This is a genomic window from Nocardiopsis suaedae, assembly GCF_027706745.1.
Lineage (GTDB): Bacteria > Actinomycetota > Actinomycetes > Streptosporangiales > Streptosporangiaceae > Nocardiopsis_A > Nocardiopsis_A suaedae.
In genome coordinates this window covers 57672-114452 of the sequence record NZ_JAQFWP010000009.1, presented here as the reverse complement: position 1 = coordinate 114452, position 56781 = coordinate 57672, and the positions used below count along the sequence as shown (strand labels likewise).

General features: G+C 74.3%; 49 protein-coding genes and 1 pseudogene (2 of these 50 running past the window's edge). 34 read left to right on the top strand and 16 right to left on the bottom strand.

Annotation, left to right across the window (positions count from 1 at the left end; all coding sequences use genetic code 11):
- The 4 genes from O4U47_RS07155 to O4U47_RS07140 all read left to right on the top strand — a co-directional run.
- A protein-coding gene (locus tag O4U47_RS07155) for an ABC transporter permease (RefSeq protein ID WP_270676815.1) crosses the window boundary here: on the top strand, positions 1 to 123 show its final stretch. It extends 678 nt beyond the left edge of the window; only the last 123 of its 801 coding nucleotides appear in the window; its start codon lies beyond the left edge, outside the window; its stop codon occupies positions 121 to 123.
- Complete coding sequence (locus tag O4U47_RS07150) at positions 116 to 952, top strand: ABC transporter permease (protein ID WP_270676814.1); 837 nt, start codon at positions 116 to 118, stop codon at positions 950 to 952. Before O4U47_RS07155 ends, O4U47_RS07150 begins: the two co-directional genes overlap by 8 nt.
- 2 nt (positions 953 to 954) lie before the next feature.
- Positions 955 to 1965, top strand: a complete 1011-nt coding sequence (locus O4U47_RS07145) for an ABC transporter ATP-binding protein (RefSeq protein WP_270676813.1) — start codon at positions 955 to 957, stop codon at positions 1963 to 1965.
- A 116-nt stretch (positions 1966 to 2081) separates the two neighbouring features.
- Positions 2082 to 2795 (top strand): hypothetical protein, encoded by a 714-nt coding sequence (locus O4U47_RS07140; protein WP_270676811.1) that lies wholly within the window; start codon positions 2082 to 2084, stop codon positions 2793 to 2795.
- Between the two features lie 277 nt (positions 2796 to 3072).
- On the opposite strand, the gene O4U47_RS07135 is transcribed toward O4U47_RS07140, so the two are convergent.
- Positions 3073 to 3540 carry a MarR family winged helix-turn-helix transcriptional regulator gene (locus O4U47_RS07135; protein WP_270676810.1) on the bottom strand — a complete coding sequence of 156 codons (468 nt, stop codon included), beginning with the start codon at positions 3538 to 3540 and terminating at the stop codon, positions 3073 to 3075.
- A gap of 65 nt (positions 3541 to 3605) precedes the next feature.
- On the opposite strand from O4U47_RS07135, the gene O4U47_RS07130 reads away from it, so the two are divergent.
- Positions 3606 to 4043 (top strand): PaaI family thioesterase, encoded by a 438-nt coding sequence (locus O4U47_RS07130; RefSeq protein WP_270676809.1) that lies wholly within the window; start codon positions 3606 to 3608, stop codon positions 4041 to 4043.
- Between the two features lie 262 nt (positions 4044 to 4305).
- On the opposite strand, the gene O4U47_RS07125 is transcribed toward O4U47_RS07130, so the two are convergent.
- Positions 4306 to 5181, bottom strand: coding sequence for an alpha/beta fold hydrolase (locus O4U47_RS07125; protein ID WP_270676808.1), 876 nt, complete (start codon positions 5179 to 5181; stop codon positions 4306 to 4308).
- A 159-nt stretch (positions 5182 to 5340) separates the two neighbouring features.
- On the opposite strand from O4U47_RS07125, the gene O4U47_RS07120 reads away from it, so the two are divergent.
- The 4 genes and pseudogenes from O4U47_RS07120 to O4U47_RS07105 all read left to right on the top strand — a co-directional run bounded on the left by O4U47_RS07120 (position 5341) and on the right by O4U47_RS07105 (position 11732).
- A complete protein-coding gene (locus O4U47_RS07120) occupies positions 5341 to 7431 on the top strand; it encodes an AfsR/SARP family transcriptional regulator (RefSeq protein WP_270676807.1) in 2091 nt (696 codons plus the stop codon).
- Between the two features lie 331 nt (positions 7432 to 7762).
- Positions 7763 to 8311, top strand: a pseudogene (locus O4U47_RS07115) ((2Fe-2S)-binding protein); the annotation flags it as partial.
- Positions 8312 to 8475: 164 nt separating this feature from the next.
- Complete coding sequence (locus tag O4U47_RS07110; protein ID WP_270676806.1) at positions 8476 to 9474, top strand: FAD binding domain-containing protein; 999 nt, start codon at positions 8476 to 8478, stop codon at positions 9472 to 9474.
- On the top strand, positions 9471 to 11732 hold the full coding sequence (locus O4U47_RS07105; RefSeq protein ID WP_270676805.1) for a xanthine dehydrogenase family protein molybdopterin-binding subunit: 2262 nt from the start codon (positions 9471 to 9473) through the stop codon (positions 11730 to 11732). Before O4U47_RS07110 ends, O4U47_RS07105 begins: the two co-directional genes overlap by 4 nt.
- Positions 11733 to 11955: 223 nt before the next feature.
- On the opposite strand, the gene O4U47_RS07100 is transcribed toward O4U47_RS07105, so the two are convergent.
- Both O4U47_RS07100 and O4U47_RS07095 read right to left on the bottom strand, forming a co-directional pair.
- Positions 11956 to 12522 (bottom strand): DUF1648 domain-containing protein, encoded by a 567-nt coding sequence (locus O4U47_RS07100; protein WP_270676804.1) that lies wholly within the window; start codon positions 12520 to 12522, stop codon positions 11956 to 11958.
- A gap of 120 nt (positions 12523 to 12642) precedes the next feature.
- Positions 12643 to 13653 (bottom strand): alcohol dehydrogenase catalytic domain-containing protein, encoded by a 1011-nt coding sequence (locus O4U47_RS07095; RefSeq protein ID WP_270676803.1) that lies wholly within the window; start codon positions 13651 to 13653, stop codon positions 12643 to 12645.
- A gap of 123 nt (positions 13654 to 13776) precedes the next feature.
- Between O4U47_RS07095 and O4U47_RS07090 the strand changes: the two genes are divergently transcribed.
- On the top strand, positions 13777 to 14517 hold the full coding sequence (locus tag O4U47_RS07090; protein WP_270676802.1) for a TetR/AcrR family transcriptional regulator: 741 nt from the start codon (positions 13777 to 13779) through the stop codon (positions 14515 to 14517).
- A gap of 464 nt (positions 14518 to 14981) precedes the next feature.
- Here O4U47_RS07090 and O4U47_RS07085 read toward each other — a convergent pair whose 3' ends face one another.
- Positions 14982 to 15821, bottom strand: coding sequence for a siderophore-interacting protein (locus tag O4U47_RS07085; RefSeq protein ID WP_270676801.1), 840 nt, complete (start codon positions 15819 to 15821; stop codon positions 14982 to 14984).
- A gap of 269 nt (positions 15822 to 16090) precedes the next feature.
- Here O4U47_RS07085 and O4U47_RS07080 point away from each other — a divergent pair, with 269 nt between their 5' ends.
- Positions 16091 to 16588, top strand: coding sequence for a MarR family winged helix-turn-helix transcriptional regulator (locus O4U47_RS07080; RefSeq protein WP_270676800.1), 498 nt, complete (start codon positions 16091 to 16093; stop codon positions 16586 to 16588).
- A complete protein-coding gene (locus tag O4U47_RS07075) occupies positions 16566 to 19103 on the top strand; it encodes a PEP/pyruvate-binding domain-containing protein (RefSeq protein ID WP_270676841.1) in 2538 nt (845 codons plus the stop codon). Before O4U47_RS07080 ends, O4U47_RS07075 begins: the two co-directional genes overlap by 23 nt.
- 109 nt (positions 19104 to 19212) lie before the next feature.
- Here O4U47_RS07075 and O4U47_RS07070 read toward each other — a convergent pair whose 3' ends face one another.
- Both O4U47_RS07070 and O4U47_RS07065 read right to left on the bottom strand, forming a co-directional pair.
- Complete coding sequence (locus tag O4U47_RS07070; RefSeq protein ID WP_270676799.1) at positions 19213 to 19740, bottom strand: GNAT family N-acetyltransferase; 528 nt, start codon at positions 19738 to 19740, stop codon at positions 19213 to 19215.
- A 227-nt stretch (positions 19741 to 19967) separates the two neighbouring features.
- Complete coding sequence (locus tag O4U47_RS07065) at positions 19968 to 20174, bottom strand: hypothetical protein (RefSeq protein WP_270676798.1); 207 nt, start codon at positions 20172 to 20174, stop codon at positions 19968 to 19970.
- Positions 20175 to 20450: 276 nt separating this feature from the next.
- Between O4U47_RS07065 and O4U47_RS07060 the strand changes: the two genes are divergently transcribed.
- Together O4U47_RS07060 and O4U47_RS07055 are read left to right on the top strand one after the other, a co-directional pair.
- On the top strand, positions 20451 to 21083 hold the full coding sequence (locus tag O4U47_RS07060) for an NAD(P)-dependent oxidoreductase (RefSeq protein WP_270676797.1): 633 nt from the start codon (positions 20451 to 20453) through the stop codon (positions 21081 to 21083).
- 49 nt (positions 21084 to 21132) lie between these two features.
- Positions 21133 to 21657 (top strand): MarR family winged helix-turn-helix transcriptional regulator, encoded by a 525-nt coding sequence (locus tag O4U47_RS07055; RefSeq protein ID WP_270676796.1) that lies wholly within the window; start codon positions 21133 to 21135, stop codon positions 21655 to 21657.
- A gap of 97 nt (positions 21658 to 21754) precedes the next feature.
- Here the strand turns inward: O4U47_RS07055 and O4U47_RS07050 are convergent, their stop codons facing one another.
- The gene (locus tag O4U47_RS07050) at positions 21755 to 22744 is read right to left on the bottom strand and encodes a response regulator (RefSeq protein WP_270676795.1); all 990 of its coding nucleotides are present in this window, start codon (positions 22742 to 22744) and stop codon (positions 21755 to 21757) included.
- A gap of 257 nt (positions 22745 to 23001) precedes the next feature.
- Here O4U47_RS07050 and O4U47_RS07045 point away from each other — a divergent pair, with 257 nt between their 5' ends.
- Entirely contained in the window at positions 23002 to 24219 is a 1218-nt protein-coding gene (locus tag O4U47_RS07045) for a hypothetical protein (protein ID WP_270676794.1), read from the top strand.
- 67 nt (positions 24220 to 24286) lie between these two features.
- Here O4U47_RS07045 and O4U47_RS07040 read toward each other — a convergent pair whose 3' ends face one another.
- Positions 24287 to 24601 (bottom strand): nuclear transport factor 2 family protein, encoded by a 315-nt coding sequence (locus tag O4U47_RS07040; RefSeq protein ID WP_270676793.1) that lies wholly within the window; start codon positions 24599 to 24601, stop codon positions 24287 to 24289.
- A 274-nt stretch (positions 24602 to 24875) separates the two neighbouring features.
- On the opposite strand from O4U47_RS07040, the gene O4U47_RS07035 reads away from it, so the two are divergent.
- The gene (locus O4U47_RS07035) at positions 24876 to 25307 is read left to right on the top strand and encodes a VOC family protein (RefSeq protein WP_270676840.1); all 432 of its coding nucleotides are present in this window, start codon (positions 24876 to 24878) and stop codon (positions 25305 to 25307) included.
- Between the two features lie 16 nt (positions 25308 to 25323).
- On the opposite strand, the gene O4U47_RS07030 is transcribed toward O4U47_RS07035, so the two are convergent.
- On the bottom strand, positions 25324 to 25782 hold the full coding sequence (locus O4U47_RS07030; protein WP_270676792.1) for an ATP-binding protein: 459 nt from the start codon (positions 25780 to 25782) through the stop codon (positions 25324 to 25326).
- Positions 25783 to 25914: 132 nt separating this feature from the next.
- On the opposite strand from O4U47_RS07030, the gene O4U47_RS07025 reads away from it, so the two are divergent.
- From O4U47_RS07025 to O4U47_RS07015, 3 genes are read left to right on the top strand one after another with little or no spacing between them, the layout of a single operon-like run.
- Positions 25915 to 26724, top strand: a complete 810-nt coding sequence (locus O4U47_RS07025) for a helix-turn-helix domain-containing protein (RefSeq protein ID WP_333563634.1) — start codon at positions 25915 to 25917, stop codon at positions 26722 to 26724.
- Positions 26721 to 26915: a DUF397 domain-containing protein gene (locus tag O4U47_RS07020; protein WP_270676788.1), complete on the top strand. Its 195-nt coding sequence runs from the start codon at positions 26721 to 26723 to the stop codon at positions 26913 to 26915. Before O4U47_RS07025 ends, O4U47_RS07020 begins: the two co-directional genes overlap by 4 nt.
- Positions 26905 to 27096 carry a DUF397 domain-containing protein gene (locus tag O4U47_RS07015; protein ID WP_270676786.1) on the top strand — a complete coding sequence of 64 codons (192 nt, stop codon included), beginning with the start codon at positions 26905 to 26907 and terminating at the stop codon, positions 27094 to 27096. Before O4U47_RS07020 ends, O4U47_RS07015 begins: the two co-directional genes overlap by 11 nt.
- Here O4U47_RS07015 and O4U47_RS07010 read toward each other — a convergent pair.
- The 5 genes from O4U47_RS07010 to O4U47_RS06990 form a co-directional block, all read right to left on the bottom strand.
- Entirely contained in the window at positions 27080 to 30022 is a 2943-nt protein-coding gene (locus O4U47_RS07010; RefSeq protein ID WP_270676784.1) for a glycoside hydrolase family 2 TIM barrel-domain containing protein, read from the bottom strand. The genes O4U47_RS07015 and O4U47_RS07010 overlap by 17 nt on opposite strands.
- 1 nt (position 30023) lies before the next feature.
- Positions 30024 to 32246, bottom strand: coding sequence for an alpha-galactosidase (locus O4U47_RS07005; RefSeq protein ID WP_270676783.1), 2223 nt, complete (start codon positions 32244 to 32246; stop codon positions 30024 to 30026).
- A 161-nt stretch (positions 32247 to 32407) separates the two neighbouring features.
- Entirely contained in the window at positions 32408 to 33325 is a 918-nt protein-coding gene (locus O4U47_RS07000) for a carbohydrate ABC transporter permease (protein WP_408638942.1), read from the bottom strand.
- Complete coding sequence (locus O4U47_RS06995) at positions 33322 to 34293, bottom strand: carbohydrate ABC transporter permease (RefSeq protein WP_270676782.1); 972 nt, start codon at positions 34291 to 34293, stop codon at positions 33322 to 33324. Before O4U47_RS06995 ends, O4U47_RS07000 begins: the two co-directional genes overlap by 4 nt.
- Positions 34294 to 34323: 30 nt before the next feature.
- Positions 34324 to 35616 (bottom strand): ABC transporter substrate-binding protein, encoded by a 1293-nt coding sequence (locus O4U47_RS06990; protein WP_270676781.1) that lies wholly within the window; start codon positions 35614 to 35616, stop codon positions 34324 to 34326.
- A 219-nt stretch (positions 35617 to 35835) separates the two neighbouring features.
- Here O4U47_RS06990 and O4U47_RS06985 point away from each other — a divergent pair, with 219 nt between their 5' ends.
- The 11 genes from O4U47_RS06985 to O4U47_RS06935 all read left to right on the top strand — a co-directional run bounded on the left by O4U47_RS06985 (position 35836) and on the right by O4U47_RS06935 (position 50332).
- Positions 35836 to 36666, top strand: coding sequence for a DeoR/GlpR family DNA-binding transcription regulator (locus O4U47_RS06985; protein WP_270676780.1), 831 nt, complete (start codon positions 35836 to 35838; stop codon positions 36664 to 36666).
- Complete coding sequence (gene galT / locus O4U47_RS06980) at positions 36663 to 37745, top strand: galactose-1-phosphate uridylyltransferase (protein WP_270676779.1); 1083 nt, start codon at positions 36663 to 36665, stop codon at positions 37743 to 37745. Before O4U47_RS06985 ends, galT begins: the two co-directional genes overlap by 4 nt.
- An 88-nt stretch (positions 37746 to 37833) precedes the next feature.
- Complete coding sequence (galE, locus tag O4U47_RS06975) at positions 37834 to 38799, top strand: UDP-glucose 4-epimerase GalE (protein ID WP_270676778.1); 966 nt, start codon at positions 37834 to 37836, stop codon at positions 38797 to 38799.
- Positions 38792 to 39970 carry a galactokinase gene (gene galK, locus O4U47_RS06970; RefSeq protein WP_270676776.1) on the top strand — a complete coding sequence of 393 codons (1179 nt, stop codon included), beginning with the start codon at positions 38792 to 38794 and terminating at the stop codon, positions 39968 to 39970. The genes galE and galK overlap by 8 nt, the downstream gene beginning before the upstream one ends.
- A gap of 147 nt (positions 39971 to 40117) precedes the next feature.
- On the top strand, positions 40118 to 40684 hold the full coding sequence (locus tag O4U47_RS06965; RefSeq protein ID WP_270676775.1) for a DUF2165 family protein: 567 nt from the start codon (positions 40118 to 40120) through the stop codon (positions 40682 to 40684).
- A 367-nt stretch (positions 40685 to 41051) separates the two neighbouring features.
- Entirely contained in the window at positions 41052 to 43844 is a 2793-nt protein-coding gene (locus O4U47_RS06960; protein WP_270676774.1) for a carbohydrate-binding protein, read from the top strand.
- 130 nt (positions 43845 to 43974) lie between these two features.
- Entirely contained in the window at positions 43975 to 45003 is a 1029-nt protein-coding gene (locus O4U47_RS06955; protein ID WP_270676773.1) for a LacI family DNA-binding transcriptional regulator, read from the top strand.
- Between the two features lie 115 nt (positions 45004 to 45118).
- On the top strand, positions 45119 to 46453 hold the full coding sequence (locus tag O4U47_RS06950) for a sugar ABC transporter substrate-binding protein (protein ID WP_270676772.1): 1335 nt from the start codon (positions 45119 to 45121) through the stop codon (positions 46451 to 46453).
- A gap of 3 nt (positions 46454 to 46456) precedes the next feature.
- Positions 46457 to 47455, top strand: a complete 999-nt coding sequence (locus O4U47_RS06945) for a carbohydrate ABC transporter permease (protein ID WP_270676771.1) — start codon at positions 46457 to 46459, stop codon at positions 47453 to 47455.
- A complete protein-coding gene (locus O4U47_RS06940) occupies positions 47452 to 48303 on the top strand; it encodes a carbohydrate ABC transporter permease (RefSeq protein WP_270676770.1) in 852 nt (283 codons plus the stop codon). Before O4U47_RS06945 ends, O4U47_RS06940 begins: the two co-directional genes overlap by 4 nt.
- A gap of 61 nt (positions 48304 to 48364) precedes the next feature.
- Positions 48365 to 50332, top strand: coding sequence for a glycoside hydrolase family 127 protein (locus tag O4U47_RS06935; RefSeq protein ID WP_270676769.1), 1968 nt, complete (start codon positions 48365 to 48367; stop codon positions 50330 to 50332).
- A gap of 50 nt (positions 50333 to 50382) precedes the next feature.
- On the opposite strand, the gene O4U47_RS06930 is transcribed toward O4U47_RS06935, so the two are convergent.
- On the bottom strand, positions 50383 to 50625 hold the full coding sequence (locus O4U47_RS06930; protein WP_270676768.1) for a hypothetical protein: 243 nt from the start codon (positions 50623 to 50625) through the stop codon (positions 50383 to 50385).
- Between the two features lie 448 nt (positions 50626 to 51073).
- Here O4U47_RS06930 and lanKC point away from each other — a divergent pair, with 448 nt between their 5' ends.
- The 4 genes from lanKC to O4U47_RS06910 all read left to right on the top strand — a co-directional run.
- Positions 51074 to 53794 (top strand): class III lanthionine synthetase LanKC, encoded by a 2721-nt coding sequence (gene lanKC, locus O4U47_RS06925; RefSeq protein ID WP_270676767.1) that lies wholly within the window; start codon positions 51074 to 51076, stop codon positions 53792 to 53794.
- A 73-nt stretch (positions 53795 to 53867) separates the two neighbouring features.
- Positions 53868 to 53996, top strand: a complete 129-nt coding sequence (locus O4U47_RS06920; protein WP_270676766.1) for a SapB/AmfS family lanthipeptide — start codon at positions 53868 to 53870, stop codon at positions 53994 to 53996.
- A gap of 460 nt (positions 53997 to 54456) precedes the next feature.
- The gene (locus tag O4U47_RS06915) at positions 54457 to 56244 is read left to right on the top strand and encodes an ABC transporter ATP-binding protein (RefSeq protein ID WP_270676765.1); all 1788 of its coding nucleotides are present in this window, start codon (positions 54457 to 54459) and stop codon (positions 56242 to 56244) included.
- Positions 56231 to 56781, top strand: the 5' end (the start) of a protein-coding gene (locus tag O4U47_RS06910; protein ID WP_270676764.1) for an ATP-binding cassette domain-containing protein. The gene runs 1285 nt beyond the window's last position; 551 of the gene's 1836 nt are visible here — the first part of the coding sequence; its start codon is at positions 56231 to 56233; its stop codon lies beyond the right edge, outside the window. Before O4U47_RS06915 ends, O4U47_RS06910 begins: the two co-directional genes overlap by 14 nt.

Here is a 56781-nt window from a genome sequence, read left to right as displayed (position 1 = left end):
GTCCCCGGCGGCGGGCCCGCCGGGGCGCTGGCGCTCCAGGCCGCGTGGGCGGCGGTCCTCCTCGGGCTGGGGGCGCTGGTGACCGCCCGCGCGGAGCGCAGGGTGGTGGTCCAGGGTGGCTAGCCTCCCCTCCGCACTCCGGCGCGGCCGGGCGCCGCGGATACCCGTCTACCTGCTGCTGGTCTGGACGTGGTGCCGGGCGGCCGCCCAGTACCCCGGGTCGCTGGCGCTGCTGGCCCTGGCCCAGGCGTGCTCGGCCGCGGCCGAGCTGACGGCGGTGCTGGTGGTGTTCGGCCACGCGGGCGAGCTGGCGGGCTTCACCGCGCGCGAGGCGATGCTCGTCTACGGCCTGGCGGCGCTGGCCTTCGGCACGGCCGACCTGCTGATGGGGTCGGTGGAGCGCATCGGGGACCACATCCGCACCGGCTCGCTGGACACCCTGCTGGTGCGGCCGGCCTCGGCGCTGGTCCAGCTCGCCGCGGACCGCTTCTCCCCGCACCGGCTCGGCAAGGCCGTGCCCGCGGCCGCCATCGCGGGCTACGCGCTCGCCACCCTGGACGTGCCGTGGACCCCGGGCCGGGTGGCGTACACGCCCGTACTGGTGGCCAGCGGGGTGGCGATCTGCTGCGCGATCTGGACCATCGGGGCGTGCCTGCAGTTCTTCATCACCGACGCCCGGGAGGTCGCCAACTCGGTGACCTACGGCGGGCAGGCCCTCACCGAGTACCCCCTGGGCATCTACGGCCGCGAGATCGTCCGCGCGGCCACCTTCACCGTGCCGCTGGCGTTCGTCACCTGGCAGCCCGCGCTGTACCTCCTCGACCGCCCCGACCCCACCGGCCTGCCGGAGTGGCTGCGCTTCGCCCCGCCGGCCGTGGCCGCCGTGCTGTGCGCCCTGGCCGCCCTGGCGTGGCGCACGGGGCTGCGGCACTACCGATCCACCGGGAGCTGACCTTGCCCTCCTCCGAACCCTCCGCCCCCGCCCCTGCCGAGGGACCCGTCATCGACGCCCGCGGGCTCGGCCGGTCGTTCACCGTCTCCGAGGGGCCGCTGCTGCGCCGCAGGCGCCGCACCGTGGACGCCGTCGACGGGGTGGCCTTCCGGGTGCGCCCCGGCGAGACCGTGGGCTACCTGGGGCCCAACGGCGCCGGGAAGAGCACGACCATGAAGATGCTGATCGGCCTGCTCACACCGGACCGGGGGCGCCTGCGCGTCCTGGGGATGGAGCCGGCCCGCCACCGGACGCGGCTGGCGGCGCGCATCGGCATCGTGTTCGGGCAGCGCACCACCCTGTGGTGGGACCTGCCGCTGCGCGACAGCCTGGCGCTCACCCGGCACCTGTACCGGGTCCCGCCGCGCGACCACGCGCGCCGCCTCGCCGAGCTGACCGACCTCTTGGAGCTGGGCCCGTTCCTGCACACCCCGGTGCGGCAGCTCAGCCTGGGCCAGCGCATGCGCGGGGACCTGACGGCCGCGCTGCTGCACGACCCGGACCTGCTGGTGCTGGACGAGCCGACCATCGGGCTGGACGTGGTCAGCAAGGCCACGATCCGCGCGTTCCTGGCCCGGCTCAACGCCGAACGCGGCACCACGATCCTGCTGACCACGCACGACCTGGGCGACGTGGAGCGGCTGTGCCGCCGCGTGATGGTGATCGACCACGGCCGCCTGGCCTACGACGGGGACCTGGCGGGGCTGCGGGACCGCGCCCCGGGGCCGCGCACGCTCGTCGTCGACCTGGCTGAGCCGGGGCCGCCGGTCGAGGTGCCGGGGGCGCGCTGCGTGCGCCGCCAAGGGCCGCGCCAGTGGCTGGAGCTGGAGGGGAATCCGGCCGAGGTGATCGCTGAGGTGGCACGAAACCGCCAGGTCGCGGACCTGACCGTGCAGGAGCCCGGTATCGAGGGGGTCGTCGCCCGGCTCTACCAGGGGGACGCGGCCCTTGCGGCCGCAGACGGAGGGGAGTGAGGGAGGCGCGGGGGGGGAGGGCCGGTGGTGATGTTCGCGGCGCCGGGGGTAGAGGATGGAACGGGCCCGTTCCCCCTGTCCCCTGCCGCCTCATCCCCGACGAGGAATCCCCACCGATGTCCGATTCTTCCCCCGACTCCTCCCCCGCCCCCGAATCGCAGGAGACCTCTCCGACGGGACGCCGACCCGCATGGTGGTCCGACCGGCGCTACCTGATCGGCGGCGGCGTCGCCCTCGGGTTGGCCGCCGCCGTCTCCCTGGGCGTCTACGCCACACCCCCGGCGGCCTACGAGAGCATCGGCGACTGCGACGAGCTGCTCAAGGACGCCGTCGGGCACGTGACCAAGGACGACGTCAAGGTCGTGGAGTTGGAACCGGCGTTCACGGCGCCGCCGACGGCGGAGGACGACACGGGCCCCGAGTACTCGGCCTGCGGCGGCTGGGTCGGTGAGGGCGAGCTGGTCGTGGACATCACCCTCTACTCGCCCGACACGGCGGCCTCGGACTACAAGCCCGTGAAGGAACGCCTCGCCGCCGTCAGGGAGAGCGCGGACGAGGGGCCCGAGGACGGCAGCGAGAAGCTCGCGGGCAAGGACATCGAGGTGGGCGACGAGGGGTTCGCCACCTTGTACAAGATCGTCGAGGAGGCGTCGCACACGGACCCCTCCGGCGAGGAGGCCCTCCTCCACTGGGCCCAATTCCGCATGAGCAATGTCGCCGTGACGGTGCAGTACCGGACCGAGGACACCGCTCTGCCCGACGAGGACCTGATGCTCGTCACCAGGATCTCCGAGGGTCTGGAGGAGAGCATCGACGCAACCGCCGAGTAGGGGCGGCCAGGTGGCGGAGGGGCGCCCGCCCGCCGCCTGTCGGTCCAGGCGGATCAGGTCCTTCTGGACCGCCGCGCGCACCGCGGCCGTCCGGGTGTCCCCCCGGCTTGCGACGAGGTGAACGGGGCGCTTCCCCGGCCCTGCCCGCCGGCCGTCCGGCCCCGCGCGGTACAGGTCGACGGCCAGGCAGCCGACAACGTCGCCGCAGGGGCCGCCGACCTCCGCTGTCGGCCTCCGCCTTACGCCCCGGCGGACCGCAAGCGGCTCGGTCCGAGGGTCAGGCCTTTCCGTACTCTCCCTCTTCTGGACCTCCCCCGCCCTCGCCGGGGGCGAAGGCGAGGCGGTGCAGCCCCTCCGCCGTCGCGCGGAACCCCTCTTCCCCCAGCAGTCCGCGCACCTCGGCGTTGAAGCGGTCCATCTCCGGGCGGGCGTCGCGCAGGGCCGCCTCGCCCTCCTCGGTCAGCTCCAGCACCACCGCCCGGTGCTCGTCCGGGTGCGCCCGCCTGGCCACCAGTCCGCCGTCGGCCAGGCGCCGGACCAGCGCCGTCACGGCGGACTCGCGCAGGCCGAGCACCTCGGCGAGCCGCCGCTGGGTCGCGCCCGGCTCGGCACGGACCGCGAACAGCGCCCCGAGCTGCGCACTGGTGATCCCGGCGGCCTCCACCAGACGGCGGTCGGCGTCGGTGCGCAGGCGGTGGGCGGCCCGCTGCAGCAGGAAGTACAGGCGCTCGTCAGGTCCGGGCATGGTCCGATCTTGACAGAGCGCCCCGGGCGGCGCGATCCTCACTTCACTAGTGAAATGAGGATTCCGTGGACACGCTCGACATCGATGACCCCGCCCTCGAGAACGCCCGCGCCGTCCTGCGCGCACAGCCGTTCAGCGCCCTGCTCGGCGCCCGCCTGACCGCCTTCGGCGACGGGCACGCCGTTTTGGAGCTGGGCATCCGCGACGATCTGCGCCAGCAGTACGGCGTGCTGCACGGCGGCGTGCTCGGCTACGCCGCCGACAACGCGCTCACCTTCGCCGCGGGCTCCGCCGCCGGAACGGACCTGATCACCGCCGGGTACAGCATCGACTACCTCAAGCCCGCCGACGGCGTCCTGCTGCGCGCCGAAGCCCAGGTGGTCCGGGCCGGCCGCACCCGCGTGGTGTGCCGGTGCGACCTGGTCACCGTGGACGGGCAGGACGCCGAGACCCTGGTCGCCGTGGCGCAGGGAAGCATCTCGGTCGGCAACCGGCCCCGTTAGCGGAACGGCTCGCCCGCTCCGGACGTGTCGACGTGGTGCCGCCGTCGGAGCAGGGTCCCTCGGCCGTCCCCGGTCCTGCGGCGGGACGTGGGACCAGGCCGCACAGGGTCCTGGCCGGGGCGTGCGGGCACCGGCGAGAGGCGGGTTCGCCCCGGACCGCCGCCCCGAGGGGCACCGTCGACGGCGCGGTCGGAACCGCGCCGCCCCCCCTGCACGGGCTCAGCGAACACCGCGGACTCCCCCACCGGACAGACCCGCCCCGTCACCGCTCCAAGAGCTCCCGCAGCTCGGCGATCACCCGCTCCGGGTCGGCCTCGGCCATGAAGTGGCCCGCCGCCACCGTGCGGTGAACCAGGTCGTCGGCCCACCCCTTCCAGATCCCCTCGGCGTCGAACCCCAGCGCCGCGCCCCAGTCCTGCTGCAGGACGGTGACCGGCATGCTCAGCTTCCGGCCCGCGTCCCGGTCGGCCTGGTCGTGCTCGGCGTCGATCCCGGCCGAGGCCCGGTAGTCCGCGACGATCGACGGCACCGCGTTCCTCGACGCCTCAAGGTAGGCCTCGCGCACATCGGCGGGGATCGTCCCCGGGTCGGCGCCCCAGGCGTCGAGGAAGAACGAGAAGAACGCGTCCGGCTCGGCGGCGATCATCCGCTCGGGCAGACCGGGCGGCTGGGCCATCAGGTAGAGGTGGAACCCGACCGCCGCGCTCCGGCCGTGCATCACGTCCCACATGTCCAGCGTCGGCAGTACGTCCAGGCTGGCCAGGTGGGTGACGTGGTCCGGGTGGTCCAGCCCCGTGCGGATGGCGACCAGCGCCCCGCGGTCGTGCCCGGCCAGGGCGAACCGCTCGTGCCCCAGGGCGCGGGCCAGCGCCACGACGTCGGCGCCCATGGTGCGCTTGGCGTAGGCCTCGCCGTCCTCGGCGGGCTTGTCGCTGGCGCCGTACCCGCGCAGGTCGGGGACGATGACGGTGTGGTCGGCCGCCAGGTCGGCGGCCACGTGCCGCCACATCAGGTGGGTCTGCGGGAACCCGTGCAGCAGCACGACGGGGCTGCCCGAGCCGCCGACGGCCGCGTGCAGCTCGACGCCGTCGGCGACGGGCACCCTCTGATGGTCGAATCCGGGAATGGTCGGCGCCATGGTGCTCTCCTCGATCGTGGTCGGGCCGGCCGGCGGCGGCGCGGGGGCCGGATGCCCCGGTCCGCCCCTCCGTCCGGCTTCGTCCCGAGCGTGCCGCGCGCCGATGAGCATCCGATGAGCGCATAACGTTGGACCGGCGGGCGTTCAGGGAAGGCGGGCATGGAACGGGTCGGGTTCGGTGTGCTCGGGCCGGTCGCGGCCGAGCGGGACGGCGCGGCGGTCCCCCTCAAGGGGCCGCGGCACCGGGCGGTACTGGCGGTGCTGCTCATCGCCCGCAGGCGGGTCGTCCCCGTCGACCGCCTGGTGGACGACCTCTGGGAGGACCCGCCCGACGGCGCGGTCGGCGCCGTCCGCACCTTCGTGGCCGCGCTCCGGCGCGCCCTGGAGCCGGACCGCCCGCCGCGCACCCCGCCCCGGCTGCTCGTGACCGAGGGCCCGGGGTACGCGCTTCGCACCGCCCCCGGAACCGTGGACGCCTGGCGGTTCGAAGACGCCCTGCACGAGGCCGGGGACCAGCCGCCCAAGCGCGCGCTGGAGCTCCTCGACAGCGCCCTCGGGCTGTGGCGCGGCCCCGCCTACGCCGACTTCGCGGACGAGCACTGGACACGGGCCGAACGCGCCCGCCTGAACGAGCTGCGCCTACAGGCGGTGGAACGGCGCGCCGACGCCCGCCTGGCCCTGGGCGAGGCGGCCGCTGCCGTCCCGGACCTGGACGCGCAGGCCGCCGAGCACCCCTGGCGGGAGGAGACGTGGCGGCTCCTGGCACTGGCGTTGTACCGCTCCGGGCGGCAGGCCGATGCGCTCGCGGTGCTGCGCCGGGCCCGGTCGGCCCTCGCCGACGCCCTGGGAGTCGATCCGGGGCCGCGCCTCCGGCGCCTGGAGGCGGACGTGCTGGCCCAGGACCCTGCATTGGACCGGCCCGGGGCGGCCCGGTCCGCCGCCGAGGTGTGGGCGCGCACTGCGGCCGCCTATGACCGCTCGGTCGCCGCCGGTTCCCGCGCGCGCCTGGAGTCGTCGGTCGGCCTGCTGCGGAGCCTGGCGGTCACCGGTGGCGGCGGCTTGGAGGCGGCGCGGGAGAACCGGCTGGCGGCCATGCGCGCCGCGGAGGAGGCCGACGACCCGGAACTGGCGGCGCGGGTGATCGGCGCCTATGACGTGCCCGCGATCTGGCCTCGCAGCGACGATCCGGCCCAGGCCCGGGAGATCGTCGCCGCCGCCGAGCGGACGCTCGCAGCGCTCCCCATGAGGGGCGGAGACGGAACCGGCGGCGAGTACGCGGCAGCACGCTCCCGCCTGCTGGCCACGATCGGCCTGGAGATGCGCGGAATCCGGTCGCCCCGGGGGCCCCAGGCGGCGCATGAGGCGGAGGAGATCGCGCGCCGCCTCGACGACCCCGCGCTGCTGGCCTTCGCCCTCAACGCGGTGTTCATGCAGTCGTGCACGCGCGCGGGCGGTGCCGAGCGGCGCGACGCCATAGGGGCGGAGGCCGCGGCGCTCGGGGCCCGGCACGCCTTGCCGACCTATGAGGTCTTCGGCCGGATGGTGCGGATGCAGGCGCGCGCGGGGCTGGGCGACTTCGCCGCCGCCGACGAGCATGCCGCGGCGGTCGACCGACTGTCCCTTCAGAACGAGCTGCCACTGGCCCGGGTGTTCACCCGCTGGTACCGCGCGCTCCGGGCGGCCGTTTCGGGGCGCACCGGCGACGCCGAGAAGGCCTACCGCGATGCGGCCGCGGAATTGGAGGGCTCGGGGATGCCGGGCGTCGAGGCGGGGTTGCCGCCGCTCGCGCTGCTGTGCCTGCACGTGTCGGCGGGCCACCCGGCTGTTCAGAGCGTCTCGGAGGAGCCGAGCGCCGCAGAGGAGACGCCCGAGTCTCCTGAGGCCGGAGGGCGCGGGGCGCCCGGGTCACCCGTACTGGCAGCGGTGGGGCGCGTGTCCCCGGACTCCGACTGGGGCCCCTACCGCCCCTGGGTCGAACCGCTCCTGCTCCTCCACGCCGGGAAGGACGACGAGGCCCGGGCCGCCCTGCACACGCTCCCCGAGCCGCCGCCGGACCTGCTCTATGAGGCGCTGTGCTGCCTGGAGGCGGCGGCCGCCCTCGAACTCGGCGATCGAGCGACGCTGGAGAAGGTCCGCGACCGGCTCCTTCCCGCCCGACAGGAGATCGCGGGCGCGGGAAGCGGCATGGTCACCCTCGGCCCGGTCGCGCAGTGGCTCGACGCGATCGCCGACGCTTTGGCCGCCGCCTGAGCGCATAGGAACGCCCCACGCCGCTTCCCGAGCGCGATCTTCATCCGCCCGGTTCCGTCATCTGGCCGGACAGAGATTCTGCGGACGCGACCGGTTCCGTCCGCCCCTCTCGCCCCGGGTCACGCCCTTGCGCAGAGTTGCACTGGGCTTTGCCGCGCCTCGGTGTGGCGTAGGCCGCTGCCGGGGGAGGCTAGTCGGCGATGCCGCCCGGGACGGGACGGTAGGGCGCGCCGCGGCGCGCGGCCCGGGTGGCGACGTCCGCGCAGAACCGGGGGGATCCCATGGACCGCGTCGCGAAGACCGCATCCGAGGCACCGGGGAGGTGGCGGCGGTGACCCGGCAGACCAGCCGCCCGCGCCTGCCCGCGCAGGCGCGCCGCGAGGGGCGGGAGGAGACGCGCCCGCCCGAGCTCGGCCCCGGCGAGGTCGACGTCGCGCTCACCGTCGACGGGACCGCGCGCACCGTGCGCGTCGAGCCCCGGGTGAGCCTGCTGGACGCGCTGCGCGAGCGCATGGGCGTCACCGGGCCGAAGAAGGGCTGTGACCAGGGCGCCTGCGGCGCATGCACGGTGATGGTGGACGGCCGCCGGGTGCTGGGCTGCCTGACGCTGGCCGTCACCTGCGAGGGCCGCGAGGTCACCACGGTCGCAGGGCTGGCCGACGGCGACCGGCTGCACCCCGTGCAGGAGGCCTTCATCGCCAACGACGCCTTCCAGTGCGGCTACTGCACCCCGGGCCAGCTGGTGTCGGCGGTCGCCCTGCTGGAGGAGGGGCACACCGGCGACGACGCCGAGATCGCCGAATGGATGAGCGGAAACATCTGCCGGTGCGCCGCCTACCCCAACATCCGCGCCGCCATCCGGCAGGTGCGCGACAGGCGCGACGGGAACGCCGCCGACACGGTCGGCACGGTCGGGGCCGCCGGGACCACGGAGGCGTCCGGGCCCGGCGGCGCCGGCTCCGACACCCCCGCGGCGCACGCCCGCGGGTTCCCCGCCGACCCCGGCCCGGACTCGGTCGGCCCGCGCACGGAAGGGGACCGGTGATGCATCCCTTCGCCTACACCCGGGTGTCCGACGTGGCCACCGCCGTCGAGGAGGTCGCCTCCGACCCCGGCAGCGAGTTCCTGGCCGGAGGCACCACCGAGGTCGACATGCTCAGGATCGGCGTGGCGCGCCCGCGCCGCGTCGTCGACATCAACGCGCTGCCGATCTCCCGCATCGAGGAGGGGCCCAACGGGGGCGTCCGGCTCGGCGGGCTGGCGAGGATGAGCGATGTCGCCGCCCACCCCGTCGTGCGCGAGCGCTACCCGGTGCTCTCCCGCGCGCTGGAGATGGGCGCCTCCCCGCAGCTGCGCAACATGGCCACCATCGGCGGGAACCTGATGCAGCGGGTGCGCTGCGCCTACTTCCGCGACGGCGGAGCGGCCTGCAACAAGCGGGTGCCGGGCAGCGGGTGCGCCGCGATCGGCGGGGTGAACCGGGGCCACGCGGTCCTGGGCACCAGCGAGCAGTGCATCGCCGCCCACCCGTCCGACGCCGCGGTGGCCCTGACCGCCCTTGACGCGGTGGTGCGGCTGCGCGGCCCCGACGGCGAGCGGTCCGTCCCCGTCGACGACTTCTTCCTGCTCCCCGGGGACACGCCCGAGCGCGAGCACCCCGTGGGGCACGGGGAGCTGATCACCGCCGTCGACGTGCCGCCGGTCCCGGCCGCCCGCACCTCGGTCTACCTGAAGGTGCGCGACCGGGAGTCCTACGAGTTCGCGCTGGCGTCGGCGGCGGTGGTGCTGCGCGTGGAGGACGGGATGGTCGCCGAGGCCCGCATCGGCCTGGGCGGGGTCGCCACCAAGCCCTGGAGGGCCCACGGGGCCGAGGGGGCGCTGGTGGGGTCCCCGGCCGAGGGGGCGTCCTACGAGCTGGCGGCGGTCCGGGAGATGCGGGGCGCCGTGCCGCGGAGCATGAACGCCTTCAAGATCGGGCTGGCCGAGCGCACCGTGGTGCGGGCGCTGCGCATGGCGGCCGAGCGGCAGGGAGGGGCGCGATGAGCACCGTTCCGCAGGAGGCGCGGGCGGCCCAGACCGGGCGGCCGATGGACCGGGCCGACGCCCGCGCGAAGGTGACGGGGGCGGCGCGCTACGCCGCCGAGTACGCGCCGCCGGGCACGGTGCACGCGGTGCTGGTGGGCGCCGAGATCGCCTGCGGCGAGGTGACCGGGGTCGACGCGCGCGAGGCGCTGCGCTCGGACGGGGTGCTGGCGGTGCTCAGCCACCTGAACCTGCCGCCGCTGGCCGCCGAGCCGCACCTGCTGCCGTCGCTGGCGGGCGCGAGCGCCTCGGGGCAGAGCTTCTTCCCGATGCGCGACGCGCGCGTCCACTACGCGGGGCAGCCGGTGGCGATGGTGGTCGCCGACACCCTGGAGCGGGCCGGGCACGCGGCCTCGCTGCTGCGGATCGGGTACCGGGGCGAGCCGCACACCACCACCCTGGAGGAGGGCCGGGAGCGGGCCTACGAGCCGGACCGGATCTTCGCCGGGTTCCTGCCGGGGCGGATGGGCCGGGGCGACGTGGAGGCCGGACTGGCCGAGGCGGACGTGGTGGTGGACGCGGTGCACCGGATGTCGGCCAACCACCACAACCCGATCGAGACGGCGGCGGCCACGGCGTACTGGGAGGACGGGCGGCTGACGGTCCACGACTCCACGCAGGGGCCGACCGCGACCCGGCTGACCGTGGCCGAGCTGCTGGGCGTCCCGCCGTCGCAGGTGCGGGTGGTGGCCACGGCGGTCGGCGGCAGCTTCGGGGCCAAGGCGATGATCTGGGCGCACCCGACGCTGGCGGCGATGGCGGCCCGGCACGTGCGGGCCCCGGTGAAGCTGACGGTGACGCGCGAGCAGATGTTCACCGCCTGCGGGCACCGGGAGGAGCAGGAGCAGCGCATCACCCTGGGGGCGCGGCGGGACGGCACGCTGACCGCGATCCGCCACCACAAGCTCTCGCCGACCTCGCCGTTCGACGATTGGGCGGAGCCGTCGCTGGAGATGCCGGCGCGGATGTACGCCTGCCCGAACCACGAGGGCGTGTACCGGCTGTTCCGGGCGAACACGATGACCCCGGCGTTCATGCGGGCGCCGGGCGAGGCCTCGGGGATGTTCGCCCTGGAGACCGCCATGGACGAGCTCGCCTCGGAGCTCGGCGTCGACCCGCTCGACCTGCGGCTGCGCAACCACTGCGACACCGACCCGACGACCGGGCTGCCGTGGTCGAGCAAGGGGCTGCGGGAGTGCTACGAGCACGGCGCGCAGATGTTCGGCTGGCGCGGCCGCGACCCGGTGCCGGGCACCCGCACCGACGGGCACTGGCTGGTGGGCACGGGGATGGCCTCGGCCGTCTACCCCGTCTACCAGGCGATGAACCCGCAGCGGGCGCGGGTGCGGCTGCACGCCGACGGGCGGGCCGTGGCCGAGACGGCGTGCGCGGAGTTCGGCACCGGGGTGGGCGCGGTGATGCGGCAGGTGGCCGCGGCGGCGCTGGGCATCGACGCCGAGCAGGTGGAGGCGCGCTACGGCGACACCGACCTGCCCACCACGGTGGCGGCGGTGGGGTCGGCCGGGTCGGGGGCGATCTCCTCGGCGGTGCACACGGCCGCGACCGCGCTGCGCGAGCAGATGGTGGAGCGGGCGGTGGCCGACCCGGACTCGCCGCTGCACGGGGCCGACCCGGCGCGGGTGGAGGTGGCCGGGGGCCGGATGTTCCTGCGGGACGGCGGGGGCGAGTCCTACACCGACCTGCTGCGGCGGCACATGATGTTCGACGCGGAGGCGCTGGGGTCGTGGGACCCGCCGGGGCCGGACGCCGGATTCGCGGCGGCCACGTTCGGGGCGCAGTTCGCCGAGGTGGGCGTCGACCCGGACCTGGGGCTGGTGCGGGTGCGGCGGATGCTGGGGGTGTTCGCCCCGGGCCGGGTGCTCAACGCCAAGACGGCGCGCAGCCAGCTGATGGGCGGCATGCTGTGGGGGCTGGGGCACGCGCTGCTGGAGGCGACCCGTATGGACCCCGACTCGGGCCGGTGGGCGAACGCGAGCATGGGCGAGTACCTGCTCCCGGTGAACGCGGACGCCCCGGAGGTGCGGGTGGAGTTCGCGGAGGTGGAGGACCGGATGGTCAACCCGCTGGGCGTGAAGGGCGTGGGCGAGGTGGGGGTGGTGGGCGCCGCGGCGGCCATCGCGAACGCGGTCCACCACGCGACCGGGAGGCGCTTCCGGAACCTGCCGATCACCGTCGAGGCGGTGCTGGGCGGGCGCTGAACGAAGGAGGGCGGCCGCGGTTCCCTGCGCACCTGCGGCCGCTCCCGTGCAGGTGGGCCGCGTCAGCGACGTCGCCAGGCACCCACCCGGAACACAGTCCGGCGCATCCGGAGCCCGGGGGGTACGAAATACGAAGTACGCAGGCGCGACAGCACAATGGCCATCGTCATCTACCGGTCACCGCCGGGGCAGCGCCGGGACAGCGCCGGCCCCGGCCGTGCGGTCAGAGCACCTGCTTCGCCGAGCCCGAGCGCCTGAGGAGTCGGACGGCGATCACCGGGAGCACGCTCGCCGCGCACAGGACCAGCACGGCCGGGAAGAACCACGCCGAAGCCCCGACCCGCTCCGGGAACCAGACCGCCGCGCATACCAGGGCGAAGACGCCCTGGACGATTCCGGCGGTGAGGAGCACCGATCTCGCTCCGGTGACGGCGTCGGCCCGGTCGGCGGGCCGGTTCACGAACGCGGACAGAGGCGTCCGGTCGGCGTCCGGGAAGTCGACGAGCCGGTCCTCCGGGACCGTCCGCAGCACCAGGGCCGCGCTGAAGGCCAGCAGCAGGAGCACCCCGGCGCCCACGAGCACCGGTCCGAGCGCCGTCAGGGGGCCGGTCGCGGCCGTGGCCGTGACGGTCCCGGGGCCGGAGAAGTGCACCGGCAGCTCCCCCGGCAGGCGCGGGTAGACCGCCGCTCCCACGATCACCTGCCCCAGGAGGAGCACCAGCGCCGGTGCCAGGTAGACCTTCGGGTACGGCGGCGGCGCATAGCCCGCCCTGGTCGGCTTCGGTGGCATCCGTCCGTTTCTCCCCACTGTCCGAGCGGCGGTGTCGCCGGATGATCGCCGGATGGAGGCGCTGGGCCCTCAGGCACGGTACCCCGATCCTCTCCACCGCCCGACAGGGCCCCAAGGACATCAGGGGACGAGCACGTTGCGGAAGCGCGCGTCGCCCATGGCCGCGAACGCTTGCTCGGCCTCCTCCAGCTTGTACTGCTCGACCATGGGCCGCACGCCCTTGAGGGCGGCGAAGTCCATCGCCTCCTCGCTGTCCTTGGCGTGGCCGCTGTACCAGCCCCGGACGCTCCTGCGGCCGGTGACCAGGAGCAGGCTGGAGACGGGGATCGGGTCGTGCGGGGTGCCGATGACCATCATCTCCCCGTTGCCGTGTAGGCCCTGGGCGATGTCGGCCTGGGCCTCCGCGTGGTCGACGGTGGCGAGCACGACCCGGGCGCCGCCGATCGCGGCCAGGGCCTCCCCCGCGCTTCCGTCGGCGCCGTCGATGTAGTCGTCGGCCCCCAGGGCCCGCGCGATCTCCTCCTTGGCGCGGCCCCGGCTGACCGCCACGGTCCGGAACCCCATCGCGGCGGCGTACTGGATTCCCAGGTGGCCCAGGCCGCCCACGCCCTGCACGGCGACCGTGTCGCCGGGGCGGGCGCCGGTGTTGCGGAGCGCGTTGAAGACCGTCACCCCGGCGCACATGAGCGGGGCCGCCTCCTCGAAGGAGAGCGCCGCGGGGATGCGGGCCAGCGCCTCCTGGGGGATGACGGCGTATTCGGCGTACCCGCCGTCGAAGTCGGCACCGCCGATCAGTCGCTCCGAGCAGTTGGCGAAGTCGCCGCGGCGGCAGGAGGCGCAGGTGAGGCAGTGGCCTCCGTGCCATCCGGCGCCGACCCGGTCGCCGGTGTTCCAGGCGCGCACCCCGGGGCCGATGGCGTCGACGGTCCCGGCGATCTCGTGGCCGGGCACGCGCGGCTGGCGGGTGCCCATGAGGCCGAAGCGGGGGATGGCGTCGCCGCCGCAGACGCCGCAGGCGTGGACCCGCACCCGGACCTGGCCGGGGCCCGGTTCGGGGACGGGGAGCTCGGCGGGGGTGAACGGCCCGCCCTGCTCGGTGGCCTGGACGGCGCGCATCGTGGTCGCGGTCATGGTGGGTCTCCTCCCTCGGGCACGGCCGGCGCCGGTCTCGGCGCTGGCCGGTATCGCCGATAACGTTATGTCGCTTCCATTGATAACGCAACACCGATACTGAAAACCCGTTATCATCGATACATGGCTGAACGGAGCGACACCCGCACCCGGATCGTCGGCGCCGCGGCGCGTCTGCTCGACGACGGCGGCCCCGACGCCGTCACCACGCGCTCGGTGAGCGCCGCCGCCGGTGTGCAGCCCCCGGCCATCTACCGCCTCTTCGGCGACATGGGCGGCCTGCTGGACGCCGTGGCCGCCGACGGTTTCGCCCGCTACCTGGCGCAGAAGGAGGCCCAGCCCCCCACCGGCGACCCGGTCGACGACCTGCGCGCCGGGTGGGACCTGCACCAGGAGTTCGCCCGCGGGCACCCGGCGCACTACCGGCTGATGTACCGGCCCGACCGCACGGAGGCGACGAGCGAGGCGGTCGATCGGGCCGACGAGATCCTGCACGGCCTGATCCGCCGCATCGCCGAGGCCGGGCGGCTGGTCACGGGGGTGGAGCACGCGGCCCGGATGGTGCACTCGGCGGGACGCGGCGTCGCCTTCTCACAGATCGAGGCGCCCCCCGGGGACCGCGACCCGGAGCTGTCGGAGCGCATGCGCGAGGCGGTGCTCGCCTCGATCACCACCGACGCGCCCGACCGGGCCGCCGGGGAGGGCACGCCCCCCGAAGAGGACGGCGGCGCCGACCGTGAGCCGGCCCGCCGCGCGATCGCCCTCCGGGCGATCCTGGACGACGCCCCCGCACCCCTCACCCGGGGAGAACGCGCCCTGCTGGAGGAACTCCTCGACCGCATCGCGGGCGGCGCCGGCCGCTAGGGTGTGTTTCTCGGAGGCTTTTCGATCAGCGAGCGGCCGCCGCCCCTACTGCGCCGGCTTCGCCAGATCGGCGCAGCGGGGGCCCGGGCGGCGCTCGCAAGCCGGGGCGCGAAGTTCATCCTGGTCGGCTGTTCGAGCGTTCCGGCGCAGCGAGCGTCGTTCTGGTGGTCGCGAGCCGAAAATGATCCGAGAAACACACCCTAGGACCGGGCCCGGGCCGGAGTCCGGCGGCGTCCTGCGGAGGGCCCGACCTTTCTCGGTGGCCCCCGAGGCAGGCGGTGGCGCCGCCCGGCGCGCCGCTCGCGGTAGGGGTGGGCGGGCGGCCCGGCCGGTACCCCGGTCACGGGCCCCGGCCGTCCGGGGGCGGGGCGGTCGCGGGGGTGCGAGGCGGAGGGCAGCGACGAAGAAGGTCGGCGCCTCTTGAGGCGGCGCTGTCGGCGCCGCCCCCGTGGGCCCATCGCCCCTCAGGCGCTCTCCTGCTCCTCCTCCACTTGGCGGGTCCACTCGCGCTTGGAGGACTGCCAGCCGTCCTCGTCCATGCCCAGGCGCCAGTAGCCCGAGATCGACAGGTGCTCCCGCGGCACCTCCCACTCCTTGCGCAGCAGGCGGCGCAGCTCCTTCACGAAGCCCGCCTCGCCGTGGACGAACGCCTGCACCCGCCCCCCGGGCCGCTCCAGGTCGCGGACGGCGCGGACGAGGGCCTCCCCCACCCGGTCGCCGCCGCGGTGCAGCCAGGTCGGCTTGACCCCCGCCGCGTTCGGCAGGGGCTGCTCCTCCTCGGGCCCCGCGACCTCGATGAGGACGTGCGCCTCCGCCCCTTCGGGCAGCCGCTCCAGGGAGGCCGCGATCGCCGGGAGGGCGCTCTCGTCACCGGCCATCAGGTGCCAGTCGGCCTCCGGGGCCGGCGCATAGGCGCCTCCGGGGCCCGAGAACCGCACGACGTCCCCCGGCTCCGCGGCGGCCGCCCACGGTCCCGCGAGCCCGGCGGCGCCGTGGACCACGAAGTCGACGTCCATCTCGGCGCGCGCGGCGTCCCAGCGGCGGACGGTGTAGGTGCGCATGTCCGGCCACTCCTCGCGCGGCATCTCCGCCCGGATGCGCTCCAGGTCGAACGGCTCGGGGTACTCCACTCCGGCGCGCGGGAACAGCAGCTTGACGTAATGGTCGGTGAACCGGTCCGCACCGAGTTCGGCGACCTCCGGGCCGCCGAGCACCACGCGGACCATGTGCGGGGTGAGCCGCTCCGTGCGCACCACCGTCGCCGTCGTGACACGCGGCGCCTTCCGTCCAGGGCGTTCGGCCATGGTCCTTCCTTTCTGCACACGGCGCGCCGGGCCCGCGTGAACGGGTCCGGCGGAGGCCGTTGGGCGTCGGTCAGGAGCGCTGGGGACGGCGGGCGCGGGGCGGCCCGGCCGGTCGGCAGCGGCGCGGATCTCCGCCCAGAGCCTACTCCCGCCCGGGGCGCCCCCTGGGCCCCGGACGGCGTGCGGCGCCGCCCCGCGTCAAGACCGCGTATGGATCGACCCCGCCTCCTGGACACCCCCGCTCCACCCGCCCTAGATTTGATTGCGCAATGGCAATCGATGCAGAGACGCACAGGTATCAGCGCGCACGCCTTGAGGCCGTGATCCGCTCCATGCAGCGCGACACGGTTCCCAGCCTCGTGCGGGTCAACGACGACGAGGACCTCTCGCTCATCGAGATGGCCCTGCTCCAGACGCTCGACCACGACCGCCCGCCGTTCCCGGGGGATCCGCCCCTGAGCGGACTGGCCGAAGTGCTCGGCCGCTCCACGTCGCGGACGAGCCGCGTGGTCGACCGTATGGTGCGGCGCGGTCTCGTGGAGCGCTACGAGGACGCCGCCGACCGTCGGGTCCGGCGGGTCCGCCTCACCGACGCGGGCCGGGAGGTGCTGGACGGCATCGCCCGGGTCCGGATGGAGGCGCAGACCCGCCTGTGGGACTACCTGACGGCGGAGGAATTGGAGGCCGTGGTGAGCGCGATGGAGCTGCTCGCCGAAGCGGCGCACAGGATGAGGAGTGAACGCGATGCACGTGGTGGGCCTGAGTGAGATCGACGCCGGCATGCTCGGCCTGGTCGGCGGGAAGGCCGTCGGGCTGGGCGGGATGATCGCGGCCGGCGAGCGGGTCCCGCCCGGCTTCTGCCTGACCACCGAGGCGCACCGGGCGGGCGCCGTCCCCGAGGAGGAGCTCGCCGCGGCCTACGCCGAGCTGGGAGGCGGCCGGGTGGCGGTGCGCTCCAGCGCCACCGCCGAGGACCTGCCCGACGCCAGCTTCGCCGGCCAGCAGGACACGATCCTCGGCGTCGAGGGCGTGGAGGAGCTGGTGGAGGCGGTCCGCCGGTGCTGGGCGTCGCTGGACTCCGAACGGGCGGTCGCCTACCGCCGCGACAACGACATCGACGGCGGCGACGCGCACATGGCCGTCGTCGTGCAGCGCATGGTCGAGGCGGAGACCGCCGGGGTGCTGTTCACCGCCGACCCGCTCAGCGGCAGCCGCTCGGTGATGGTCGCCGACGCGGTGTACGGGCTGGGCACCGCCGTGGTCGACGGCACCGGCGTGCCCGACCACTACACGATGGGCGCCGAGGGCGTCGACGGCCCCGACGACGGGTGCCTGACCCGCGCCCAGGTGGAGGAGCTGCGCGCGGCGGGCGAGCGCCTGCAGCGGCACTTCGGCTCCCCGCAGGACGCCGAGTGGGCCTACGACGCCGACGGTGTGCTGTGGCTGCTGCAGTCGCGGGCCATCACCACCCTGTTCCCGCTCCCCGAGGACGCCCACCTGCCGCAGCCGCGCGCCTACATGGAAGCGGGCAACATCCAGGGGCTGCTGCGCCCGATGACCCCCATGGGCTTCTCGATGATGGAGACCATGTTGGAGGAGTGGCTCGGGAACTTCATGAAGGCCCCGCGCGGCGGCCCGGCGGCGCCGATGATGGCCGGGATCGGCGGCCGCCTCTACATCGACATGACCGACTTCCTGCGCAGCAGGATGATGCGGCCGCGCCTGGGGTCGATGGCGGAGGTGTACGGCCCACGCGCCAAGGCCGGGATCGAACACCTCCTGAAGGACACGCGCTTCGCCCCGGTGTCGGGGCTGCCCTACCGGATGGGGCCGGTGCTCCGCCTGACCCTGCGCTACACCGGGCCCGCCGTGGCGGGCATCGCCCACTCGCTGGCCAAGCCCGCGGCCGCCCGGGCCAAGGTGGACGAGGCCATCCGCATCATGCGCGAGGACACCCCCGCTCCGCCGCCCGAGGGCGCGCCCCTGGCCGCCCGGCTGCGGTACGTGGAGAACGGCGTCGGCAACGGGACGATGTTCCGCGGGATCATGATGCTGATGTGGCCGCTGTTCAGCGGGATCATGCTCACCGCGCTGCCGTCGGCGGTGCTCAAGGGCATCATCACCGAGGAGGAGGGGGACGCGGCGCTCGGCGGCATGCCGTACAACGTCACCACCGAGATGGACATGGCGCTGTGGCGGATGGCGACCCGCGCGCGCGAGCACGGGGACGTGTTCGTGTCGACCCCGCCGGAGGAGCTGGCCGCCGCGTATTGGGCGGGTACCCTGCCCGACATCGGGATGGAGGAGTTCCTGCGGCTGTACGGCCACCGCGCCGCCGCCGAGGTGGACATCGGCATGCCGCGCTGGGGCGACGACCCGTCGCCGCTGTTCGCGACGATCGCCAACTACCTGCGGGTGGACGACCCCGAGCAGGCGCCGGACCGGCGCTTCGCCCGGGCCGCCGAGCGCGCGGAGGCGGTCATCGCCGACGTGGCGCGGCGGGTGCGGCGCAGGCACCGGGTGCGGGGGCGGCTGGGGCTGTTCCTGATGCGGCGCTCGCGGGAGCTGACCGGGCTGCGGGAGGTCGCCAAGTTCGCCTGGCTGATCCCGTTCTGGACGATCCGCCGCGAGCTGGTCCGCATCGGCGAGGAGCTGGTCTCGCGCGGGCTGCTGGAGCGGCCCGAGGACACCATGTTCCTCAAGGTGCCCGAGCTGCGGACCATCGTGGAGGACGGCGCCGACCTGCGGGAGAAGGTGGCCGAGCGGCGCGCCTTCTACCGCCGCGAGCTGCGCCGCCCGGAGGTGCCCGCGCTGCTGCTGTCGGACGGGACCGACGTGGAAGCGCTGCTGCCCGCGCCGCCGCCGGAGGAGGGGGCGATGGTCGGCAAGCCCGCGGCCGGGGGCCGCGCCACCGGCAGGGCCCGGGTGGTGCGCGACCCGGTGGGGGCGCACCTGGAGCCGGGCGAGATCCTGGTCGCCCCGACCACCGACCCGGGCTGGACGCCGCTGTTCATGACGGCGGCAGGGCTGGTCACCGAGACCGGGTCGCCGATCGCGCACGGGCCGACGGTGGCCCGCGAGTACGGCATCCCGGCGGTGATCTGCCTGCGGGAGGCCACCCGGCGGATCAAGGACGGCGACCTGATCACGGTCGACGGCTCGGCGGGCACGGTGACGCCGGTGGACGAGGAGGAGGGCGCGTCCGGCGCACCCGGCGAGGGCGGCGGGGCCGAGGAGGCGTCCGGCGGCGCCGGGCGCGAACACCAGCACGCCGACCGGTGACGACCAGGAACCGGTCCCGGGGAGGACGGCCCCCGGGACCGGTTCCGAACCACGCCATTGCCCCGAGGTCGACAGGGATCCGGGACGGAGGACACCACCGCCGTCGGCGTCACCGGGGAACGCTGTGCAGGTCCCGGACGTAGTGGTCGAGCGCGGCCCCCTCGGCGCCGTGGGTGCGTCCCGAGGGGCGGAAGCCCGCCCGGCGCGCCACCGCGGCGGACGCGGTGTTCTCCGGATCCACCCGGATGACGGCCTGCCCGGCCCCCTCCCCCGCCGCGTACCGGGCGGCCAGGACGACGGCGCGGGTCGCCAGGCCGCGCCCCCTCCAGGCGGGGTAGAGGCCGTAGGCGACGTTCACCTGGCCCGGCGACAGGGCTTCCAGGGCGAAGCGCAGGTCGACCGTCCCCGCGAGCACCTCCCCGGCACCGACCCGGATGCCGAAGGCCCGCAGCGGACCGGCCGACTCCCACTGCTCCCGGCAGTGCCTGAGGTAGGCCTCCACGCCCTCACGCGTTGCGGGCTCCCCGCTGAGCCAGCGCACCAGGCGCTCGTCCTCCCCTGCGAGGTGCGCCTCCGCGTCGGCCGGGCGGAGCGGGGACAACGTGATGATCCCGTCGGACGGCTTCGCTTCGTGCATTCGACGATTCTCGGCACCGAGGGGCCGCCGCGCCAACGGAATTCGGTCGCCTCCTGGGAATCCCCACCGGCGTCCCGCCCGTCGGCGGCCGGCCGGGGGCCGTCCGCCGACGGCGGCCACGACCACCGAAAGGTCCACCACTCCAGCGCACGCCACCCGGATTTCCGCGCCGCACCGCCGCATGGCAGCGGCAACGGCGGCAGCACCGGCGGACCGTCGGCCCGTGTTCACCGGGCATGCCGGCCGCGGCTCCCGCCGTCCAGCGGTCGGACCTCGGCGTCACCGGCGCCACGGGGGCGGGCGGGGACCGGCGACGGCTCTGTGCCCTGCGGATCCTCCTCCGGTTCGGCCCCGGCCCGGCCGGGAGTGCTGCAGGCGGCCAGCAGCACCATCCCGAGGAAGGCGGCTCCGACAGCGAACAACTCAGTGAACATGCGACCCCCTCTCCTCCCGTCGGCCCCCTCGACACGACGGGACGTCCGCACCATATGCGCCGATTTCGCACGACTTGAGGTCTTTGACCTGATCTCTGTCGGTTCTTTGCCGCCTCTCCCGGCCGCCCCCTACTCGCGTGGGCGGAGAACGGTTGTACTATTCGGATATCCGAACCGTTGCCCTTCGTCGGGGGCCGGAACGGGCCCGGCCGCTCCCGGGACGCCCGGGACGCCCGCCCCGGCCCCCGTCCGAGACGGCCCTAAGGAGGCCCCAGCATGCACCTCGCGGTATTCGGTGCGACCGGCGGAACCGGCAAGGAGATCACCGCGCAGGCCCTTGAAGCCGGGCACACGGTGACCGCGGTCGTCCGCGACCCGGCACGGCTCCCCCTGGAACACGCCCGGCTCTCCACGGTCACGGCGGCCTCGTTCACCGTCGACGCGCTCGTCCCCGTCCTCGCCGGCGCGGACGCCGTCCTCTCCGGGCTGGGGGCGAGCGCCCGCGCGGGCTCCCCGGCGACCACGTGGGCACGGTCCGCCGTGGCCGCGATGGACCAGACCGGCAAGCGGCGGACCGTCGCCGTGAGCGCCGCTCCCCTGGGCGGCCCCGTCCCCGGCGACCCGTTCCTCCACCGCCTGGTCGTCCACCCCCTGATCGGCCTCATCTTCGCCGACGTGTACCGGGACCTGCGGACGATGGAGCAGACGCTGCGCGAGAGCGGCGCCCCGTGGACGGCGGTCCGGCCGCCGCGTCTGACCGACGGCCCCAGGACCGGCACTTACCGCTCCGTGGTCGGGTCCAACCCTCCGGGAGGCTTCTTCATCTCCCGGGCGGACGTGGCCCACGCGGTCCTGGAGGCCCTCGACCGGCCGGAGACCGAGCGCAGTCCGCTCGGGGTCGCGAACTGAGGGAACGGAACGGGCCCAGCGCCCAAGGCCCGGAGTAAGGTCGGATCCCATGAACGACGGCGGAGGAACCGGGGCGGCCGGCGACGGCGGGAACAGTGGTCCGGCCCCGGAGGCGCTTCCGCCCCCCGAGGTGATCGACGGCTTCATGCGCTTCGTGCCGCTGCTGGAGGCCTGGTACCGCAGGGCACCCGACGAGATGCCCCGCGAGCTGGCCGCGGCCTTCGAGCGCAACAGGCTCACGGGGCGGCACGGAAGCGTGCTGTCGCAACTCGTCCACGGACAGGAGCCGACCGTGGGCGAGCTGTCCTCACGGCTGGGGGTGCGCCTGTCGACCGTGAGCGAACTCGTCGGGGACCTGGACTATGCGGGGCTGGTGACACGGCGCAAGGACCCCGCCAACCGCAGGCGGGTCCTCGTGGCGCTGTCCGACGAGTACCGCCCGCTGATGGAGAGGTTCGCGGCGAGCCGCGCGGCGCCGCTCCTCCGGGTGCTCGACCGGTTGTCGCCCGAGGCGCGCCAGGGGTTCGCGGAAGGCCTGCGGGCGTGGGCGGAGGAGGTCACGCCTTCGGGGTGAGACCGCCGGTCCGGACGACGGCGGGCAGACGCCGGGGCAAGGGCCGGCACCAGGGCACCAGCACCAGGGAAGGAGCCGGGACCGGGGGCCGGGTTGGTCACCCGTCCGCCCCGTCGATGATCCGCTCGCGCTCCTCCTGCGTGCCCGCGCGGACGTCCTGAGCGGCCGCGACCAGGTCCGGGGTGCCGTCGTGCTCCTTGGGGTGTACGGCGGCGACGGTGCCGTCGGGCAGGGTGGTCCGGACCTTGTCGACCGCCCCCTCCTCCCGGACGATCAGCAGGCCGTCCTGCCGCTCGCACTCCATCTGGCGGTAGTCGCACTGGAAGTCGACCGGTTCGGCGCCCTCCCGGTTCCAGGTCTCGACCCTGACCGCGTCCCCGTCGCTGTGCTCGTAGTAGAGGTTGAGCCGTCCGTACTGGTCGCTGATCCCGGTCCGGGTCCATCCCGGGCCGTCGAGGACGGCGAAGTCCGTGTCCGGGTCGCCCATGGCGGTGCTGCGCTCGGAGCGCGCCTCGGACCACTCGATCACCGGCGGCAGGCCGAGCTGCGCGGCGAGGGCCCCGACCACCGCGACGGCGATGCCGAGCGCCCGCAGTCGGGGCCACAGCTCGACCAGCGCGCACCCCGCGCCCACCGCCAGGCCGTTCGCCGCGCCGGCGACGGCCGCCTCATCGACCCCGGAGCCGCCGTAGAACAGGAACGCCGACAGGATGAAGCAGCCGGTCCCGACCCAGGCCACGGTCTTGGGGGCGCGCGCACCGGCCGCCCTGAGAACGGAACGGCCGAGCCACCACACCCCGAGGGCGCTCGCGGGCAGGGCGGCCAAGGCGAGCACGATGACGACGACGAACAACGGGCCGAGGTCGGCGAAGGCGGCCCCCATGACGCCGACGAAAGCCCCGAACACCACGGCCGCGCCCGCCCAGGGCAGCAGAAGTCCGTAGACGGCGGCGGTGATGACGGCGCGGGGCGCGGCCGGTCGCGGCTCCGGCGCCGCGGGCGGGGTCGGTCCCGGGCCGGATCCGGCCTGGTCCGTGCCCGGAGAGCCGTGAGCGTCGGGGGGCCGAGGGGTGCGGTTCTCGTCCATGCCTTCATCCCACCGCATCGGCCGCGGCCGGGACAGAGTACGCGTACTCATCTCCTCCCCCAAGTCCTCCCCACGTGGCGGTGCTCCCCGCCGCGCCGGGCGGCCCGCACCGCCTCCCGTGTGCCGATGCTGTCCGGCGGGCAAGCACGACTCTTGGCGGCCGTGGCCGCCCTCGTACGCCGGAGCCGCGGGGAGGCGGAGAGGTTGGGGGGGATCGCGCTCCCCTCGTTCGGCGACCGTGTGGGACCCTTTTCGGCATGCAGGAACAGGTGGGCCCTGCCCGATCCCCCGAGTCCGCCCCCACGGGCTGGGTGGACCTCTCCGGGCTCCGCCGGGGAACGCGCCGGTGGATGTGGGCGCTCAACGCCCTGTTCGTCGGGCTGCCCGCGGTCGCGGTCACCGGGAGCGCCCTGGCCTTCCCGGTCACCGGCGGCGGGACGCCCTCGCTGCTCTTCGCGGCCCCTCTTTGGGCGCTCCTGCTGCTGTTCACCGGTCTGACGGTCCACTCGGCGCCCCGGGACACCACCCGGCAGGGCGTCGGAGTCGACGGCGACGGCCTCACCCTCCTCCAGGAGCCCGCCTGGTGGTTCGGGGGCCGGGAGGCCGCCGTCCCCTGGCGGAACGTGAAGGCCCTGCGCCCGGCGGCCCCTCCCCCGGCCGCGACGGCCACCATCGTCGCCGAGCTGCACCGGGGCCCGGTTCCACCGGGGCTGCCCTACTGGGCGAAGGTCCTCGACGGGTCCTTCACGCCCTCTCCCCCGGTCGACGGCCCCGCGCTGCTCCTGTGGCTGCCGGAGGCCCACGCCGCCCGCCTGCGCGCCGAGGCCGACGCGGTGCGCCCGGGGGTGTGGCGCGACCTGTCGGAGGGCGCGGCCCGGCAGGCGCCGGAGAACAGGACGCCCGCGGCCGCCGGTCCCTCGCCCTCCCACTGGATGGAATTGCGCGGCCGAACGCTGGACTTCAAGGGGTGGCTGGTCGGCATCGCCTTCAGCGCCTACCTCACGGCGGCTTTGGCCGTGCTCCCGTTCGTCCTCCCCCTCGTCCAGGACACCCCTCTTACGGGCTTCTGGGATGCCGTCGGGTTCTACGGCATGTTCGCGCTCCTGTTCGCGGTCTTCGCCGTCATCACGGCGCTGCTGACGCGCGGACTCCCGCGCCGCACGACCAGGCAGGGCGTGCGCATCGACGCCGAGGGCATCACCCTCGTCCAAGAGCGCAAGTGGTGGTTCCGCGGGATCGAGATCCCGTTCCCCTGGCGGGCGGTCAGCGGGGTCCGGCCCGACTCGCGGACGAGGTCGGAGGGGCCCCGGGACCTCGTGGTCGCCATCGACCTGCACGGCGACGCCCCGCCCGCGCGCTTCCCGGGGTGGGCGGTACCGGAGGGGCGGACGGTCAGCGTCATGCCCGGGAACCCGCGCCGGGACGAGCTGCTCCGCATGGTCGCGGACGTCCGCACCGACCTGGAGGGCTCCTGACCTCGGGGCTTCCCGGCCCCGCAGGCCGGCCCCGGGGTCGGTGCCCGCCTGCGGCCGTGGCGCCGCCTCAGGCCTGGCCGGTGTCGAACCGGGCGATGCGGCCGTCCTCGACGGTGAAGGTCCACCGGGTGCGCATGGCGCCCCAGGTGTCGTTGGTGAAGTCCGCGATCAGGCTCCGGCCGCCGTCAGCGGTGGAGACGACGTCCATGCGGCCGTTGGCGGAGAAGATCTCCCGTTCGGCCCACTGGAGGAGATCGCGCTCCCTGCCGTCGTCGGTCATCGTGGCGTCCGGGGTGAGCGCTTCGCTGAACGCCACCCGGTCTCCCGCGTTGACGGCGTCGATGAACGCTCGGACGGCGGCATCGTTGACGTTCGCCGGCATGGGCCCTCCTGGTGCTCGGTGCGGCTGCGCGATCCGCCTGCGGCCCCGGACGGCCGTGCCGCCGGTGCCCGGCTCCGTCTCCGGTCTTCCCGGCCACGGCCGCGCGCCCCGCCGACAGCGCGATCTTGACCGATCCGGGGGCGGCCGTTTACCTCGGGACTTCCGCCCTCTCCCGCCCCCAATGTTCAAATGTTAACATTCAGACATTGCCTGGTCGGAGGTGTGCACACGCCTCCGGCGGCGGACTCTCCCCATGAGGAAGGCGGCTGTGCCCATGACCGTGCTCGACTCGCCCATCCCCCGGTTCCACCTGGCCATGCCCGTGGACGACCTGGATGCCGCGCGCCGGTTCTACGGGGAGGTGCTGGGCCTGGAGCAGGGGCGCAGCTCCGACACGTGGATCGACTGGAACCTGCACGGCCACCAGTTCGTGACGCACGTGGCGCCCGAGCGGCCGAAGCGCATCCACAACCCCGTCGACGGCCACGACGTGCCGGTCCCCCACTTCGGCCTGGTCCTGGCCGTTCCGGAGTTCCACAAGCTGGCCGACCGGCTGCGCGCGGCCGGGACGCAGTTCGTGATCGAGCCGTACGTGCGGTTCGAGGGGCAGCCGGGCGAGCAGTGGACCATGTTCCTGCTCGACCCGGCGGGGAACGCGCTGGAGTTCAAGGCCTTCGCCGACGACTCGCAGGTCTTCGCGACCTGAGGACCCGCACACGTCATCACCGGACCGGGACGGGCGCCCGGTCGGGGGTGAGGAGGGTGAGGGACAGGCACCCGCCGTCGGCCCGGGAGATGTAGAGCCAGTGGGCGGCGAGGGAGTCGATGAGGAACATGCCGCGGCCGCTCTCGACATCGGTGTCGAGGGCGGCCGCACGCACGCGCGGCCGGTCGCCTGGGCGGACGGGGCCGGCGTCGGTGAGGTCGATGTAGAGCGGACCGTCGGCGGCGGCGTAGAGGGCCAGGGTGACCGTGCCGCCGGGGTGACCGCTGCGGGTGTGGCGGCGGGCGTTGCAGAAGGCCTCGTCGACGCAGAGCTCGGCATCGTCCACGAGCGAGTCCGCCCAGAGCGGCCGGAGCCGGATGCGAGTGAGGGAACGGGCGATGCGAAGCCCGTCGTAGGTGCAGGGAAGCTGTTCCCGCTCACTAAGGACAAGCGGACCACAGGACAGATCGGACATTTTTTCACCTCGTGAAGGGCTGTTCGATGCAACCAAGATGGCCCTACAGTCTGTGACCTGCCATAATCCCTACTCCATTGACCAATACTGGAGATCTGGTGGCGCATTGTCAGCGCCAAGTGCAATTCTGTAGTGGTGAGCGAATCCCCCCGTACCCCCTGGCTCCGTTGGGGCGCGGAACTCCGACGCCACCGGAACGCATCAGGGATGACTCAGCAGTCACTCGCCTCGGCGATCAACGTCTCAAGTGCGTTGATCAGCGGATTCGAGCGCGGAACACGTATCCCGAAACGGGCGCACGCGGCCGATGGCGACCTGGCGCTCTCAACGACGGGCGAGCTCGAACGACTATGGCTGGAGATCAACGACACCCGTGAGATCCCGGACGAGTGGCGATCCTTCGCGGTTCTGGAACGCCAGGCGTCGGAGATTCGCGAGTACCAGACGGCGCTCATCCCCGGCCTGCTGCAGTCCCCGGCGTACGCTCGCGCCGTGATGCGCCAAGGACGGGATCAACAGGACACCGATGAACAGATCGACCATTTGACCCAGGCACGGACCTCTCGCCTCGCACACCTGCACAACACTCGACTATCGTTCGTCCTTGAGGAGACGGCTCTCCGCCGCGTGCTCGGGTCGAAGGAGGCGATGGTCGAATGCCTCACCCATGTGCTGGCCCTGCTCGAGGACCGTCGGATACGTCTCTCGGTCATTCCGGACGACGCTCCGCTCAGGCCCGTGGTGTCTGCACCGTTTCGTATCATGAATCTCCCTGATGGGAGACTTATCGGACATGCGGAGCACATGTTCGGCGAGAACGTCGTCTCCGACCCTCACCAAGTCAACTTCATGGTCGCCATCTTCGGCGACATGCAGGCGGAATCCTTGTCCCCGAGTGTGTCCAAGACTGTCATCGAGCAGATCAGGAGATCACTGCAATGACCGCCCTCCGGTGGCACAAGTCCAGTTACAGCGCGAACACGGGCCCGCAGTGCGTCGAAGTCGCGGAGACTCGGTGTTCAGCCAGAGTCCGGGACACCCAGCACAGACACCTCGGCCACCTGGAGTTCCCCACCGGCGAGTGGCAGGTGTTCCTGGGAACCCTGCGAGGGGAGGCGGAAGGTGCCGACTGAGCAGTGGCACAAGTCGACCTACAGCCACGCACACGGCGGCAACCGCGTCGAGGTGTCCGAGGGGCTGAGAACCGCCGTCCGCGACAGTCGGCACAGACACCTCGGACACCTCGACTTCCCCGCCGCCGAATGGGCGAGGTTCCTCTACTCCCTCAGGGGCGGCGTCACCCCACCGGCGTGAACGCCACCCTCAGGACGTGGTTCCCTGCCTCCAGCCTGTGCTGGGGCAGGGTCTCCGGGCCGCAGGACGCCGTACCGATCCCCTGGTGCTCCGCGTCCAGGTACAGGTGCACCTTCCCCTCCGGCTCCAGCTCGTGCGTGTGGGCCGCCGCGTCCAACGCCGCCGTGTCCCACCTGCGCGCCGCGAAGTCGAACACCGGGGCGCCCTCCACACGCACACCCCCGCCGTCCGCCCCGCACAGCTCCAGCCACCGCGCATCCACGCGGTTGCCGTTCTCCTGAGGACGCAGGTACGGCGTCTGCAACCCGTCCACCGTGTCGGAGTAGTGCCCCACCCTCGCCGCCTGGGCGATGTCGCGGTACGCCTCCCCCGGGCCGCCGCCGAACCACGTGACCCGGTCCAGGGTCTCCGGCAGGGTCATGTGCACGCCGAAGCGCGGCAGCGGCCCCGGCCACTGCCCCTCCGCCTCGCCCTCGACGGTCAGCAGCAGTCGCCCCTCGGCAGCCCCCCACCGGTAGGCCACCCGCATCCCGAACCCCTGGGCCGCCGCAGCGACCCGCGTCCGGACCACGAACTCGTTCCCCTCCCAGTCGAGGGACACCAGCCGCGACGTCAGCCGGTGCAGCCCGGCCGCACGCCACCCGCGCTCCACGGACACACCGTGACGTGCGACGTCGTTGTCGGTCGGCGCGCGCCACAGGTCCACCGCGAGGGGCCCCACCCGGACACCACCGATCGCCAGCAGGTCCCCGGTGCGCGTGTCGATCTCCCCCGGGCCGATGCGCAGGACCGTCCCGCCGGTGTCGGCCGGGGCGACGGCGGCCGGGACGGGCGCGACCGCCGACGCCGCACCGATCCTCGCCTGCCCCCAGGCCAGCTCGTGGCCCGCCTCCGCCCACGGCTCGTCCTTGGCCAGCGTCACGGAGACGGTGAGCCACGATTCGCCGCCCCCCTGCTTCTCCGGCAGGGCGGGCAGCGGGACCTCCGCCGTCTCGCCGGGCGCGAGCACGGGCACGTCGAGCGTGCCCACACCGGGCACGAGCGCAGGCGGGCCGGACTGGCAGTCCTCGGTCACCCACCACCGGAACTCCAGCCCGGACGTGTCCCGGAAGTCCCAGGTGTTGGTGACCGTCACCGCCCCTCCGGCGGGGTCGGGCACCACCCGCACCGGCTCGATCGTCTTCGCGTACGCCGCCAGCCCCGGGCCCGGCGTCCGGTCGGGCAGCAGCAGCCCGTCCGCGACGAAGTTCCCGTCGTGCAGCGGCTCGCCGAAGTCCCCGCCGTAGGCGAACCACTCCGTGCCGTCGGCCTCCTCACGCCGCACCCCGTGGTCGATCCATTCCCAGATGAACCCGCCCTGGAGCCGGTCGTACCGCTCGAACAGCCGCTGGTACTCCTCAAGCCCGCCGGGTCCGGTCCCCATCGCGTGGCCGTACTCGCACAGGATGAACGGCAGCCCCCGCCGGTGCGCGTCGGCGTCGGGGTCGTCGGTCGGCGCCTCCGTCCCCTCGCCGATCCGCTCGACCTCCGCGTGCGGCGCGTACATGCGCGAGTACACGTCCACGTACGGGCAGTCCCAGTCGCGCTCGTAGTGCACGAGCCGCGACGGGTCGTTCTCCCGCACCCATGCGGCCATGGACGCCAGGTTGCGCCCGGTCCCCGCCTCGTTGCCGAGCGACCACATGATGATGCTCGGGTGGTTGCGGTCGCGCGCGACCGTGCGCCGGATCCGGTCGAGGTAGGCCTCCTCCCAGCGCGGGTCGTCGGAGGGGTTGCCCTCCCACCCCAGCGGTTCGAACCCGTGGGTCTCCAGGTCGCACTCGTCGATGACCCACAGCCCCAGCTCGTCGCACAGGTCCAGGAAGTCGGGGTGCGGCGGGTAGTGGCTGGTGCGCACCGCGTTGACGTTGTGCCGCTTCATCAGCAGCACGTCCTCGCGCATGGTCTCCAGCGGGACCGCCCGCCCGTGGTCGGGGTGCCATTCGTGCCGGTTCACCCCGCGCAGCAGCAGCGGGCGGCCGTTGACGCGGATCGTCCCGCCGGTCAGCTCCACGGTGCGGAATCCGACCCGCGTGCGCACCCGCTCCCCCGGCGTGCGCACCTCCAGCTCATAGAGCCGCGGCACCTCCGCCGACCACGGTTCGACCGCCCCGACCCGGTGCTCGGCCCCGGCCTCGGCCTCCTCCAGGCCCAGTTCGGGGACGGACACCACCGCACCGGCCGCCCCGTCGACGTCCACACGCAGCGTGCCGGTGCCCGTCTCAGGGTCGTAGGCGGCGTGCACGGCCAGGTCGGCGACCCCGTCTTCGGGCCGGGCGATCAGAGTGACGTCGCGGAAGATCCCCGACAGCCACCACATGTCCTGGTCCTCCAGGTAGCTGGCGGCCGACCACTGGTGGACGCGCACGGCCAGCGTGTTCCGGCCGGGGCGCAGCAGGGGGCCGACGTCGAACTCCGACGCCAGCCGGCTGCCGGTGGCGAACCCCAGCTCGGTGCCGTTGAGCCACACCCGGAAGCAGGAGTCCACCCCCTCGAAGCGCAGGACCGCGGGTCCCTCCGGCCACTCCTGCGGCAGGTCGAACCCGCACCGGTAGTCGCCGGTGGGGTTCTCGTCGGGCACGTACGGCGGCTCCACCGGGAACGGGTACACGACGTTGGTGTAGGCGGGCGCGCCGTGGCCGTGCATCTGCCAGTGGGACGGCACCGGCAGGTCGCACCAGGCGGGGCCGCCGCCCCCGGCCGCCTCGTCGTAGCCATGCTCCTCGAACCCGTCGGTGGCCTCCTCGGCCCGGGGGTGCAGGCGGAAGCGCCAGGTGCCGGTGAGGTCGACCGACGGCGCGTCGGTGGTGAAGCGGGCGCGCGGCGGCCGCACGCCCCGCGACGGGGTGAAGTCCTCAAGGTAGGCGGGCTTGTCGGGCGCGGTCACGTCAGACCTCCGTCAGGTGCAGGAGAAGGGCTTGGGACGGGTTGAGCACGGGCATCTGCAGGCCCGACCGGGCCAGCACCGCACCGGAGGCGGTGAGCCCTCCGGCGGCGAACCACGGGGGCGGCACTGTCTGCAGCGTCGAGGGCGTCCCGGCCTCCGGGCGCCACACGAGCCGGTAGGTGCGGTCCTCCCGCAGGCCGGGCAGGCGCACGCGGCCGGGGGCGGCGCGCACCGGGGAGGCCAGGAGGGCGTAGCGGAAGACGGCCTCGCTCCCGTCCTCGGCGACGACCCCGTCGAGCTGCTCGGCCGGGTCGGGGGCGTCGCCGCGCACGGTGACGCCGGTGTGCAGCAGCGGCCGCAGCTCCTTGTACAGGCGGATCCACGCGTCGAGGGCGGCCAGCTCCTCGTCGGTGCACGCGGTGATGTCCCACTCGATCCCCGCGTGCCCGATGAGCGCGGTCAGGCAGCGCAGCGAGAGGTCGGCGTCGCGGCCGGTGGTGTGCGCGGTGCGGGCGCCCACGTGCGAGCCGACCAGCTCGGGCGGGACCAGCAGCCCGGTCCAGCGCTGCAGGGCCAGGCGTTCGAGCGGGTCGTTGGTGTCGGAGCCCCACACCCGGTCGGTGCGCTCCAGGATGCCCAGGTCGACCCGGCCGCCGCCGGAGGAGCAGGACTCGATCTCCAGCCCGGGGTGGGCCGCGCGGAGCCGGTCCAGGAGCGCGTAGGCGGCCGCGGTCTGGCCGTGCGTGCCCGCCGCCCCGGTGGGGACGTGCACGGGTTCGAGGAGGTCGCGGTTGTGGTCCCACTTGAGGAAGTCGGGGCGGTACTCGGTGACCAGGGCGTCGAGGAGGCCGAAGACGTGGTCGAAGGCCTCGGGCCGGGACAGGTCGAGCACCTGCTGGCCGCGGCTGGGCGGGGCGGGCCGCCCTTCGGCGGTCAGCAGCCAGTCGGGGTGGGCGCGGGCCAGGTCGGAGTCGGGGTTGACCATCTCGGGCTCCACCCACAGCCCGGTCCGCATCCCCAGGGCGCGCACGTGGTCGAACAGGGGGTGCAGGCCGTCGGGCCACACGCCGGCGTCCACGGTCCAGTCGCCGAGCCCGGCGGTGTCGTCGCGGCGGCCGCGGAACCAGCCGTCGTCGAGGACGAACCGTTCGACGCCGATGTCGGCGGCGGTGTCGGCGAGCCGCTTGAGCGTGTCCAGGTCGTGGTCGAAGTAGACGGCCTCCCAGGTGTTGAGGACGACCGGACGCGGTCCGGACGGGTGGTGGGGGCGGGCGCGCAGCCACCGGTGGAAGCGCGCGGACATGCCGTCGAGCCCCTGGTCGGACCAGGAGAAGCAGACCCAGGGGGTGGTGTAGGAGGCGCCCTGGGCCAGGCGCACTTCGCCGGGCTGGGCCGCCTCGCCCCCGGCGATGACGGCGTCGGCCTGCCCCGCGGCCTCGGGGAGGCGCTCGGCGAGGTGGACGTGGTCGCCGCTCCAGGCGGTGTGGACGCCCCACACCTCGCCGGTGCGGAACCCGAAGCCGGGGGTCCCGGCGGTGAGCACGAGCGGGGCGTCGTGGCCGGTGCGCCCGCGCCGGGAGGCGCGCATGCGGGTGCCCATGCCCAGGTCGCTGCGCTGGGGGGCGCGTTCGCGGCACCAGCGGCCCGTGAGGTCGAGGACCTCCTCGGCCTCACGCGGCAGGGGCAGCACGGCCATGAGCGCGCCGAGGGTCCAGGGGGCCGGGTCGGTGTTGGTGACGGTGTGCCGGACGCGCACGAGGCCGGAGGGCTCCATGCGCAGTTCGCAGGTGATCTCCAGTCCGTCGGCCTCGGCGGCGGCGGTGAGCGTCCCGCCGCCCTGCCAGGGGTCCGGCCGGTCGTCGACCTCCCGCACCCGCCAGCGGGGGAAGGTCGCCCGGCCCTCGTGGTGCCCGGCGATGCCGGGGTGGCCGCGCCATCCTTCCCCTTGGGTCGGCAGGAGGGAGATGTGCTGGGGCACGTCCACGCCGTTGTTGGCGGCGGGAGGGAGCGCGGCCTCGGCGAGCCCCTCGGGCGCGTCCGTGCCGTCGGCCTCGTCGGCGTCGTCGGCGCCGGGCAGGTCGGCGCCCCAGTGCAGCACGTACGGGAGCCCGTCCGCGGGGACCTGGACGACCAGGGCGGTCCCTGCGGCGCTGAGGCGGACGGTACGGGTCCGCCGCCCGTCCCCGTCGGGACGGGCGGCGCCGTCGGTGGTGCGGTCCGTCATCTGGGCCTTCCTTCGCGGGTTCACCGGCCTCTGGGCCGGGGAGGAGACGAAGCTCCTGCAGAGCAAAGCAGAGCAGTGCAGGGCACCAGGCGCCGGACCACCGTCGAGGCGGTCCGGCGCCTGGTGCCCCTTCGGGTTCCGGTAGGCCGGGCGGGTGTCGGTCACCCCTTGCTGGCCCCCAGCGTCAGTCCGGCGACGAAGTGGCGTTGGAGGGCGAAGAACACGACCAGCGTCGGCAGGGCGATCAGCACCGACCCGGCCGACAGCAGGTTGTAGTCGACGAAGAAGGTGCTCTGCAGGTTCTGCAGCGCGGTGGTGATGGGCAGCTTGTCGCCGCTGGACAGCAGGGCCAGTGCCCAGAACAGGTCGTTGTAGATCCAGGTCACCAGCAGTGTGGCCAGGGCGGCCAGGCTCGGGCGGCACAGCGGCAGCACCACCTTGCGGTACTGCTGGAACACGCTGGCCCCGTCCACCCGCGCCGCCTCGATGAGCGAGGGCGGCAGCGCCTTCATGAAGTTGCTCAGCACGAAGGTGCAGAAGCCCATCTGGAAGGCGGTGTGCACGAGCACCACGCCGATGTGGCTGTCGTACACCGCGCCGGACTCGCTGATCCAGTACGGCAGCGGCACCGCGTTGGCCATGCGGAACAGCGGGACGAGCAGCGCCTGCACCGGAAGCAGGTTGGCGGCCAGGAACACCGCCAGCATCACCAGGTTGAACCGGCGCGAGTAGTGGGTCAGCACGAACGCCGCGCACGACGAGAGGAACAGGATGAGCAGCACCGAGGGGACGGTGATGATCAGCGAGTTGAGGAAGTAGCCGGGCAGCTGCCCCTCCACCCAGGCGCGGCGGTAGTTCTCCAGGGTGAACCCGCCGAAGGACAGGTAGCCGTGCCGGGCGGTGAACTCGTAGTCGCGGAAGGAGTTGACCACGGCCCACACGATCGGGAAGAGCCAGGCCAGGGCCGTCACGGCGAGGAAGATCTGGAGCACCGCGCGGGCCGGGCGCACGCGGCGCCGTGGCGCGGGCGGCGTCTCGCGGGGCGGTGCGGGGGCGGCGGCTGTGGTGGTGGCGGTCACCGGTCGGCCCCTCTCAGCAGGGTGGACACGTAGATGAGGATGAACACCAGCGAGAACGCCAGCATGATCACCGCCAGCGCCGAGCCGAAGCCGACCCGGCTCGCCTCGCCGATCACGTTCGCGGTGACCAGCGCCGAGATCAGCTCCAGGCCGTTGCGGCCGCGGTTGATGATCCAGACGATGTCGAAGGCGCGCAGCGCGTCGATCACGGTGACGACCAGCACCACCAGGTTGATCGGGCGCAGCGCCGGGAAGACGACGCTGGTGAAGGTGCGCACCGGCCCGGCGCCGTCGATCGCGGCGGCCTCCCGCAGCGACGGGTCGACCGCCTTGAGCCCGGCCAGGTACAGCAGCATGATGTAGCCGGTGTGCCGCCAGGCGGCGGCCACGAGCACGGCGTACAGGTTGATGTCGGGGTCGCCGAACCAGTCGACGGGCTCGGCGCCGGTGGTCGCGCCCAGGAAGGTGTTGAGCAGCCCCTGGTCCGGGGAGTAGATGAGCTGCCAGATGAACCCGACCAGGGCCAGCGACAGCACCACGGGCATGTAGAAGATGCTCTGGTAGATGCGGCCGCCGCGCAGCTCCCGGTCGAGCAGCACCGCCAGGAGCATGCCCAGCACGGTCGGCACCAGGAACAGGAACACCAGCCAGATGAGGTTGTGGCGCAGTGCCGGCCAAAACGGCGGGTACAGGGTGAAGGCGTCGGTGTAGTTCTGGGTGCCGACCCACTCGATGGTGTCGAGGCCGCCGATGCCGTCCCATCGGGTGAACGAGAACACGACGGTGGCGGCGGCGGGCAGCCACACCAGGCCGATCACCAGCAGGGCGGGCACGCCGATCATCAGTGCCAGGGTGATGCGGTCGGCGCGGCCGTTGCGCAAGGGAGTGGGAGCACGGCGGGGTGCGGAGCGCGGGGGCGCCCCGCCGGGCTCGGCCGCGCGCGGCGGCGAAGGGGTGCTGGAGACCACGCGTTCCTCCTTCCGGGGGGATGGGCGGCCTCAGCGGCCGAAGATGGAGACCTTCTGGCGCTGGATGCTGGCGGTCAGGTCGGCGATGTCGTCGGGCCGTCGCAGGAAGCGCTGCAGGGCGGGGATCATGACGACGGAGGCGAAGTCGGGGCGGGTGTCGCGGTCCATGTACTGGGTGAGCGCCCCGGCGTCGGCGATCATCCGCATGATCTTGGTGTCCAGGTCGCTCAGCCCGGAGGTGTCGGCGTCCTGGTGGAGGGGGAGCGCCTGGGGGTCGATGGCGGTGTAGATCTCCTGCGACCGCCGCGTGCCCATGTGGCCGACCAGGTCCATGGCGGCGTCGGGGTTGCGCGGGTCGGCGGAGACCATGAACCCGTCGACGGGGGTCTCCATCGCGTCGGACCCGATCTCGGGGTCGAACTCGGGGAAGGCGAAGCAGTCGAGGTCGTCGAGCTGTTCCTCGGAGAAGACGTGGGTGAGGAACAGGCCGCACAGCATCATCCCGGCCTGGCCGCGCACCAGGGCGGTCTGCGCCTCGTTGATGCCGCGCCCGAGCGGGGCGGCCTGGTGGTGGGGCAGCAGCTCGGCCCAAGCGCCGAAGACGCTGCGGACCTCGGGGCTGTCCCAGGAGTGGTCGCCGTCGAGCAGCCCCATGTGGAACTCGGGGCCGTTGATGCGCAGGTTGAGGTGGTCGAAGGTGCCCATGGCGGGCCAGCCCTCGCGGACCCCGTAGGCCAGGGGCTCCAGGCCGTCCTCCCGCATGCGCTCGCACAGTTCGACGAACTCCTCGCGGGTGGCGGGCTCCTCGTAGCCGTGCTCCTCGAAGACGCTCTTGAGGTAGAAGACCGCCCAGGGCGCGGTGGAGTCGGGGATCATGTACTGCTTCCCGTCCGGGGCGCTGCACAGGTCGCGCACCTGGTCGGTGAAGGCGCCCTGGAAGCGCTCGTCCCACACCGCGCTGACGTCGCTGATCAGGCCGCGTTCGGCGAAGAACCGGGTGCGGTACCCGGCGAACCAGGCGATGACGTCGTCGGGGGTGCCCTGCAGGTAGTTGTTGATGCTCTCCTGGAAGCTCGTGGAGTCGATGGTGTTGAGGTCCACGGTGATCCCGGAGTCGGCCTCCCAGAGGCCGAGGATCTCTCCGACCGCCTCGCGCTGGGCGTCGTTGGCGCGGTTGGAGCCCATGGTGACCACGCGGGGGTCCCCGCGCCGGGAACCGCATGCGGCCAGCCCCGGCACCGCCGTGAGCGCGGCGGCGCCGGCCAGCCCGCGTAGCAGGGCGCGGCGCCCCAGGGCCGGTGGGCCCGTCGGTCTGTGGTGCATCGGGGGACCTCCGAGGTGCGTGAAGTGGGTCACTCCGGCGTTCCAGACATGTTCGACACCTGGGCCCCCTCTTGTCAACGCACTCAAACTTTTTCCAACAAATTTCCGCAGTGGTCCGCTGATCCGACGCGGCGTGCGCCAGCATTGACACCGGCGGTGCACCTACAGGACAGTGATTCCAACAAGATTCGACAACTTCGATCACGCAGGGGGGGGCGGATGCTGGCCGCGCAACGGCAGGAGCTGATCCTCGACCGGCTGCGGCGCACGGGGGCCGTCCGGGTCGCCGAGCTCGTGGAGAGCCTGGCCGTATCGGACATGACCGTGCGCCGCGACCTGGACGCGCTGGCCGGCCGCGGCGCCCTGCGCAAGGTGCACGGCGGCGCGGTCGCCCCGGACGGGCCGCGCACCGAGGAGCCCGGCTTCGAGGCCAAGTCCACCCGGCAGGCCGCCGAGAAGCGGGCCGTGGCCCGCGCCGTCGCCGCCCTGGTCGAGCCGCACACCGCGGTGGGCCTGTCCGCGGGCACCACCACGGCCGCCGTCGCCGAGCACCTGACGGAGGTGCCCGGCCTGACGGTGGTCACCAACTCGCTGCGGGTCGCCGAGGTGTTCCACGAGTCCCCCCGCCCGGATCGGACGGTGGCGCTCACCGGGGGCTTCCGCACCCCCTCCGACGCCCTGGTGGGGCCGCTGGCGCTGGCCTCCATCCGCGGGCTCAACCTGGACACGCTGGTGCTGGGGGTGCACGGCATGCAGGAGCGGGCCGGGTTCACCACCCCCAACCTGATGGAGTCCGAGACCGACCGGGCGCTGGTGGAGGCCGCCGGGCGCCTGGTGGTGGCCGCCGACCACACCAAGTGGGGGACGGTGGGCATCAGCACCATCGCCCCCCTGGACCGGTGCGACGTGCTGGTCACCGATGACGGGATGGACGCCGAGGCCCGCGCGGCGCTCGCCGAGCGCGTGGGGCGCCTGGTGGTCGCCGACACGGGCGGCGACCGTCCGGACGACGGGGCCGCCGACGAGGCCGCCGACGGGGAGGACGCATGATCAGGACCGCCGCACGCCTGGCGGACGGACGCGAGATCATCTACTTCGACGAGGGGGACGCCCCCCGCGACCCCGCCCCCGACCCGCGCGGCCTCCCGCCGTCGGCCACGGGGTCGGAGATGCGGTTCGACCCGCTGCTGCGCGAATGGGTGGTGGTCGCCTCGCACCGCCAGGGCCGCACCCACCTGCCGCCCAGCGACGACTGCCCGCTGTGCCCCTCCTCGGACGGGCGCCGCACCGAGATCCCCGCCTCCTCCTACGACGTGGTGGCCTTCGAGAACCGCTTCCCGTCCCTGGTCGCCGACCACGGGCGGGTGCTGGAGGACGTCGGGGAGCTGGAGCACACCCGCCGGGTCGGCGCGGGCCGCTGCGAGGTGCTGGTCTTCGGCTCCGACCACGACGCCTCCTTCGTCGACCTGGGCCCCGAGCGGGCGGAGACGGTCGTGGAGGCCTGGGTGGACCGCACCCGGGAGCTGTCCGCGCTGCCCGGCGTGGAGCAGGTGTACTGCTTCGAGAACCGGGGCCGGGAGATCGGGGTGACCCTGCACCACCCGCACGGGCAGATCTACGCCCTGCCGTTCGTCACCCCCCGCACCCGGCGCATGCTCGACTCGGCCGCCGAGTACCGTGCGCGCACCGGCGGGGACCTGTTCGCCGACGTGCTGCACGCCGAGCAGAAGGCCGGGCTGCGGGTGGTCGCGCGCACCGCGCACTGGACCGCGTTCGTCCCGGCGGCGGCCCGCTGGCCGGTGGAGGTGCACCTGTACCCGCACCGGGCCGTGCCCGACCTGCCCGCCCTCACCGACGACGAGCGCCGCGACCTCGCCGGGATCTACCTGGACGTGCTGGGCCGCTTCGACGCGCTCTACGGGGCGCCGCTGCCCTACATCTCGGCCTGGCACCAGGCGCCGGTGCGCGAGGGGCGCGACCTGGCCCGGCTGCACCTGGAGCTGTTCTCGGTGCGGCGGGCCGCCGACAAGCTCAAGTACCTGGCCGGGACCGAGTCCGGGATGGGGGTCTTCATCAGCGACGTGGCGCCCGAGGCCGTCGCCGAGCGGCTGCGGGCGGCGGCGCCGTGAGGCCGCCGTCCCCGCCCCGCCTCCGCTCCCGCTTCCCCCACCACCGCCTTGGCCACCGCCTTCTTCACCGAACCCCCCGGAGGACCGTGTGAGACTGCTCGTCACCGGCGGCGCCGGATACATCGGCAGCGTGGTGACCGCGCTGCTGCTCGACGCCGGACACGAGGTGACCGTGCTCGACGACCTGTCGACCGGGCACCGGGACGCCGTCCCGGACGGGGCGCGGCTGGTGCAGGCCGACCTGCACGAGGCGGCCGACGTCCTGGAGCCCGGCACCGGCGCCGTCCTGCACTTCGCCGGGAAGTCGCTGGTCGGCCGGTCCGTCGAGGACCCCGACGAGTACTGGCACACCAACGTCGGCGGCACCCTCGCCCTCGCCCGCGCGGCGGTCCGGCACGGGGTGCGCCGCATGGTGTTCTCCTCCAGCGCCGCCGCCTACGGCGAGCCCGCCTCCGGCGCCCCGCTGCGCGAGACCGACCCGGCGGTGCCGACCAACCCCTACGGCGCCACCAAGCTCGCCGCCGACCACCTGCTCGCCTCCTGGGCCCGCGCCTACGGGCTGGGGGCGGTGAGCCTGCGGTACTTCAACGTCGCCGGGGCCCACCGCGGGTTCGGGGAGCGGCACACGACCGAGACGCACCTGGTGCCGAACCTGCTCAAGGCGGCGGCCGGGCAGGGTGAGCGCGCGCGGGTGTTCGGCACCGACTACCCCACGAAGGACGGCACGGCCGTGCGCGACTACCTGCACGTCGCCGACCTGGCCGACGCGCACCTGCGGGCGCTGGAGGCGGTCGGGCCGGGGGCGCACCGGGTGTACAACCTGGGCACCGGCGGCGGGAGCACCGTGCGCGAGGTGATCGCCACCGTCCGGCGGGTGACCGGGCGCGAGGTCCCGGCCGAGGACTGCGCGCGCCGCCCCGGGGACCCGGCCGTGCTGGTCGCCGCCAACGACCGGGCCCGCGAGGAGCTGGGCTGGACGCCGGAGCGGACGCTGGAGGAGACGGTGGGCGACGCGTGGGGGTTCTTCCTGAAGCGGGAGGCGGACCATGGCTGAGCCGGCGGACGCGGCGGCGCGGGCGGCGGACCCTGCGGCCCAGGTGGCCGCCGCCTTCACCCGGTCCTTCGGGCACGCCCCCGAGGGGGTCTGGGCCGCGCCGGGGCGCATCAACCTCATCGGTGAGCACACCGACTACAGCGACGGGTTCGTGCTGCCGTTCGCCCTGCCCCACACCCTGCACGCCGCGGCGGCGCCGCGGACGGACGGGGCGGTGCGCCTGCGGTCCCTGCAGGCGCCGGGAGGGGGCGCGTTCGGCCTGGCCGACCTGGCGCCCGGCGCGGTCGAGGGGTGGGCCGCCTACCCCGCGGGCGCGCTGTGGGTCCTCCGGCAGGAGGGGTACCCGGTGGACGGGCTGGACCTGCTGGTGGACAGCACCATCCCCAGCGGCGCGGGGCTGTCCTCGTCGGCGGCGCTGAGCTGCGCGGCGGTCATGGCGGGCGCCGCCCTGCACGGGGCCGAGCCGTCGGCGTCCCAGGTGATCCGCATGGCGCGGCGGGTGGAGAACGACTTCGTCGGCATGCCGTGCGGGGTGCTGGACCAGTCGGCGTCGATGCTGTCGGCCGAGGGGCACGCGCTGTTCATGGACACCCGCACCATGGAGACCGAGCAGGTGCCGTTCGCCCCGGACGAGCAGGGGATGACGGTGCTGGTGGTCGACACCCGCGCGCCGCACCGCCTGGTGGAGGGGCACTACGCCGACCGCCACCGGGCCTGCCAGGAGGCGGCGAAGGCGCTGGGGGTGGAGGCGCTGCGCGACGTCGCCGACCTGGACGCGGCGCTGGCCGGGCTGGCCTCACCGGAGCTGCGCCGCAGGGTGCGCCACGTGGTGACCGAGAACGCGCGGGTCCTGGAGACCGTGGAGCACCTGCGCGCCGGCCGCCTGCGCCAGGTGGGGCCGCTGCTGACCGCGTCGCACATGTCGTTGCGCGACGACTACGAGGTGACCGTGCCGGAGGTGGACACGGCGGTACGGGCGCTGCTGTCGGCGGGGGCGCTGGGGGCGCGGATCACCGGCGGGGGTTTCGGGGGGTGCGTGATCGCCCTGGTGGAGCGCGAGTTCGTGGAGGCGTGCGGCAGGGCCGTTGACGAGGCCTACCGGGAGGAGGGCTTCACGCCCCCGTCGCTGTTCGAGGCCACCCCGTCGCCAGGGGCGCACAGGCTGCGGTGAGGGCGGCCCGGCACTGCGCCGGGCGCCCTGTGGGCCTCCCCTGCCGTGAGGGGCCGGATCCGGGCCCCTTCGCCCCGCTTCGGCGACCGTCGGCGCGGGCAGGGACACGGTCGGCGGCACCGGCGACTCCGACCGGCGGGAGGCACCATGGCCACAGGCGACGGCGGCGCACCGGCCTCGGCGGGGAAGGCCCCGGGCCGGTACGTCCTGACGATCCGGGCGGCCAAGGCCGCCGTGCTCGGCGCGGTCTCGCTGTTCTTCCTCCTCGTCGTCTTCGGCAACGCGACCGACTACGCGGTGAACTTCGAGTTCGTCGCCCGGGTACTGTCCATGGACGCCCATGACCCGGGGCTCGACGAGCTGAGCCGGACCGACTACCGGGCGGTGACCTCGCCGGTCCTGCACCACGCCGTCTACATCGTGATCATCGCCGCAGAGCTGTTCACCGCCGTCGCCTGCGGCATCGGCGCCTGGCGCACGGCCCGGTCCCTGCGCCGTCCGGACCGGGACTTCAACGCGGCCAAGACCTGGGGGCTCGTCGGCCTGGTCGCCGGGATCCTGTTGTGGTTCACCGGGTTCCAGACCATCGGCGGGGAGTGGTTCGCCATGTGGATGAGCCCGGCGTGGAACGGCATTCCGGCGGCCGACAGGATCACCACGTTCCTGGTGCTCGTGCTGGTGTTCACCACCATGCGCAACGACGGAGCCGATTGAGGCCACGGCGACGCCGAGTCCCGGTGTGGCCCCCGGCCGGGCGGTGCCGGCGTCGAACCGGTTAGCCCGATCGGCCTCGGGGATCGCGGGGCGGCTTCGGCCGCCTGGCGTGCGTTCATGTGCGGAAGCCGCAAAAAGTGGCTGATGGGGGGTTGCATCGCCGCGTGTGAACGCTAACAATCGCATGCACGGCACGATCCCCTCCCCCTCCGACTCCCCCGCAATCCGCATCCGGTGCAGCGACGCGGCTGTCGAACCGGTTCGAAACCCCCCTCCCGAAGCCGACACCGATCCCTGCCAACTCCGGCCGCCGACCCCCTGCCCGCGCGGGGACCCCGCGTGGGCGACGAGCCAGGAGACGCACCCCATGCACCGAGCACGGACCCGCATCCCCCACCCCCTGCACACGCGCGCGGCCTCGGCCCTCCTCGCCGGGCTCCTCGCCGCTCCCCTGTCCCTCACGGCCGCCCCCGCGGCCGCCGCCCCCTCCCCGACCGCCGAGACCGCGGAGGCCGCCGTGGCCGACGAACGGCTCACCATCGACCTGTCCACCGACACCGGCGCCTTCCACGGCGGCGCCTCCGGGTCGCTGTACGGCCTGTACGGCCCCGGCGTGCCCAGCGCCAACATCATCGAGGGCATGGGCGTGCGCACCGTGTCCAGCAAAGGCCAGGACGGGGCGCAGCACCCCGGCTCCGACGCGCTGGAGGTCGTCGCCCCGCTCGCCGACACGACCGGCGGCGACATCTACATCCGCGCCACCGACTACTACCGCGGCTTCCCCTACCAGTGGCCGGGCGATACGCCCGAGGAGCGCCTCGAGGGCTACATGGAGGTGATGGAGACCCAGCTCGACCAGGTCGCCCAGCTCGACCCCGAGTACCGGGAGCGCCTCGTCTTCGAGCCCTTCAACGAGCCCGAGGGCAACATGTTCGGCACCGGCGAGTGGAGCTACGACGGGACGAGCTGGCTCGACGACCCGGACGACTACTTCCGCGCCTGGGACCGGGCCTATGAGATGGCCAAGGAGAAGGTGCCGGGCCTGCGCGTGGCGGGCCCGAATACGAGCGTCCTGTACGACCAGGTCAAGGGCTTCATGGAGCACACCGTCGAGGCCGGCACGGTCCCCGACGTCATCACCTGGCACGAGCTGAGCCACCCGCAGAACATCCGCGATTCGGTCGCCCGCTACCGGCAGTGGGAGGAGGAGGTCTTCGCCGGGACCGGCCACGAGGGCACCGCGCTGCCCGTCAACGTCAACGAGTACGCGTTCAACTACCACACCTCCGTGCCCGGCCAGATGGTCCAGTGGGTGTCGGCGATCGAGGAGTCGAAGATCGACGCGATGATCGCCTTCTGGAACATGAACGGCAACCTGTCCGACTCGGCCGTGGAGGCCAACCGCGCCAACGGACAGTGGTGGCTGTTCAACTCCTACAGCCGGATGACCGGGCACACCGTCGAGGTCGCCCCGCCCCACCCCGGTGAGAACTACACCCTCCAGGGCGTCGCCTCCCTCGACCCGGACCGCTCCCGCGCCACCGCGCTTTTCGGCGGGTCCGACGGGGCCGCGCGGGTGGAGTTCACCAACGTGCCCGAGGACGTCTTCGGCGGTGCCGTCCACGCCTGGGTGCGGGAGATCCCCTGGACCGGCCAGCTCGGCGACTCCGGCCCGCCCCGGCTGCTGTCCGAGGAGGCGCTGGAGGTCGGGGACGGCACCGTCGCCTTCGACTTCGGCGACGCGCTGCCCGGCCTGAAGGAGTCGTCCGCCTACGAGGTGGTGCTGACCCCGGCCGGAGGCGACGGCCCCCGGGACACCCCGCCCAACCTGTGGGAGGGGTCGTTCGAGGCCGAGGACGCCGAGTACACCGGCGGCGGGTACAGCCTGAACGGCCCGGAGGGGTCGCCGGACGACGTGTCGAAGTTCTACACCTCCGGCGGGTACAACGTCGGGGGTCTGCGCACCGGTTCGGACGGCGTCCTGGACTTCACGGTCGACGTGCCCGAGGACGGCACCTACGACCTGAGCGTGTTCGCCAACTCCCTCTACCTCGACGACCTGGTCGCCGACCAGGGCCCGACCAACGTGTTCCTGCGCGTCGACGGCGGTGCCGAACAGGAGCTCTTCCTGCCGCTCGGCTACAAGTGGGTGGTCTGGGACCACGCCCGCACGGCCGTGGAGCTGGAGAAGGGCGAGCACACCGTCAGCCTGGCCGCGCAGAGCCTGGACGGGTCGGGCAAGACGCGGGGCGACGCGATCATCGACCGCATCACCCTGGAGCTGCCCGACCCCGAGGCGGCCACGGCGGTCTACGAGGCCGAGACGGCCGAGCTGGACGGCGCCGCGCCGGTGTACGGCGGCGCGGCCGGGGACGCTTCCGGGTCGGGCGCGGTGCGGGTGCGGCACGGCGAGTCGGTGACGTTCTGGGTCCACTCGGAGCGTGACGCCGAATCCCTCCTGGACGTGCGCACGCTCGGCGGGGGCACCGCCGACGTCGAGGTCAACGGCGTCCCGGCGCTGCGCACCGGCGGGTCCGCGTCGTCGGCGGCGGTGGCGCTGTCCGGGGGGATCAACAAGGTCACCGTGACCGGGGCCGAGGGCGCCCCGCTGGTCGACCGCATCGGCGTCACACCCGGCGGCGAGGAGCTGGCCGCCGCGACCTACCAGGCCGAGGACGCCCAGGCGGCCGGGGAGGCGCACACCGTCGAGCCGTCCCTGGCCGACGGCGGTGCGGCGGTCGACGGCATCGGCGGCGACCCCGGCAACGGCAACACGCTGACCTTCGACGTGGAGGCGCCGCACGCGGGCACCTTCGCCGTGCGGATCCGCTACGCCAACCCCGCGACGTCGCCCGCCTCCCACTACAACCCCAACCCGATGGCGCGGCGCGCCGACGTGTCGGTCAACGGCGGCGAGGAGCGGCCGGTGCTGTTCCCGCCGTCCTTCCACGAGAACAACTTCTGGGAGCTGACCGTGCCCATGGAGCTGGAGGAGGGGGCGAACACCATCGCCTTCTCCTCCGAGGAGCAGCCCAACTTCGACGGTGAGACCTACGCGTCGGACACCTGGCCGGACTACCTGCTGCGGTCCCCGTACGCGCCGGTGATCGACGCCGTCACGGTCTCCGAGTACACGAGCGGGCGCCTGGACCGGTCCTGACGCCCCGCCGGGCGGCGGCCGCCCCGCGCCGGGACCCCGCGCGGGCGGGCGCCGCCCGGAACCGCCCGCCCCTGACACCACTCGGCCGACGAGATCCGAACGCCCTCCGAGAAGCCCCGAGGAGAAGCCGTTGCCCACCATCGGTGACGTGGCCGCAGCCGCCGGAGTCTCCCGCAGCACCGCGTCGTACGCGCTGTCCGGAAAGAGGTCCGTCTCCGAGGAGGTGCGCCGTCGGGTGAACGAGGCGGTGCACCGGCTGGGCTACACGCCCAATGCCGGCGCCCGGGCCCTGGCGACCTCGCAGACGATGGTGATCGGCCTGCTCGCGCGCTTCCTGGAGGACGAGTTCGCCCCGGCGATGATGCAGTACATCCTCGGGGTCTCCGACACCGCGCGCGGGCTGGGCTACGACACCCTGCTCGTCACCGAGGCCGACGGGGTGCGGGCGCTGCGCCGCATCACCGGCTCCAGGATGGTCGACGGCGTCGTGCTGCTGAACGTGGCCCACGACGACGTGCGGCTGCCCGCGCTGCGGGAGGCGCCCCAGCCCGGCGCGCTGGTGGGTCTGCCCGGCGACTGCTCCGGCCTGGACGTGTTCGACCTCGATTTCGAGGAGGCCGGGCGCGTGATGGTGGAGCGCATGCACCGGCTCGGGCACCGCGAACTGATCCTCGTCTCCCAGCCCGAGCACGTCGCCGAGCGGGGCGGCGCCTACATGTGGCGGCTGCGGGACGCCGCGCTGGAGCAGGCCCGGCTGCGCGGCGTCCGGCTGCACGCGGTCTCCGGGGAGTCCGGGCAGCCCGCGATCGGCGCCACGCTGCACCGCCTGCTCGACGACCACCCGTCCGCCACCGGCCTGCTGCTGAACAACGAGGCGGCCGCGGCGGCGCTCCCCTCGGTACTGCACGCGCGCGGGCTGTCCGTGCCGGGCGACCTGTCCGTGGTCGGCCGGTACTCCGACGAGTTCGCGCGCACGTTCTCCCTGTCCTACTCGTCCATCGAGAGCGCCCCCGACCGGCTGGGGAACATGGTGGTGCGCCACCTGGTGCGCCGGATCGAGTCCCCCGAGGGGCGGGAGAAGCCGCACGTGGTGCGGTTCCTCTCCCCCGAGCTGGTCGACCGCGGGAGCACGGCGCCGCCGGGCCCGCGCGGGCGCTGACCCCGTCCCGGCGGCGGCCCCCGCCCCGTCGCCGTCCCACCCCTGTCCCCGTCCCTCCCGTCCGGCACCGATCCCTGCCCCTCCCCGCCGCGAGCGGCGCACCAAGGAGGTCCCGATGTTCCGTCCGCCCCTGTCCGACCCGTCCGCGCGTACCCGCGCGGTGCCTCCCCGGTCGGTGCTCCCCCAGGGGACGCGTCCCCGCGCCGTGCGCGCGCTGTGCGCCGCCGGCGCCGCCCTGGCCGTCGCCGCCGCGGGCACCGCCTGCTCCCCCTCCGGCGGCGGCGCCGACGACGACGTCTACACCTGGTGGGACCCCTACCCCCAGCACGCCGACGACTCCGACTGGGAGCGGCGGGTCCAGGAGTGCGGCACCGAGGCCGGTGTGACCATCGAGCGCACCGCCTACGACACCACCGCGCTGACCAACCAGGCGCTGCTGGCCGCCCAGGAGGGCACCGCGCCCGACGTGATCCTGCTGGACAACCCGGCCGTGTCCACGCTGGCCGACGCCGGGATGCTCACCACGATGGGCGAGTTCGGCCTGGACACCTCCGACATCGACGAGAACCTGCTGGCCGCCGGGGTGGTGGACGGCGAGGCCTACGGCGTCCCCATCGGCGCGAACACGCTGTCGCTGTACTACAACGCCGACATCCTCGACGAGGCCGGGGTGGACCCGGAGTCGATCACCGACTGGGCGTCCCTGACCGACGCCCTGGAGCAGGTGTCCGACGAGGGGCACGGCGGCATCACGTTCGCCGGGATCGGCACCGAGGAGGGGTCGTTCCAGTTCCTGCCGTGGTTCTGGGGCGCCGGGGCCGACCTGCGCGACCTCGACTCGCCCGAGGCGGTGGAGGCCCTGGAGCTGTGGCAGGGGTGGCTGGACGAGGGGTACGCGCCCGAGTCGGTCATCGACAACTCCCAGAACACCGTCTGGGAGGAGTTCCTGACCGGGGAGTTCGCCTTCGCCGAGAACGGGACCTGGCAGGTGGACAGTGCCGAGGGGGCCGACTTCCCGGTGGGGGTCGTCCCGCTGCCGGGCCGGGACGGCGGGGCCGCCCCCACGCCCACCGGCGGCGAGTTCATCACCGCGCCGGTGCAGTCCGACCCGGGGCGCTACGAGGTCACCACGCAGATCGTGGAGTGCATGACCACCCCGGAGGGGCTGGTGGAGACGGCCACGACCTTCGCCTACTACATCCCGCCCACGCAGGCCGGCCAGGAGGCGCTGCTGGAGGAGGAGCCGGACCTGGAGCCGTGGGTGGAGGCGGTGCGCAACGCGCGCGGCCGCACCGGCGACGGGCTCGGGACCGGGTACCCGCCCATCTCCGAGGCGCTGTGGGGCGCGGTCCAGGAGACGCTGAGCGGCACCGCGGGCGCGGAGGAGGCGCTGCGGGACGCCCAGAGCGAGGCGCAGAGTGAGGCGTCGAGCGAAACGGACGGCGGCTGAGCGATGGCACCGCCGACACGGCGCGCCTCCGAGCGGCGCGCGGAGCCCGCGTCCGGGCGGTCGGCGCCGCGTCCCCCCTCCCGCCCGGGGCGCACCCGGGCGGGGGCGGGGCGCGGGTCGCCGGGCCCGCGCCGGTGGGCCGCCGCCGCGTTCGCGGCCCCGCTCATCGTCTACCTGGCGGCCTTCTACGCCTATCCGCTGTACCGGAACATCGACCTCAGCCTGCACGACTACACGCCGCGGGCGTTCATCCAGGGCGACCCGGAGTTCGTGGGCACCGCGATCCTGCGCGAGGTCCTCGCCTCCGACGCCTTCCTCCCTGCGGTCGCCAACACGGCCGTGTTCACGCTGGTGTCGATCGCGGTGCAGTACGGCGCGGGACTGGCGCTGGCGGTGTTCTTCCGGGGGGGCTTCCCGCTGTCCCCGGTGCTGCGGGCGCTGTTCCTGACCCCGTGGCTGCTGCCGATGATCGTGTCGGCCTCGACCTGGGCGTGGATGCTCAACAGCGAGAACGGCATCGTCAACGCGGTGCTGGGCGGCTTCGGGCTGGGCCCGGTCGACTGGCTCACCTCGCCCGGGTGGGCGCTGGTCTCGGTGATCGCCGCCAACGTCTGGCTGGGCATCCCGTTCAACCTGGTGATCCTCTACTCGGGGCTGCAGAACATCCCCGGGGAGCTGTACGAGGCGGCGCAGCTCGACGGCGCGGGGGCCTGGCAGCGGTTCGTGCACATCACGCTGCCGCAGCTGCGGCCGGTGTCGGCGGTGACCCTGCTGCTGGGGCTCGTCTACACGCTCAAGGTGGTCGACGTCATCTGGATCATGACGCGGGGCGGGCCCGGGGACTCCTCCACCACCCTGGCGATCTGGTCCTACCGGGCCGCGTTCGGCACCGGGCGGCCGGACTTCTCCGAAGCGGCGGCCGTGGGCGACCTGCTCATCCTCATGGCCCTGGCCGCCGGGCTGGTGTACGTGTACCTCAGGCGCAGGGAGGCCCGCCCATGACACGGACGACCGTGCGGCGGCCGCAGCGGTGGCGACGGCGGCGGCGCCCCTGGTTCAAGACGGCGCTCGGCCTGGTGTTCACCGCGGCCATGCTCTTCCCCGCCTACTGGATGCTCAACGTCTCCCTGACCGATACGGCGAACCTGCGGGCCTCGCCCCCGCACTGGTACCCGAAGGAGCCCACCTTCGACGGGTACGCCGCGGTGCTCGGGGACCAGCTGCCCAACCTGGCGACCAGCCTGCTGGTCGGGCTGGGGTGCGTGGCCCTGACGCTGGCGGTCGCGGCCCCGGCCGGGTACGCGCTGGCGCGCCTGCGCACGCCGGGGGCGGGGGCGATCGGCTTCCTCCTGCTGGTTGCGCAGATGATCCCCGGCGTGGTCATGGCGATGGGGCTGTACGCCGCCTATGTCCGCCTGGGCTGGCTGAACACGGTGTGGGGGCTGGTGGTCGCCGACTCCACGATCGCCGTGCCCTTCGGCGTCATGCTCTTCACCGCGTTCATGTCCACGCTGCCGGAGGAGGTCCTGCAGGCCGCGAAGGTGGACGGCGCCGGGACGGGGCGGACATTCGTGTCGATCGTGCTGCCGGTGAGCCGCAACGCGATCATCACCGTGTCGCTGTTCGCCTTCCTGTGGGCGTGGTCGGACTTCGTCTTCGCCTCCACGCTCGCGCGCAACAGCGACCTGGTCCCGATCACCCTGGGCATCTACGACTACATCGGCAACAACACGACCCAGTGGAACGCGATCATGGCCACCGCCGTCGTGGCCTCGGTGCCCGCCGGGGTGCTGCTGGTCGCGGCCCAGCGGTACGTGGCCGGCGGGGTGACGGCCGGGGCGGTCAAGTGAGGCCGCCGCCCGCCGCTCCGCCGCACCCCGCCCCCTCCGCCCCCTCCCGTGAGGAGCACGTGTGACCGTCCACGAGCCGACCGCGCCGACCGACCCGCGGGGCGGGCGCCCGGTCGTCCCGTCCCGCAGCCTCCACCGCCCGCTGGGCCTGGGCGAGATCGCGCTCGGGCCCGGGTTCTGGGAGGCGATGCAGCGCACCAACGCCGCCGCGACCCTCGGCCACTGCGAGGCGTGGATGGAGCGGCTGGGGTGGCTGGCCAACTTCGACCGGGCCGCCGCGGGCACCACCGGGCCGGACCGCCCCGGGTGGTCCTTCTCCGACTCCGAGGTGTACAAGCTGCTGGAGGCCGCGGCCTGGGAGTACGGGCGCTCCGGCGACCCGGCGGCGGACCGGGCGGTGCGCCGCCTGACCGCGCGCATCGCCCCGGCGCAGGACGCCGACGGCTACCTCAACACCTGCTTCGGGCACCCGGGGCGGCCGCCCCGCTACAGCGACCTGGAGACCGGGCACGAGCTGTACTGCACCGGGCACCTGCTGCAGGCGGCGGTGGCCCGGCTGCGCACGGTCGGCCCCGACCCGCTGACCGCGGTCGCCCGGCGGGCCGCCGACCAGGTGTGCGCCGTGTTCGGCCCGGAGCGCGACACCGGCGCCGGGCCCGCCGTCGGCGGGCACCCGGAGATCGAACTGGGCCTGGTCGAGCTGGGCCGGGCGCTGGGCGAGGAGCGCTATACCGCCCAGGCGCGGCTGTTCCTGGACCGGCGGGGCCGCGGGACGCTGCGCGGCGACCGGGTGCCCTCGGGCGCGGCCTACTTCCAGGACGACGTGCCGGTCCGGGACGCGGAGGTGTGGCGGGGGCACGCCGTGCGCGCCCTCTACCTGGCGGCGGCCGCCGCTGACGTGGCGGCCGAGCAGGGCGACGACGGGCTGCACGCGGCGGTCGAGCGGCAGTGGGCGCGCACGGTCGGGCGCCGCACCTACCTCACCGGAGGCATGGGGGCGCGCCACCAGGACGAGGGCTTCGGCGAGGACTGGGAGCTGCCCGCGGACCGCGCCTACTGCGAGAGCTGCGCCGGGATCGCGTCGGTGATGGTGTCGTGGCGGCTGTTCCTGGCGAGCGGGGACATGCGCTACGCCGACCTGATGGAGCGCACGCTGTACAACGTGGTGGCGGCGGCGCCGTCGGCCGACGGGCGGGCGTTCTTCTACGCCAACCCGCTGCACCAGCGCGCGGCCGGGGCGGCGGGCGACGGCGGCGGGGTGAGCCCGAGGGCCGAGACGGGGGTGCGGGCACCGTGGTTCGACGTGTCGTGCTGCCCGACGAACCTCGCCCGCACGCTCGCCGTGTGGCACACCTACGCGGCCGCCGCCGGGCGGCGGGAGCTGGCCGTGCTCCAGTACGCGAACGCGCGGATCCGCGCGGAGCTGGGTGACGGGCGCGTGTTCGGGGTCGAAGTGGAGACCGGCTACCCCGCCGACGGGGAGGTGGCGGTGCGGGTGACCGACCCTCCGGAAGGGGCGGCGGTGCTGCGGTTGCGTGTTCCGGGCTGGGCCGCGGGGGCCGTCCTGGAGGAAGGGGGACGCAGGCGCCGGGCGGGGCCGGGTGCGGCGGTCGTGGAGCGCGAGTTCACCCGGGGGGAGGTCGTGCGGCTGCGCCTTCCGGTGGGGCCGCGGTTCACCTGGCCGGATCCGCGCATCGACGCGGTGCGCGGGTGCGTGGCGGTGGAGCGCGGGCCGCTGGTGTACTGCGCGGAGTCCATCGACCTCCCCGAGGGCGCCGGCCTGGACCGGCTGGCGGTGGACACGTCGGCCGCCCCGGCGGACACAGGGGACGGCCGGGTGCGCGTGCGGGCGCGGGCCCTGCGGGAGCCGGGGGGCGGGGACGGCGTGTTGCCGTACGGCGGGTCCGCCGGAAGCGGCGCCGTCGAAGGCGGTGAACCGGTGGAGGCCGTGCTCACGCCTTACCACCAGTGGGCCGAACGGGGGCCGACCGCAATGCGCGTGTGGCTGCCCGCGTTCCCTTTGCCGTAGCCGCCCCGCGGCCTCCGAGCCGTTCTCGGGTAAAACGGCTCCGCACACCCTTATAGGGCCTCGCAATCGCAGGTGAAGGTCTCGCCGCCCTCGTCGACGCATTCGGTGACCTTCACGGCCGGAGCGTCCTGTTCGTCCGCGCACCTGTCCAGGCATTCCTTCATCGGAATGAAGAAATCGGCCATCCGCGAACAGGTCACGGCCACCGCACCGTCGGACGCGGCCGCCGCCCCTGGAGCGGCGGCCAGCGCGACGGCCGCGAGCGCGGCGCCGAAAATCCCGCGTATCACCATCGGTCCTCCCGGATCACATGATCAGGGCCGCCGTCTACGGACCGACCTGGGACGATTATGGCCGCCGCCGGAGCCGGCCGGACGGAACCACACGCCCTGAACGCCGTTCTCCTTACCGTTCAGTAAAGGGCCGACTTTCCTGAGAGCGGCACGGGACCACGAACCGCGTAAATCGTGCAGACCTCATGTCGGCACCATTTCGGGCGCGCCGCACCCCCTCGCCGCCTTCCTGGAAGGAAGCGCACGCCTTCCCCCGCCGCAAGCGGGTCTTCACTCCCGGGCAACGCGTGAAAAAACCCTCACATTCGACCGGAACGCCCCGCCACCTGGAATGGTCCGGCCGCCGGAGGCATTCCTGAAAAATATGGGCCCGGAACGCTGTCGACACGGCCGAACGGCCCATGCCAGCTTTGGTCACGCCATCGGTCCCCTCCCCCGAGGAGTCCCCGTGATCAAGGGGTACGGCGTATTCTGCGACGTCGACCGCCACTTCTACGACACCCCCCACCGGCGCGGGCCGGGTGCCGGAGCAGCGGGCGGACCCGCCTTCGAGGCGGCGGAGCGCCCCGTCCCCACCGGGTGGCGCAGCCACCGGGAGGGGGACTGGCTCGCGCTGCGCCCGATCGGGGACCGGCTGCCCGCCCAGGGGTGGAAGATCCACGTCTCCGCCCGCCTGGACAACGCCGAACCGGTCCTGGCGCGGGTCTGGGACCTGTGCGTCGACCGGGGCCTCGCCTTCAAGTTCGTGCCCACGCGCGCCCTGCTGCACAACCGCAACGCCAAGTACGCCGACCGCGGCTCCAGCGGGAAGTTCATCACCGTCTACCCCGCTGACGAACAGCAGGCGGGCGCCGTGGCGGCCGCCCTGGACGCCCTGGTGGGCGGCGAACCCGGCCCGTACATCCTCAGCGACCTGCGCTGGGGCTCCGGGCCGGTGCACCTGCGCTACGGCTCCTTCACCCGGCGGTACTGCTACGACGAGCACGGGGAGGCGGTCCCGGCGCTGGAGCGGCCGGACGGGGCCCTGGTGCCCGACCGCCGCGGCCCCGGCTTCCGCCTGCCCGAGTGGGTGGAGGCCCCCGGCTTCCTCCGCCCCCACCTCGCGGCGCGCACCGCCGACACCGTCTCCGGGCTGCCCTGCACCGTCGAACGCGCCCTGCACTTCTCCAACGGCGGCGGGGTCTATGCGGGGCGGGACAAGGCCACCGGGGAACAGGTGGTCCTCAAGGAGGCCCGGCCGCACGCCGGCCTCGCCTCCGACGGCGCGGACGCCGTCGAGCGCCTGGAACGGGAGCGCGCCGCGCTGGAGCACCTGGCGGGGCTGGACTGCGTCCCCGCGGTCAAGGGCGTGCACGACGTGGGGGAACACCGCTTCCTGGTGCTGGAGTACATCGAGGGCAGGCCGCTCAACTCCTTCCTCGCCCGCCGGCACCCGCTGATCGGGCCCGACCCCGCCCCGGAGCGGCTGGCGGCCTACGCGCAGTGGGCCATGCGCCTGCACAGGCGGGTCGAGGAGGCCGTCGCGGCGGTGCACGGGCGCGGAATCGTCTTCAACGACCTGCACCTGTTCAACGTCATGGTGTCCGATGACGAGTCCGCGGTCGTCCTGCTGGACTTCGAGGCCGCCCGGGCCGCGGAGGACCGGGCGCGCCAGACCGTCGCCAACCCCGGGTTCGTCGCCCCCGCCGACCGGCGCGGCTTCGACGTGGACCGCTATGCGCTGGCGTGCCTGCGCATCTCCCTCTTCTCCCCGCTGACCAGCCTGTTCGCGGTCGACCGGGCCAAGGCCGGGCACCTCGCCCAGGAGGCGGCGCGGGACTTCCCCGAGGCCCGGGGGTTCCTGGAGCGCGGAGCGGCGGAGATCCTGCGCGACGCCGACGGCGCGAGCGCCGGGCTCCCGGTCACCGCCGGGGAGGAGACGGCCCGGCCGGCGTCCTCCGGGGCGGAGCGCGGCGGCGCGGGCGCCCCCTTCCCGCCGGTCGCTCCCGGCGACTGGCCGCGCAGCCGGGACTCGATGGCCGCCGCCGTCCTCGCCTCGGCCACACCCGACCGCGACGACCGCTGCTTCCCCGGCGACATCGCCCAGTTCGCCACCGCGTGCGGGGGCCTGTCCTTCGGCCACGGCGCGGCGGGGGTGCTGTACGCCCTCGCCGAGAGCGGCGCCGGGACCGACCCCGGCGCCGAGGAGTGGCTGCTGCGGCGCGCCAAGGAGCCCGGACCCGGGTCACCGCTGGGGTTCTTCGACGGGTTGGCGGGGCTGGCCTGGACGCTGGATCGCCTCGGGCACCGCGCGCCCGCCCTCGACCTGGTCGACAAGGTCCTCGCGGAGCCGTGGGAGGCGGCGGGGCCCAGCCTGCACGGCGGGACGGCGGGCCTCGGCCTCGTCTTCGACTCCCTGGCCGCCGACACCGGTGAGGCGGACCTGCGCGCGGCGGCGATGCGCTGCGCGGAGCTGTCCGCGCAGCGGGCGCTCTCGCGGCCCGACGACCGGCGCCGCGCCGGACTGCTGCACGGCGCCTCCGGCGCCGCCCTCCTGGCGGTCCGGCTGCACGAGCGGACGGGGGACCCCGCCCTGCTCGACGCGGCCCGGGACGCGCTCCAGGCCGACCTGGACCGCTGCGTGACCGGCGTCTCCGGCGCCCTCCAGGTCGACGAGGGGTGGCGGACCCTCCCCTACCTGGGCGAGGGCAGCGTCGGGATCGGCATGGTGGTCGACGACTTCCTGGAGCACCGCCGGGACGAGGCGCTGGAACAGGTCCGACCGCAGATCGTCCGGGCCGCCCAGAGCCGCTTCTACGCCCAGCCCGGCCTGTTCCGCGGCCAGGCGGGGATGGTGCTGTACCTGAGCCGCACCACCGCCCCCGTGTCCTCGGCCTCCCCGGCCGCCGACGCCTCCGAGGGCGCGGACGCCTCCGGGGACGCCGCCTCCGCGGACCCGGCGCGGGCGCTGGAGCGCCAGGTCGACGGCCTCTCCCTGCACGCCATGCGCTACCGGGGCCACCTCGCCTTCCCCGGCGAGCAGATGATGCGGCTGTCCATGGACCTCGCCACGGGCACCGCGGGCTGCCTCCTCGCTCTCGCCGCCGCACGCGGCGGCGAGCCCACCGGGCTGCCGTTCCTCCCACCGCTCCGGCGGCGGGAGGGCCACGGGCCCGGCAGGGACAACTGAATAGGAAGCGATTCCCCGACACGATCACTGTTCACCGCGCACGATGCGCAGGTACCGACGAAAGGACCGTGCCATGAGCCTGCTCGACCTTCAGACCCTGGAGCCCGCCGCCGAGGAGTCGCTCGCCGGAGGCGGTGGCGGCAGCGAGGCCAGCCTGCTGCTCTGCGGCGACAGCAGCCTCAGCCTGACCACCTGCCACTGAGCACTCCCGCGGGCCGTCTAGGGCTCGCCCGCCGTGCGCGGCCGCCGATGGCGGCCGCGCACGGGCGCGACACGGCCCCGGTGCGGCTCGGACGGGCCGCACCGGGGCCGCCCGTCGGGCGCCCTCCAACGGAGTCCGGTGGCATCGGTCGACGACAGCCGTGGACACCGACCGGTCGACCAGAGGACCGCGTTCCGGATGGTGTCCGCTGGAGTGGTGGAACCTTCGGTGGCCGTGGCCGCCGTCGGCCTACGGCCGCCGGTCGTTCTCCGACAGGTCCCGCCGGTACGGGGACCTCTGGCCCGGCTTCCCGATGATCTCGGGGAAAACGACGCTAAAACCGCGCTTGTAGCGTCGTTTTCCCCGAGATCAACGTCGGAGGGGCCCGAGGGAAATGACACCGTTCCGGCGGGACACGGCGGCCTGCCCCGTCCCCGAACCGCTTCAGGGAGAGGCGCGGATGGCGTTGACCGACCGGCACGACGACGGAGGCGGGACGGCCGCCCGGTCCGCCGACGTGCTGCTGGCCCGCGTCGCACGGGCCAGTGCCGGGCGCACCGCGGGGATCCTCGTGTGCTCGGCCGGGGCGGCCGCGGCCTCCCTCGCGCTCCCCGCCGTGCTCGGCACCACCTTGGACCTGCTCCTGGACCGGGCCCCCGGCGCGGGGCGCATGCTGGCGGCCGCGGCGGCACTCGCCGCGGCCGAGGTCGTCCTGAGCGCCTGCACCGCGCTGCTGGCGGGGATCGTGGGCGCCCGGTCCACCAGTCGGCTGCGCTGCGGTGCGGTCGACGGGCTCCTGTCCACCTCCCCCTCCGAGGCCGCGCGGTTCTCCCCCGGTGAGGTGGCGACCCGCCTGTCGGCCAACGCCGCCGAGGCGGGGGCGACCCCCGCCGCGGCCGCCCAGGTGGCTTCGGCCGCGCTGGCGCCCGTGGGGGCGCTGGTCGCCCTGGTCCTCATCGACCCGTGGACGGCGCTGGCGTTCACGGCGGGGCTTCCCCTGCTGGTGCTGCTGCTGCGGGCGTTCGCCCGCCGGTCCACCGAGAGCGTCGGGCGCTACCTGCAGGTGCAGGCCTCCATCGCCTCCCGGCTCACGGACGCCCTGGGCGGCGCCCGCGCCATCGCCGCCTCCGCCACGGTGGACGCCGAACGCGACCGCGTCCTCCGCCCGCTCGGCGCGCTCAGCACGGCGGGGCGGGGGATGTGGGCGGTGCACGGCTCCGCGATGGCGCGCAGCGGTGTGCTGATGCCCCTGCTGGTCACGGTCGTGCTCGCGGTGGGCGGGCTCGGATTGGCGGCCGGGCGGCTCAGCGTCGGCGACCTGCTGGCGGTGTCCCGCTACGCCTCTCTGGCCGCGGGGCTGGGGGCGGTGGCCGAGCCGCTGGGGGCGCTCGTGCGCGGGCGGACGGCGGCCCGCCGCGTCGACGCCCTGGTCCGCGCGCCGTCGCTGCGCTACGGGACGTCCGAACTGCCGCCGGGTGGCCCGGGGACGCTGGAACTGCGCGGCGTGCGGGTGCGGCGCGGGCAGGCCCAGCCGCTGCGCGGGGTCGACCTGCGCGTCCCCGGCGGGCTGACGGCCGCCGTGGTCGGCCGTTCGGGGGCGGGCAAGTCGACGCTGGCGGAGGTGGCGGGGCGCCTCGCCGACCCCGACGGAGGAGAGGCGCTGCTGGACGGCGTGCGGCTCGACCGCCTCGCGGAGGCCGAGCTGCGCAGGGAGGTCGGGTACGCGTTCGAGCGGCCGCACCTGACGGGGGCCACCGTCGCCGAGGCCGTCGCGGCGGGCGCCCGGACGGCCTCGGCGGAGCAGGTGCGGTCGGCGGCTCGGGCGGCCGGGGCGGACGCCTTCATACGGACGCTTCCCCAGGGGTACGCGACGCCGCTGGACGAGGCGCCGCTCTCAGGCGGGGAGCTCCAGCGGCTGGGGCTGGCGCGGGCCTTCGCCCACGCAGGCCGGCTCCTGGTCCTGGACGACGCCACCTCCAGCCTGGACACCGCGACCGAACGGCAGGTCGACCGCGCGCTGGCCCACCGGGTCCGCTCCGGGACCAGGCTGGTGGTCGCGCACCGCCTTTCGTCGGCGGCGCGGGCGGACCTGGTGGTCTGGCTGGAGGAGGGCCGCGTGCGGGCCGTGGGGCCCCACGAGGACCTGTGGCACGAACCGGAGTACCGCGCGGTCTTCGGCCGCGCCGAAGACGCCGGGACGGGCCCGTCCCACGGCTCGGAGGGGGACGACCGGCATGATCCGTCATGACGTCCGACGGCGCTGCGCGGCGGCGGGGAACGGCGGCACGCCTCCCGGCGGGCACCGGTACCGGGGGACCGTCCGCAGGCTCCTTCCGTATGCGTTGCGCTTCTTCCGGCGCCACAAGGGCGCCCTCATCGGGCTCGCCGCGTGGTCGCTGCTGGAGTCCGTCCAGACCTTCCTCGTCGGCTTCGCCGTGGCCTGGTCCCTCGACCGCGGGTTCCTCGCCGGGCGGCCCGCCGAAGGTCTGGCGTGGCTCGCCGTCGCCGCCGCTTCGGTGCTGCTCGCCGGTCCGGTCCTGCGCGGCGTCTTCCGGCGGCTCTCCGGGCTCGTCGAACCCTTCCGGGACGGGCTGGTGCGGCGCGCCGCCGACCAGGCCCTGGGCCGGGCCGTGGCCGACCCGGCCCGCGCGGCCGAGGCCGAACGCGCCGCCGTCTCCCGCCTCACCCGGCAGACCGAGATCGCCCGGGACGGCTTCGCCGGGCTGGTGCTGACGGTGCGGTCGTTCGCCTTCACCGCCGTGGGAGCCGTCGCCGGGATGGCCGC

Bases quoted from the DNA above. Each gene is read 5' to 3' on its own strand.
- O4U47_RS06915 (WP_270676765.1), top strand. From the start codon at position 54,457: ATGGCGTTGACCGACCGGCACGACGACGGAGGCGGGACGGCCGCCCGG.
- O4U47_RS07020 (WP_270676788.1), top strand. From the start codon at position 26,721: ATGACCGCCCTCCGGTGGCACAAGTCCAGTTACAGCGCGAACACGGGC.
- O4U47_RS07065 (WP_270676798.1), bottom strand. From the start codon at position 20,174: ATGTTCACTGAGTTGTTCGCTGTCGGAGCCGCCTTCCTCGGGATGGTG.
- O4U47_RS07030 (WP_270676792.1), bottom strand. From the start codon at position 25,782: ATGTCCGATCTGTCCTGTGGTCCGCTTGTCCTTAGTGAGCGGGAACAG.
- O4U47_RS06920 (WP_270676766.1), top strand. From the start codon at position 53,868: ATGAGCCTGCTCGACCTTCAGACCCTGGAGCCCGCCGCCGAGGAGTCG.
- O4U47_RS07070 (WP_270676799.1), bottom strand. From the start codon at position 19,740: ATGCACGAAGCGAAGCCGTCCGACGGGATCATCACGTTGTCCCCGCTC.
- O4U47_RS07120 (WP_270676807.1), top strand. From the start codon at position 5,341: ATGGAACGGGTCGGGTTCGGTGTGCTCGGGCCGGTCGCGGCCGAGCGG.
- O4U47_RS07055 (WP_270676796.1), top strand. From the start codon at position 21,133: ATGAACGACGGCGGAGGAACCGGGGCGGCCGGCGACGGCGGGAACAGT.
- O4U47_RS06960 (WP_270676774.1), top strand. From the start codon at position 41,052: ATGCACCGAGCACGGACCCGCATCCCCCACCCCCTGCACACGCGCGCG.
- O4U47_RS07110 (WP_270676806.1), top strand. From the start codon at position 8,476: ATGCATCCCTTCGCCTACACCCGGGTGTCCGACGTGGCCACCGCCGTC.
- O4U47_RS07040 (WP_270676793.1), bottom strand. From the start codon at position 24,601: ATGCCGGCGAACGTCAACGATGCCGCCGTCCGAGCGTTCATCGACGCC.
- O4U47_RS06945 (WP_270676771.1), top strand. From the start codon at position 46,457: ATGGCACCGCCGACACGGCGCGCCTCCGAGCGGCGCGCGGAGCCCGCG.
- O4U47_RS06930 (WP_270676768.1), bottom strand. From the start codon at position 50,625: ATGGTGATACGCGGGATTTTCGGCGCCGCGCTCGCGGCCGTCGCGCTG.
- O4U47_RS07045 (WP_270676794.1), top strand. From the start codon at position 23,002: ATGCAGGAACAGGTGGGCCCTGCCCGATCCCCCGAGTCCGCCCCCACG.
- O4U47_RS07085 (WP_270676801.1), bottom strand. From the start codon at position 15,821: ATGGCCGAACGCCCTGGACGGAAGGCGCCGCGTGTCACGACGGCGACG.
- O4U47_RS07035 (WP_270676840.1), top strand. From the start codon at position 24,876: ATGACCGTGCTCGACTCGCCCATCCCCCGGTTCCACCTGGCCATGCCC.
- O4U47_RS06940 (WP_270676770.1), top strand. From the start codon at position 47,452: ATGACACGGACGACCGTGCGGCGGCCGCAGCGGTGGCGACGGCGGCGG.
- O4U47_RS07005 (WP_270676783.1), bottom strand. From the start codon at position 32,246: ATGACGGACCGCACCACCGACGGCGCCGCCCGTCCCGACGGGGACGGG.
- O4U47_RS07060 (WP_270676797.1), top strand. From the start codon at position 20,451: ATGCACCTCGCGGTATTCGGTGCGACCGGCGGAACCGGCAAGGAGATC.
- galK (WP_270676776.1), top strand. From the start codon at position 38,792: ATGGCTGAGCCGGCGGACGCGGCGGCGCGGGCGGCGGACCCTGCGGCC.
- O4U47_RS07140 (WP_270676811.1), top strand. From the start codon at position 2,082: ATGTCCGATTCTTCCCCCGACTCCTCCCCCGCCCCCGAATCGCAGGAG.
- O4U47_RS06950 (WP_270676772.1), top strand. From the start codon at position 45,119: ATGTTCCGTCCGCCCCTGTCCGACCCGTCCGCGCGTACCCGCGCGGTG.
- O4U47_RS07075 (WP_270676841.1), top strand. From the start codon at position 16,566: ATGCACGTGGTGGGCCTGAGTGAGATCGACGCCGGCATGCTCGGCCTG.
- O4U47_RS07080 (WP_270676800.1), top strand. From the start codon at position 16,091: ATGGCAATCGATGCAGAGACGCACAGGTATCAGCGCGCACGCCTTGAG.
- O4U47_RS07125 (WP_270676808.1), bottom strand. From the start codon at position 5,181: ATGGCGCCGACCATTCCCGGATTCGACCATCAGAGGGTGCCCGTCGCC.
- O4U47_RS06965 (WP_270676775.1), top strand. From the start codon at position 40,118: ATGGCCACAGGCGACGGCGGCGCACCGGCCTCGGCGGGGAAGGCCCCG.
- galT (WP_270676779.1), top strand. From the start codon at position 36,663: ATGATCAGGACCGCCGCACGCCTGGCGGACGGACGCGAGATCATCTAC.
- O4U47_RS07090 (WP_270676802.1), top strand. From the start codon at position 13,777: ATGGCTGAACGGAGCGACACCCGCACCCGGATCGTCGGCGCCGCGGCG.
- O4U47_RS06985 (WP_270676780.1), top strand. From the start codon at position 35,836: ATGCTGGCCGCGCAACGGCAGGAGCTGATCCTCGACCGGCTGCGGCGC.
- O4U47_RS07100 (WP_270676804.1), bottom strand. From the start codon at position 12,522: ATGCCACCGAAGCCGACCAGGGCGGGCTATGCGCCGCCGCCGTACCCG.
- O4U47_RS06990 (WP_270676781.1), bottom strand. From the start codon at position 35,616: ATGCACCACAGACCGACGGGCCCACCGGCCCTGGGGCGCCGCGCCCTG.
- O4U47_RS07135 (WP_270676810.1), bottom strand. From the start codon at position 3,540: ATGCCCGGACCTGACGAGCGCCTGTACTTCCTGCTGCAGCGGGCCGCC.
- O4U47_RS07095 (WP_270676803.1), bottom strand. From the start codon at position 13,653: ATGACCGCGACCACGATGCGCGCCGTCCAGGCCACCGAGCAGGGCGGG.
- O4U47_RS07105 (WP_270676805.1), top strand. From the start codon at position 9,471: ATGAGCACCGTTCCGCAGGAGGCGCGGGCGGCCCAGACCGGGCGGCCG.
- O4U47_RS07050 (WP_270676795.1), bottom strand. From the start codon at position 22,744: ATGGACGAGAACCGCACCCCTCGGCCCCCCGACGCTCACGGCTCTCCG.